This window comes from Paenarthrobacter sp. NPDC090517 (genome assembly GCF_044769165.1).
In the GTDB taxonomy this organism is placed as follows: Bacteria; Actinomycetota; Actinomycetes; order Actinomycetales; family Micrococcaceae; genus Arthrobacter.
This window is the reverse complement of the sequence record NZ_JBIVXN010000004.1, coordinates 342324-399455: the sequence shown is the minus strand read 5'-3', so window position 1 is coordinate 399455 and position 57132 is coordinate 342324. Positions and strand designations below refer to the sequence as shown.

Sequence of the window (57132 nt, the reverse complement as noted above, 5' to 3'; positions counted from 1 at the left end):
CGCTGGGCCTCTTCCTGCCGCGAGCCGAAGGAACCTGAGACCTGGATGGCGACCGAAGCTTCAGGGAGGTCAATGGAAAAGTTGGCCACCTTGGACACCACCAAGGTGTGGATCTCACCCTTGCGGAACGCGTCGAAGAGCTTCTGCCGTGCCTTGACGCTGGTTTCGCCCTTGATCAGGGGAGCGTCCAGCCGTTCGGCGATCTCATCGAGTTGGTCGATGTACTGGCCGATCACCAGCAACTGCTCGCCCTTGTGGACTGCCACCAGGTCTTCGACCAGTTTCGTCTTGGTCTCCGAGGTAGCGCAGAGCCGGTATTTATCAGCGTCGTCTGCCATGGCGTAGGCCACCCGTTCGTCGCGGGGGAGATCCACGCGGACTTCGACACAGTCGGCGGGCGCGATGTAACCCTGTGCCTCGATGTCCTTCCAGGGTGCGTCATAGCGCTTGGGACCGATGAGGCTGAACACCTCACCTTCCCGACCGTCTTCCCGAACCAACGTTGCCGTGAGGCCCAAGCGGCGCCGGGCCTGGAGGTCCGCGGTCATCCGGAAGATCGGGGCCGGGAGCAGGTGCACTTCGTCATAGATAATGAGGCCCCAGTCGTGCCCGTCAACGAGTTCCAAGTGCGGGTAAAGCCCACCGCGTTTTGTGGTGAGGACCTGATAGGTGGCGATGGTGACCGGCCGGACTTCCTTGACAGCACCGGAGTATTCGCCGATCTCGTCTTCGGTCAAGGACGTCCGCTTGAGCAGTTCATCCTTCCACTGCCGGGCAGAGACCGTGTTGGTGACCAGGATCAGCGTAGTGGTGGAGGACGTGGCCATCGCTGCCGCCCCCACCAGTGTTTTTCCTGCACCACAGGGAAGTACGACGACGCCGCTGCCGCCGGCCCAGAAGTTTTCCGTGGCCAGCTTTTGGTACGGGCGCAGCTGCCAGCCGCTCTCGTCCAGCATGATGAGGTGCGGTTGACCGTCTACATAGCCGGCAAGATCCTCTGCGGGCCAGCCCAATTTGAGGAGCAGCTGCTTCAACTGTCCACGCTGGGAGGAGTGCACCACCACGGTTTCGCCGTCGATCCGCGGTCCCAGCAGCGGAGCGATCTTCTTGGCACGGATGACTTCCTCCAACACAGGGTAATCATCCGTCCGCATTACCAGTCCGTGCTGTGCATCCTTTTCGAGCCGCAGCCGGCCATAGCGGGACATGGTCTCTTCGATATCGATCAGCAGTGCATGCGGCACGGGAAAGCGGGAGTACTTCAGCAGTGTATCCAGCACCTGCTCCGCATCCAGCCCTGCCGCCCGGGCGTTCCAGAGACCCAGCGGCGTCAGCCTGTAGCTGTGCATATGTTCGGGGGCGCGCTCCAACTCTGCGAAGGCGGCGATTGCGTGCCGGGCCTCCGTAGCCAGCTCGTGGTCGACCTCCAGCAGGATGGTCTTGTCACTTTGTACGATCAGCGGACCGTCGGTCACTGTTTCATCCTCACTGGGGTTGAATCCTCACTTGCGCAGCATCACGGCGCGGTTTTCATGAACGGCGCGGTTTTATGAACGGAGTTCCCGTGCGGGTTCCACATCGATGATCCGGTGGATGGACAACACCCGTTCGGTGTCTTTGGCGGGATCGAAAACCCTGACGCGCCCACCGGAGACGGATACAGGAACAACGGTTTCGGTGTTGGCATTCCCCAGGCTGTCCACCACGTTCATGGTGACAGCCTGTTTTAGCCGAATGGCGGTTTGGAGGGTCTCCAAGCCGAGTTGGGTAGAGGCCTCGCCCGTCACTTCAGGCGGGACCGCGCGGTGTTGGCGCAGGACCGAAAGCTGTGCTTCGACGTCGTCGTCCGGCGGTGCCGTCCGGGGCGCCGTATAAACCGGGCGGGCGCTGCCTGGCACTGCCGTGGTCCGTTTGAAACGCACGACGGCGGGTTCAGCCTCCTGCACGGCAGGCGAGAGGCCCAGCTCGCGCAGGACACGCGCCGTTTCGCGCGGACTGGCAGAGGAAGTAAGGACAGTGGGGGCGATGCGTACCAGGCTCAGGGCTGACGTCCGGGCCTCGCGGAGGAGATCTGTGATGGCTGTTTCGTCGTCGCTCTGGATGAAGCTGGCACTGGTGCCGACACGAAGGCGGCCGTGCCGGGAAGCCGTGTCCTGGACCAGGTATTCCAACGGCTGCGGTACGTCCGTGGCGGAATGCTCACGGAGGAACGCCAACAGCGATTCCGCATCCTGTCCGGCGTCGAGCGCCCTCCTGATGGTGGTGGCGGAGAATCGGTAGATCGACGCCGGGCCCTGGCCTTCGGCGTCGGCCATCAATAGGAGGGTTTCGCTGAGTTCCGGCGCAAGGTATCCGGGAGCTACAGCCGTGAGATCCGCTTGGAGGAGGATGTGGTTCACGGCAGCCGGCAAATGCTCGCCGAGGATGGTCATGGCCTTTTCGGGCTGGCCGTCAGCGATGGCCGAACCCAGCTGTGTCAACGCACCCGACCCCATTAGCCCCAAAAGCGTGGCTTCTTCCAAGATGCCGCGGACCAGTGAACTGAACCGGCGGGACATCCGTGGCTGCGCCCATTCGGCACGCTGCAGGACGGCTCGGGCATCCAGAACTGGTGCCTTTCCATCCGGCGCCGCGGCCTCCATGGTGAGCTCGTTCAGGATCTCCAGGACCCGGCGGCGTACCACCGGGGCGTCGGGCCGCTGTGCTTCCGCGGACAAGGCGTTGATGGTGGTTCCGGCCGAGCCTTGATGGGCTGACGACGATGACGGACCAGTGAGCGGCTGCCCCACCAGTGAAGGTGCCCGCTCACTGGCCAGCCAGGCGTTGACGAGCCACAGCCACTGTTCCTGCCGGGGCAGGTTGAGCCACTCAATCGACGGCGGCTGTATCCAGGTGGAGCTGTCCACGTCCAAGCGGAGCAGTCCAGCCATGGCGCACAGCTCCAAGAGGATGGCAGTCTCATGAACGCCCAAACGGATGGACTCCGCCAAACGCCTCAGTTCGCGCACACCCACACCACCGCTACGGAGGGTGGCCAGGGGTTGCTCCCTGACTGCGAACAGCAGCTCAGCAGTCAGCCGCAGGATTTCGGCAATGGCACCCATGGCCGCATTGCGTCGCAGGGCAGCGCTCGTATGGCCAAGCTCCGGAACTGGTGGGGCCAGCGTAAAGTCATCCACGATTGCACCACCACGCAAGGCAAGACCCACACTGTGGGGCAGCTCCACGTGGCCGGCGTCCAAGGGGACCAGCAAGCCCCGCGCCAACAGCCAATCAATAGGCCCGACGTCGTGGCTTTCGTGGGTGACTGACGCCCGGCGCTGTGCTTGGGGAACTGCGCCCATCGCCCAGCTGCCGAACTTGTCCAACAGGCCCACCGTCCGCTCCGGTGCCGTAGCCAGGATGGCACGCAGATTCTCAGGAGTAGATGTCCAGCGTTGCAATGCCAAGGCTGCGTCCATCGGAGTGCTGGCGGGGTGGATGCCCGCGCCGCTTTGATGCAGCTCGGCCACCAATTGCACTACCCGCTGGGCAAAGGCCGGTTGGAGCCGTACAAGTTCGGTGTAGCTGCGACCAAGGCCCGCCGGATAGATTCCGATGACGTCCTTGAGGCTGCCCACGGGAAGATAAAAGCGCTGACGGGACGACGTTGCCGGCGAGCCAGCGGGTGGGTCTGCCCTGTGTACCAGTGCCAATTCCTGCAATTTGGCGAGGATGGGGTCCAGCGCCGAAAGGGTGGAACCGGCAATGACCTTCTTCAGCCCGGCCGCGGAAATGCTGTGGCCGGTATCGGCATTGGTGCACAGGTGAAGTGTTTCCAATACCTGCATTTCAGGCTTGTTCAACCGCTCCAAAGCCCTCTGGACACTGACCCGGGCGCTAGCCCTGGCAGCCAAAGCCGGGAAGTCGGGAGCCATGGGGGAGATCAGGTCCGGTCGCGCGGCAAACAGGGCCCGCAGCGAATTGTCGCTGCGCGCTTCGAGTTCCTTGCTGAGCGCGCGTATAAGGGACATCAATCCAACGTTACCGCCCCCGGGCCCCTCGTGCCCGTCACTGGGGCCGGAGGTTACTGTCGGCGGCGCTGGCGAACGGAGTCAACAACCAGTACTACCGCGAGCATGAAGGCCACGGGCAGTCCGTAAAGGGCCGTCCAGGTCACCCAAACCGGCGGCACTCCGCCGTTGAACGCCACAGCCATGACCGTACCGACGGCAGCCAAAGAGATAACGGCGATGACGGCCGCTGTGATCATGATGGGGCGGCGGTAACCCGGGGAAGTCATGCCCACAACGCTAGCAGCAGCACGCCGGGATGATTCATTGCAGCCGCTCTTGTCCCGTTCGAGCACGGCGTGGTCGCGGCAAAGCGGGAATAGGGGGTCCGGCAGGATAACCTTGAAGGAACAGACCAACACGGACCGGGCTGTCACCCTCGATCCCGCAGATCCCTGTGGATGCGGTGATCGGCCCGACGTGTCTCCCAAAAGCAAGAACGAAGAAGGTTGATTACGTGCCTACCGGCAAGGTCAAGTGGTATGACAAGGAAAAAGGCTTCGGATTCCTCGCGGCTGAGGACGGCCAGGAAGTGTTCCTGCCCAAAACGTCCCTGCCCGCGGGCGTAACGGAGCTCAAGGCCGGAACCCGCGTGGAGTTCGGTGTGGCCGACGGCCGCCGCGGAGCACAGGCACTGGGACTGCGTGTCCTGGAGAAGACGCCATCCATTGCCAAAGCCAAGCGCATGAACGCCAGGGACCTCGCCCCCATGGTGCAGGACCTGGTCACCGTGCTGGACAACCTCTCCGGCTCCTTGTCTTCAGGCAAATATCCCGATGGCAACAAGGCCAAGGCCATCAGCATGGCACTGCGCAAGGTTGCCGACGAGCTGGAAGCCTAGGACCATGACATCGGAATCCGCACAGGACACCAAGGTCGGCCCCGACGCTGCCCAGGCTCCTGGAAACGGGGACGCCCCCGCGCGGAAGCCTGTCGCGGCCAAGCCCCGCGCCGGTCTGCCCGTGTGGCGCACCGGTAAGCCGGACGCGTTCCTGGCTGCCGCCGTCGATACTGCACGTGAGGCAGTTGAAGGCATAGCCAACCCGGGCGAGGTAGGGGCGCACCTTGGCGCCAAGTCAGAGGGCGACCGCGTGGTTACCCACCTGTTCGAGTCCGGGCTGGCCGGCTATGGCGGCTGGCAGTGGTATGCCGTGGTGACCCGTAACTCGCGCTCCAAGATCGTAACGGTGAGCGAGCTTGGTTTGCTGCCCTCCGAGGACTCCATCCTGGCTCCCGAATGGGTGCCGTGGGCCAAGCGCGTCCGGCCCGAGGATGAGACGCCGCTGGTGGAAGAGACCGTTGAGGACGTCACGGAAGAGTCCGTGCAGGCGGCCGAGGACGAGGCCACCGAACCGGCCGAAACTGAAACCGAGGACGACGACGACGAAACCGGGGCTGAATAGGAGTTGCGGAAACCCGGGGTGACCACAGTGAAGGCGGACGCTGATGTCCACCTTTAGGTCACTCGGAATCCTCAATTACCGGATCTGGTTCTTCGGTGCGCTGATTTCCAACATCGGTACGTGGATGCAGCGTACGGCGCAGGACTGGTTGGTCTTCGACCACCTGACAGCGCACGACGCCGGTGCCATGGGCATTACTTTGGCACTCCAACTCGGGCCCCAGCTCTTCCTTGCTCCCTGGGCGGGTTTACTGGCCGACCGATATAGCCGACGGAAACTGCTCCTCCTAACCCTGGTGGCCATGGCCCTCCTCAGCACGGGGTTGGGCGTGCTGGTGCTGCTGGGCATCGCCGAACTTTGGCATGTCTACCTCTTCGCCTTGCTCCTGGGAATCGTGACCGCCCTGGACGCTCCCGTCCGCCAAACCTTTGTCTCTGAACTGGTCACCGACGATTACCTTCCCAACGCGGTGGCCCTCAACAGCGCCTCATTCAATGTGGCGCGGATGATCGGACCCGCGGTCTCAGGCGTGCTGACCGTGGTGGTTGGCCCCGGCTGGGTGTTCCTCATCAACACCGTGTCATTCGTGGCAATGCTGTGGGCGCTCAAACTCATTCCCGCATCGTCTCTCCGCATTCAACCCAGGGCGGCCGCCGGTAAAGGGCGCATCCGGGAAGGATTGCGCTACGTCAAGAACAGGCCGGACATTCAGGTGGTTCTGGTGGCGATCTTTATCGTGGGCACTTTCGGACTCAACTTCCCCCTGTTCATCGCCGCGATGGTGGGGACCCAATTCGGCATGGACGCCGGGGCGTTCGGGGTGCTGAACTCGGTCATGGCCATCGGTTCGGTCACCGGTGCGCTGTTGGCTGCCCGACGCGGAAGGCCTCGTCTGAGGTTGATCTTCGGGGCCGCCGGGGGCTTCGGTCTTGCCAGCGCCTTGGCCGCACTGGCACCCAACGCTGTGCTCTTCGGGCTTGCCCTGGTTCCCTGCGGCTTGTTCGCACTGACCCTGATCACCAGCGCCAACGGCTACGTGCAATCCACCACCGAGGCTGTCATGCGAGGGCGGGTCATGTCCCTCTACATGGCCATTTTCATGGGCGGCACACCCATCGGCGCACCGTTGGTGGGGTGGGTGGCCAACGTCGGTGGCCCTCGATGGGCGGTCGGTGTCGCAGCAGTTGCGGGCGTCAGCACCGCCGTCGTGGGTTTGTTGTGGATCATCCGCGCGAAGCAGCTGCGGCTCCGCTTCGACCGTAGGGCCCGTGGGCTGAAGCATTTTCGGGTGGAGTCGCTGCTTTACCGTTCAGACAGGGACGACGACGACGGCGCAGGCCGGCAGGGCGGTTAACGCGCCTTAAACGGCGGCGGCGCCGTCCGGGAACTACCCGCACGACGCCGGCCAAGGCCTGGAGCTACTTCTTGAGCTCGCCCACGACGTAGTCGATGCTCGCGAGCAGTGCGGAAACGTCGTCCGGCTCAATGGCGACGAACGTGGCGATGCGCAGCTGGTTGCGGCCGAGCTTGCGGTACGGCTCGGTGTCCACAACACCGTTGGCGCGCAGGACCTTGGCAATGGCCGCGGCATCAATTGAGTCATCGAAGTCGATGGTGGCGATGACGTTGGAGCGGTCTTCGGCGTTGGCAACGAAGGGTGTTGCGTACTCCGAGGCCTCAGCCCATGAGTAGATGCGGTTGGCGGAGTCTGCCGTGCGCTTGCTGGCGAAGTCCAAGCCGCCGTTGCTGTTGAGCCACTGCACCTGGGCGTCCAGGGTTACCAAGGTGGACAGCGAAGGGGTGTTGTAGGTCTGGTTCAGCTTGGAGTTGTCGATGGCGGTCTGCAGATCCAGGAAGTCCGGGATCCAGCGGCCGCTCGCCTTGACCCGTGCCGCACGTTCCAGGGCGGCGGGGGAGAAGAGACCAAGCCAGAGGCCGCCGTCGGAGGCGAAGTTCTTTTGCGGGGCGAAGTAGTAGACATCCGACTCAGCCACGTCTACGTCCAGTCCGCCGGCCGCTGAGGTGGCATCCACCAAGACGAGTGAGCCTTCATCGGCACCTTGGACGCGCTTGACGGGAGCGGCCACACCGGTTGATGTCTCATTCTGGGGCCAAGCGTAGACGTCCACTCCGGCTTCGGCTGTTGCCACGGGGCGGGTGCCGGGTTCAGCCTTGATGATGGACGAAGCATCCAGGAACGGTGCCTTGTTGGTGGCGGCAGCGAACTTCGAACCGAACTCGCCGAACGAAAGGTGCTGGGCCTTCTTCTCAACCAGGCCAAACGCAGCCACGTCCCAGAACGCGGTAGAGCCGCCAACGCCCAGGACAACCTCATAGCCCTCAGGAGCGCGGAAGAACTGGCTGAGCCCATCGCGGACCGAACCCACGAGGTTCTTCACCGGAGCCTGGCGGTGGGAGGTTCCCAGGATGGTGGACGATGCTGCAGCCAACGCCTCAATCTGTTCCGGGCGAACCTTGGACGGTCCAGCGCCGAAGCGTCCGTCCTTGGGCAGCAGGTCGGCGGGAATGGTGATGCTGTTGTCGCTCACGAGGCGCTCCAATGGGTGTCGGCTAGAGATGGGAGGTGGCATGGGGCATCAACTGCCCCTTCGACACCCCAATTCTGCCTGACACGGCCCGGGCGCAGGAACCTGCAGCCGTCATAGTCCGCCACGTGGAATGCGGCGGGACCGAAAGCGACCGGAATTATCCAGAGTAATTCCAAATAAGCTAGGCTGGGGGTTGGCGTTCAGGGGGCGGCGGTGTGCACCGCTCGCCCCGGCAAGGGACGCGGTACGGTGGAGATTACGCAAGGAACTGCGTTCGAGGAGAGCTGAGCTGGATGACGGATCTGATCGATACCACTGAGATGTATCTTCGGACCATTTTGGAGCTTGAAGAAGAAAACATTGTGGCTCTCCGGGCCCGCATCGCCGAGCGCCTGCGCCACTCCGGACCGACTGTTTCCCAGACCATTGGACGCATGGAGCGCGATGGCCTGGTGATTGTGTCCAACGACCGCCACCTGGAACTGACGGAAGTGGGTCGCAAGCGCGCCACCGAGGTCATGCGCAAGCACCGCCTTGCGGAGCGCCTGCTGGCTGACGTGATCGGCCTGGACTGGGCGTACGTGCACGATGAAGCGTGTCGCTGGGAGCATGTCATGAGTGAGCGCGTGGAGCGTCGGCTCTACGAGCTACTGGAGCACCCCACGGAATCTCCCTATGGCAATCCCATTCCGGGTCTTGAAGCGCTTGGTGGCCTTGCCAGCCAGCCCTTCCCCCGGCTTGATGTCAACCTGCTGCAGGCCATGGACGGCTACGCTACCGATTCCCGCGTGGTGGTCAGCCGCCTGGCGGAGCCCATCCAGGTGGAGCCGGAGCTTCTTACCCAGTTGGACGAAGGCGGGATCCGTCCCGGAGCGAGCGTGTCCCTGGAACGCGTCGGCGAATACATCTCGGTCCGGGTCCCTGGTATTGAAGGCGCTTTGGAACTGCCTCCTGAAGTTGCCGCGCACGTCTTCGTCTCGCTCAGCTGACCGGGCGCTGGGTCAGTACAGTGTCAAACCTCACTTTTGGGCCTTCAGCGCGCGTGTGACCTGCGGTTTTTCGGAATTGATGATAAAGGGCTGCTGCGCTCAGCCCGTTCTTGTTGATAACGAATTTATTACCGAAGGCCTTAATCCCCTATAGTTATTTACTAGCGCTGATACCAAAGCGTTACCTGATCCGGAGCCGAGCTCTGCCAGCGGATCAGGTGTGTTATCCACCACTGGCAGAGGCGGGGGAACCACAAGCGGCTGTCTAAAGAAGCAGCCTTGGGGTGAAGTCCGCAGCAGAAGTGCCCACGTATGCAAGTCCCTCTTGGGATACCTGTGTGCCGTGAGCGCCTCGTGCGGACCGGGTCTTTGTACTCTCTGACCCGAATCCGACAGCTAACTTCGCAGGCTTTTGAGAGAGGAACAGAGTTTGACATCGCAGAACGTCAGGGGCCGCCGCCGCGCGTCCGGCCCCGCTGCTGAGCTGCGGCCAGCCACCGTCGTAACGGAGATCCGGCCTCGCGACACCGAGCGTCAGGTGCGCCGCCGTAAGAGCCCGTTGCGCCAGGTTGCCGACTTCGCCGCTGCCAGCGGCGTCGGGCAGAAGGCCGGTGTTGCGCTAGCCGCCACCGGACTTGCCCTGACTGTCGGCCTGCCTGCCACAAGTCCCGTCATGGCTACCTCGGAATCAGGCCAGACTGAGTCTGCCCTTGCCGTTGCCGCACCCGCGGGCAGCCAGCCCGAGGTTTCCGCTGCTGCATCAGCCAAGATCGACTTCAGCCGCGCAGCCGTCGCTACTGCTGCCGACCCGGACGGGAAGTTGAAGCAGTTGCTCAGCGCCCAATCGGCTGACAGCATCCAGCGGGCCTCATCCGTTGGCAGCATGGCAAGCCCCCTTGACACGCTCACCACGGCATCCCCCTTCGGCTACCGCATCAGCCCCCTCACGGGTGGCGCCGGTGATTTCCACCGTGGCCAGGACTTCGTTGCCCAGTGCGGTACGGCTGTTCATGCTGCAGCCACCGGTAAGGTCACCTTCGCCGGATGGCACGAGTATGGCGGAGGCAACCGCGTGGTCGTTGACCACGGTAACGGCCTCGAGACCACGTATAACCACCTGTCGTCCTTCACCGTCAAGGTGGGACAGACCGTTAACCGTGGCGACACCGTTGCACTCAGCGGCACCACGGGCGCTTCCACTGGCTGCCACCTCCACTTTGAGGTCCAGGTCAACGGTGAAGTCGTAGACCCCATGGGTTGGCTCTAAGCCATTTGATGGTTGCCTCTCGCATTCGAGAGTCACCCCGTGACCTGAATGTGACATTCGCGTTCAACTGTTGTAGCGTACAGAGCGCATCGGCTTTTTAGGGGGTCGATGCACTTGAGTGGATTGCCTAGCTCTGCCACCGCTCAAGGTCCGTTCGCATAAATCGTCTGGCAGGGGCGGGGGAACCACTTCCGGTCTTCGAAAGAAGGCCTTGGGGTTAAGTCGCAAAAGCTTCCTTGGAAGCAGCGCGGCCGGATGACTCCCATCCGAATCCGACAGCTCACCTCGCAGGCATTGGGAGAGGCTACCTACGTGTCATCACGCACTACCCCTGCGCGCCATCGCGCCCAAACGGTTCGCACGAATCCGTTGAATACGCTTTCCAAGGCTGTTTCATCCAACGCAGGAACTGTGGGTCGTCAGGCCGCCGTCCTGGCAGCAGCCTCAGGCCTCGTCCTCACCGTCGGCTTGCCGGCACAAGCCGCAGATACCGACGTTTCCAAGTCGGAGGCCTCCAGCACCCAACAACTGGCTGTTACCGCGGTTGTCACGGCAGAGCCAACAGCTACCGTTTCCTTCGAGAGCCCCACCGTGGCTACCAAGGAAGCTCCCAAGGCAGTCCAGCGCGCCGCGCGCGTTACCGAGCGTGCAGCGGCCAGCACTGAAGAAAAAGCTGAAGCGGTCACCGCGAAGTCATCCAAGGCCAAGGATTCGGCCTCAAGCGCAGCTGCGTCCGGTCTAGCCGCCATTGCCTACACCGGCATCGGCTCTCCCTACGTTTGGGGCGGCACCACACCGAACGGTTGGGATTGCTCCGGCTTCACCCAGTGGGTCTATGCACAGGCCGGCATCAGCATCCCCCGCGTCAACGCCTGGACGGCCATGACGCCCACCAGCGCTCCTGCTCCCGGCGACCTTGTCATGCAGAACGGCGGAGCCCACGTGGGCATCTACGTCGGCAACGGCATGATGATCAGCGCCTTGAATCCCGGCCAGGGAACGCTGCTGCACTCCGTAGCGTCCACCGGCACCTCATCGTTCTACACCCTCCGCTAGAAATTATCCGGTTCGGGGTCGGCCAGCATGCCCCCAACGTTGGCCAACCCATTACCCGCGTGCATCCCAACTGCACGCGGATACGAAAAGAGAAAATCATGACCAGTGCAAACAAGCTTGCACGGCACCGCGCTGAGGCCCCCAAGACCAGCTCGCTTGCCGTCATCGCGAAGGCCGTTAGCGACAACGCCGGTGGCGTTGGCCGCCAGGCAGCAGTTATTGCCGCTGCTTCAGGCCTGGTCCTGACCAGTGGAATCGCCGCCAACGCTGCCGACACCAACGTGGACCGCGAATCGACTTCCACGTCCACCCTCGACGTGCAGTCGGTAGTCCAGGCCACCATCGCCGCGGACTCCACGGTTGCCATTTCTTACGAGCGCCCTGTGGTCACCACGGTGGAAGCCCCGGCTCCCGTGGTCGTCGAGGAAGCCCCGGCCAAGGTTGAAGCCAAGGTCGAAACCAAAAAGGCAACCGCGGCTACCGCCAACGCAGCTCCGGCAGCCAATGCAACCGTTGCCGTCAGCAACGCGACCCCCGCCCCGGCGGCTCCCGCCGCAGCCAGCGGCCTCGGTGCCGCTATCGCTGCTGCAGCTTACGCCCAGCTCGGCGTGACGCAGGACTGCACCATGCTGGTGACCAACTCCCTGGCTGCCGTGGGTATCAACTTCCACGACTGGCCCGCTGGCTACCTCTCCCTGGGCCGCACCGTGAGTGCAGCTGAAGCCCAGCCTGGTGACCTCGCCTACTACGCCAACGGCGGTTTGGCCGGACAGGCCCACATTGCGGTATACGTCGGCAACGGCCAGGCAGTTCACGGTGGATGGAACGGATCCACCACGGCACTGTTCAGCGCCAACGTCGGTTCCGGCCCGGTCTTCATCCGCGTCAACGGCTGACCCACGTCGCAAACGAACTCCCCGCGGGCTTAGGCCAGCGGGGAGTTCTGCTTTAACGGTTGCCGGATCGACCCCTCCATGTAGGTGACGGCGGCACTCAACGGGCCCATCGTTTTACGTCGCACTCCCTTAACCACGCATGAACTCTTGCCGACACCGCACACGAAACGACAGAAAAATTCGTTGATACGGCATATAAGTGCTTACCCTTGTGTTGTCGATCCACAGCCCGTACATGCAGAGGGCAGCCGGCCCTCGTGCCCCTGACGGGTGCGGCCGTGAAGAGGTACGTGCATGCGCACACTCGTTCTGAATGCTGGATATGAACCGCTGGCGGTAATAACATTCCGCCGGGCGCTGGTCCTTGTGCTGACTGGGAAAGCTAGCGTGGTGGCCGAAGGCGACGAGCCTGTCGTCGGGCCACAGGAGATTCTCGGAAGACCTTCCGTGATCCTCCTCAACCGCTATATCCGTCCCCGGTACAACAGGATTACCGCCGTGAGTCGCCGCGGGGTACTTCGCCGCGACGGCCACCGCTGCGCCTACTGCGGGAAAACAGCCCACACCATAGACCACGTCCACCCCAAATCCAGGGGCGGCGCGGATTCCTGGGAAAACCTGGTTGCGGCGTGCTTGAAATGCAACAACGCCAAGAGCGACCACACGCTGGCAGAGATGGGTTGGAAACTGCGTTTCAAGCCCGGCGTGCCCCAGGGAACCATGTGGCAGATTAAGGAACTCGAGAAACCTGCGCCGGACTGGGACCCGTTCCTGTTGCCGGAATCCGCTGCCTGATCGATTTCTGCCGGACTCCAGCGTCCCGGGTAATCTGGGCGAATGGAGTTCAATGCCGTGATTCTGGCGGGTGGCCGGGCCACCCGCCTCGGTGGCGTGCCCAAGCCATCGCTGAAGTATGACGGCGACACTCTCCTTTCGCATGCCTTGCAGGCGGCCCAGGGTGCTTCGGCTGTGGTTGTGGTGGGACCGAACGCTCCGGACGAGCCGGCAAGCACGCAACTATCGGTCGGCGTTCTGCGGGCACGGGAAGAACCGGTGTTCGCCGGGCCCGCTGCGGCAATCGCGGCTGGACTGGCTGCCCTCAAGAAGAACAGTCCAAGCACCCCATGGACGCTGGTTCTGGCATGCGACATGCCGCACGCTTCCCGCGGTGTAGACCTTCTTTGGGCCGCACTCGCATCCAGCCCGAACATGGAAGGAGCCATGGCTGTCTCTCCCGATGGACGCAAGCAGCCACTCCTGGGCGCCTACAGTACAGCCGCGTTGGAAAGGGAAGTGGCCGTAGCTTCCGAGGGCCAGGGGTTAACGAACTCTTCAGTGTTCCGCCTGCTTGCTAGGCTGAACGTGCTGGACGTTGACGTCCCCGCGGGGTCCACGGATGACGTGGACACATGGGAGGACGCCGCGGCTTTGGGCATTAACTACAAGTTGGAGGCGGACGTGAAGAGCCAGGAAGAGACGCTCGAGGAATGGTGCCGCACACTGCTGCAGGCTTTCGAGCTTGAGGGCGTGGAAGTGGACGTCAACGAGGTACTCGCTGTCGCTGGGGTGGCAGCACATTCAGTGGTGCGCCCCGCCGCGCCCCTGACGACGTTCATTGCCGGATACGCGGCAGGCATGGCCCGCGGGATCGGTCAGGCCAGCGATGACGCGTCCATGAATGCTGCCCTGGAACTGGCCCGCAAAGTAGCCAAGGAGTACTCGGAGTCCGGGACTGACCCGGAATGACGGCGGCCCCTAACGAGGGCCATCACGCGGCACACACGTGGCAGGAAGCCCGGCAGCGCGCGTTCGATGGTGCCGCCCCCATCCCGCCGGGGCCCGTGCCACTCGGCTCCGCAATCGGCCGCACCTTGGCATCCGATGCCCTGGCTCTGCAGAACATGCCCCACTACGCTTCGTCGGCCATGGACGGCTGGGCTGTTAACGGCAGCGGCCCGTGGATACTGAGTGAGCCCGGGCAGCGGCTGGCACCGCACCAGGCGAGCCCCGTTGTCACTGGCGGCCTGATACCGCCCGGCGCCAAGGCTGTGCTGCGCAGCGAGAGTGGCGTTATCACCACGGACGACGACGGCCTGCCGGTTCTCGCGCTGGGCGGCACCGCCAAACCGGGTGAACCCCGCAACGGCCAACACATCCGCAAAGCTGCTGAAGAGGCAGCCGAGGGTGACGTCCTGTTGAAAGCCGGCACGGTATTGAATCCCGCGCATATCGCCTTGGCAGCACTGGCGGGTTTGGACCGCTTGGAAGTTCTTGGAAAACCGTTGGTCCGGTTCCTCCTGACGGGGTCGGAAGTCGTGACCCGGGGTGTTCCTTTGCCGGGGCAGGTCAGGGACACCTTCGGCCCGCAGCTGGGTGCCGTCGTCGAGCTTTTGGGCGGTATCGCCGGGGAGCAACTCAAGGTGGGCGACAGCTACGAGGAGTGGATTGCCGCACTTCGGGACACGGAGCCCTCACCAGATGAACTGACACCGGACGAACCGTACGTTGAAGCGGAAGCCCCTGCCGACGTCGTCATTACGACAGGCGGGACGGGACGCTCGGGAACGGACCACCTCCGCAAAGCCGTGGCTGAGCTGGGTGGCAGTTTGCTGATCGATGGCATCGCGATGCGTCCGGGTCATCCTGCCGTGTTGGCAGAGCTGCCCGATGGCCGTTTCGTGTTGGGACTGCCAGGGAATCCGCTCGCCGCGATGATGGCCTTGTTTACCGTGGGCGGACCCCTGCTGGCTGCTTTGGGCCACGGTCGCTTGGAAGAAGTGGGTGAGGTTCCCTGTGGTACTACTATCGACGCGGATCCCGGACGCACCCGCCTGATGCCGTTCAAGCTGGTGTACGGGTTGGCATCGCCTGCTCAACATGCAGGCCCGGGAATGATGCGTGGCTTGGCGGGCGCCGACGGGGTGCTGGTGGTGCCGCCCCACGGAGTCCAGTTGGGTGAGATGGTGCCTGCGTTCGCCTTGCCTTGGGGCAAACCGTTGCCCGTGCCGAAGGCTCCGGAAGACAAGCCCCGGAAAGCCGCGCCCCGGCAACAGAGAAAGGCTCCCTCGGGCCCGGTTGACTGGAGCGCGTTGGACGCCTGATGGACGCCTCGGGCGGCCCGGCCCTTGGTGACAAAGTGCAATGATGGACTCATGAACAGGCATGCTCCAGAACAGGACATCAACGAAGATGACCTGCAAATCCACCCGCCCAAACAAGCCGCGGCAGGCCTCAAAGCTGTCACGGTTGCCCTTGAACGGGGTTACGCCCAGGCCGGGGTGACCCGAACAGTCCGTTCAATGCTCAGGGTCAACCAGCATGATGGTTTTGACTGCCCGGGGTGTGCATGGCCGGAGTCGATCACCGGCAAGCGCAGCCCCGCAGAGTTTTGCGAGAATGGCGCCAAGGCCATCGCCGAGGAGAGCACCACCCGGACAGTCGGTGCCGAATTCTGGGCGAAGCATTCCCTTGCGGACCTCGAGGACAAGACGGAGTACTGGCTGGGAAGCCAGGGAAGACTTTCCGAGCCGGTGGTCATCAAACCGGGCGACACCCACTATTCGCCGATCAGTTGGACTGACGCCTTCGCTTTGATCGGCGAACACATCAACGCCACTACGCCTGACAAATGCGTGTTCTACACCTCCGGCCGGACGGCCAACGAGACCGCCTTCATGTACCAGTTGTTTGCGCGGAGCCTTGGCACCAACAACCTTCCCGACTGCTCCAACATGTGCCACGAGTCCTCCGGCAGCGCCCTCAACCCGACCATCGGAATCGGCAAAGGCACAGTCTCACTCGAGGACATCCATCATGCAGAGCTGGTCCTGGTTGTGGGCCAAAACCCCGGCACCAATCACCCCCGCATGCTCTCTGCCCTCCGTGACTGCAAGAACAACGGCGGAAAAATCATCGCCGTCAACCCGCTTCCCGAAGCGGGCCTCCTGAACTTCAAGGACCCACAGTCCCTCAACGGCGTTATCGGTGGCGGCACCACCATCGCTGATGAGTTCCTGCAGATCAAAGTGGGTGGCGACCTCGCGCTGTTCCAAGCCTTGGGGCACCTGCTCCTGGAGGAAGAAAAGCGCAACCCAGGGACCGTCGTCGACCATTCCTTTATTGGGAAGCAGACGGAAGGCTTCGAAGCCTATAAGGAAGCCCGTTCGGTGCTGGACTGGGACGAGACGGAGCGGGCAACAGGGCTGAGCCGGGAAGCGATCACCAAAGCAGCGGGGATGATGGCGGCGTCGAAGGCAACCATCATTTGCTGGGCGCTCGGATTGACCCAGCAACCGCACTCTGTTGATACGCTCCGCGAGATCATCAACCTCCTGCTGCTCCAGGGCAACTTCGGCAAGCGGGGAGCCGGCGCCTGTCCCGTCCGGGGCCACTCAAACGTGCAGGGCGACCGAACCATGGGCATCTGGGAGAAACCCAAGGAATCCTTCCTGGCCGCGTTGGACAAGGAGTTCGGCTTCCACATGCCACGGGATCACGGCTATGACTCAGTGGAAACCCAGCACGCCTTGGAAAAGGGCGAAGTGGATGTTTTCGTCTCCATGGGCGGAAATTTCGCAGCGGCGGGATCAGACACCGCAGCCTTGGAAGATGGCTTGAAGAAGGCGGGACTCACCGTCCACATCTCCACCAAGCCCAACCGGGCACACATCGTCCACGGCAAGACGTCCCTGATCCTGCCCACGCTGGGCCGGACGGACACTGATGACAAACACCCCAAAGGCAAGCAATTCCTCTCGGTGGAGGACTCCATGTCCGTCATCCACAAAACGCAGGGGCGGCTGGAGCCGGTTTCGGAACACCTGCTGAGCGAGCCGGTGATCGTGGCGCGAATGGCCCAAGCGACGCTGGGGGACAACCACAGCGTGGACTGGCGTGCAATGGCCGAGGACTATGACGTGATACGCGACCATATCTCCCGCGTCATTCCCGGTTTTGAGGATTTCAACGCCCGGGTCCGTACCAAGAACGGCTTCGTCCTCCCCAACCCTCCCCGGGATACCCGTACCTTCGCCACCGACATCGGCAAGGGACGTTTCTCCGTTCGGCCGCTTGAGTACCTGGAGGCGCCGGAGGGCCACCTGATCCTGCAGACTGTCCGCAGCCACGATCAATACAACACCACGTTCTACGGCCTGGATGATCGGTACCGCGGAGTCTCGGACGGCCGCCGGGTGATCCTGGTCCATCCTGGCGATTTGGAGGAACTCGGCTTCGAGGACCGCGACCTGGTGGATGTCATCTCCACCTTCGCGGGAACGGAACGGCGTGCCAACAAGTTCCGCCTCATCGGGTACCCCACGGCAAAAGGATGCGCCGCAGCGTACTTCCCGGAGGCCAACGCCTTGGTGCACCGGGAACTGGTGGCCCGGGAATCCAACACCCCCGGTTACAAAGCAATGACCGTGCGATTCGTAAAGCATGAGGAGAACGGGTCCTGATATGGGGCGAGTAACCCAGCGCCGCAAGGTGCACAAGTTTGTCCTGGATGGCTCACCGCAGGCCTTGGAGCATCCCATCCGTTTCAAGGAAGACGTCCTGGCTGTGGAAGAGCCTCTCGAGATCCGTTTGGGTGACATGTCTTTCTCCGTGACCATGCGGACCCCCGGAGACGACTTTGACCTGGTTGCGGGATTCCTGGTCTCGGAAGGGATCGTGTGGGAGCCGGGCCAGCTGGTCTCGGAGCGTTTCTGCGCTGGTGAGGACGAGAACGGGGTGCAGACCTTTAACGTAGTGGATGCACAGCTTCGTCCTGACGTTGAAAGACCCGACACCGGCCGAAACGTCTACACCTCCAGCTCGTGCGGAATCTGCGGCACGGACTCCATTGATGCCGTTCGCAAGTCCTCGCACCACAGCCCCAAGGAAGACCACGTCACTGTTCCGGTACGGGCGCTGGCCGCACTTCCGGACCGCCTCCGTGAGGCTCAGGCGGTCTTTGACAAGACCGGCGGCGTCCACGCTGCCGGCCTTTTCAGGATCAACGACGACGGCACCACGGAATTGCTCTGCCTCCGGGAGGACGTGGGCAGGCACAACGCCGTGGATAAAGTGGTGGGCTGGGCGTTGCGGGCTGGCATGTTGCCGCTCAAGGGGACCGTCCTTCAGGTCTCGGGTCGGGCTTCGTTTGAGCTCGTCCAGAAGGCTGCGATGGCGGGAATTCCGGTGTTGGCGGCAGTGAGCGCCCCCTCCAGCCTAGCGGCGGAACTGGCGGAGGAGACGGGGATTACACTGGCTGGGTTCAGTCGAGGGCACAGCCTAAATGTGTATGCCGGGCGTGACAGGATCATTGCAGAAACGGCGGTTTCGGACTCGCGATCAGTGGGGGATAGCCGGCAATCACTTGGTTATTGAACTGGAACAACGTAGATTTTATCCATCGATTGGAAGCGCGGCGACAAAGATTCGCCGCCCGCGCCCCGGCTTTTTTGGGTCGCGGTAAACGAGCCCTGTCACCCAGCGAACGCCCAAAGGGGAATTAATTGCACGACGACCGCCGGATCACTGAACAGCGTCTCGATCGATTTGTTCGGGAACGCATTCTTCCGGCCATTTATGGCAGGGCGATTCCGCTTCAGCTCAGCAGCTGGGACGCGCCGGGCGAGCCCGTGCCCGCAGCGGAAGCGCTACGCCAGGTCTTCACCCCGCAGGAGCCCGGCGCAGCGTGGGGCAAGGCCTGGAGCACCAAGTGGCTGCGCCTCCAAGGTGAGGTGCCGCAGGACTGGGGAATGACGGATTCCACCACTGTGGAGATCATCGTCGATCTTGGCTTCAACAGTGATGTCCCGGGGTTTCAGTGTGAAGGCACTGCATGGCGCTCTGATGGAAGCATCATCAAGGCGATTTCGCCCAGGAATTTCCACGTTCCGCTCAAGCTGCTGGGCGGAGGGCACTCCGTGGACTTCTATGTGGAGGCTGCCGCCAACCCGGATGTGGCGCAGGGATGGTCGTTTGCCCCCACCCCGCTGGGTGATAAGGCCACCTCCGGCGATGAACCCCGGTACCGCCTGGGCCGCATAGCAATCGCTGAACTGAACGAAACCGTGTGGGAACTCAACCAGGACATCTGGACCCTCAGCGGCCTGATGCACGAACTTCCCATGGACATGCCCCGGCGCCACGAGATCCTGCGCGCGCTCGAACGCATGCTGGACGTCATGGATCCGGACGACGTGGCCGGAACCGCTGCCGCAGGCCGTGCGGAGCTGGCGCAGGTCCTCAACCGTCCCGCCTACGCGTCCGCCCATGAACTCCTGGCTACCGGCCACGCACACATCGACTCCGCCTGGCTTTGGCCGGTTCGTGAAACCATCCGCAAATGCGCCCGCACGTTCTCCAACGTTGTGGCACTGATGGATGAAGACCCGGACTTCGTCTTCTCCTGTTCTTCGGCCCAGCAGATGGCGTGGATGAAGGAGTTCTTCCCTGAGCTCTTTATACGCATCAGGGAAAAAGTGAAGGCCGGCCAGTTCGTGCCGGTGGGCGGCATGTGGGTGGAATCGGACACCAATATGCCAGGCGGCGAGGCCATGGCCCGCCAGTTCGTGGAAGGCAAGAGTTTTTTCCTGAACGAGTTCGATATCGAGTGCCAGGAAGCCTGGCTGCCGGATTCATTTGGCTATTCCGGTGCCATCCCGCAGATCGTCAAGGAAGCCGGTTCGCGCTGGTTCCTCACCCAGAAGATTTCCTGGAACAAGGTCAACCGGATGCCACACCACACCTTTGCATGGGAGGGCATCGACGGCACCCGGCTGTTTACGCACTTCCCGCCCGTGGACACTTACAACGCTGAGCTGCACGGACGTGAACTGGCCCATGCGCAGCGCAATTACCGCGATCACGGCCGCGGGACCATGTCCCTGGTGCCGTTCGGCTATGGCGACGGCGGTGGCGGACCTACGCGCGAGATGGTTGCCGCTGCGCATCGTACTGCGGATTTGGAAGGATCCCCGAAGGTCCGTATGGGCACTGCCAAGGACTTCTTCACCAAGGCCGAGGCGGAGTACACCAACCTGCCCGTCTGGGTGGGTGAAATGTATCTGGAAATGCACCGTGGAACCTATACCAGCCAGGCCAAGACCAAGCGTGGCAACCGTCGGAGCGAACACCTCCTGCGTGAGGCGGAGCTCTGGTGTGCAACTGCAGCTGTTCGGCTCGGCTCGGCATATTCGTATCCCGCGGAGGAACTCAAGCGACTGTGGCGACTGGTCCTCCTCCAGCAGTTCCACGACATCCTTCCAGGCAGCTCCATTGCCTGGGTCCACCAGGACGCAGAGCGCAACTATGAGGCCATAGCCCGGGACCTCACGGGCATCATCAACCACGCCGCTCAGGCCTTGGTGGGCGAGGGCGATCAGGAGTTTCTCTTGAATGCCGCGCCGCATCAGCGCAAAGGGGTGCCTGCACTGGGTGCGGCCCAGGCCACGACGCCGGATGCCAGTGTTCAAGTGGACGAGCTGGAGGACGGCTACGTTTTGGACAACGGCATCATCCGCGCGCTCCTGAACCAGGACGGCCTGATTACCTCCTTGGTTGACCACGCCAGCGGCCGCGATGCCATCGCTCCAGGACAGGCCGGAAACCTGCTGGAGCTTTTCAGGGATACTCCAAATGAGTGGGATGCCTGGGACATCGAAGAGTTCTATCGCCGAAATGTCACACCGCTGACCCAAGCCGATGGCGTCGATGTTGAGCGTTCGCCGGCGGGCGTCGTCGTGGTGGTCAAACGTAAGGTGGGTGCCTCCACCATCACGCAACGCCTGACTCTCGACGCCGGTGCGGCGTCCCTGGGGATCGCCACCACGGTGGACTGGCAGGAACGCGAAAAGATGCTCAAGATCGCCTTCCCGCTGGACGTCAGGGCGGATCGTTCAGCGTCCGAGACACAGTTCGGCCACGTCTTCCGGCCGACGCACACCAACACATCCTGGGAAGCGGCCAAGTTCGAGATCTGCGCCCACCGATGGATCCACGTAGCGGAGCCCGGCTATGGCGTTGCAGTGAGCAATTCCTCCAGTTACGGGCACGATGTCACCCGGGCCGTCCGTGCCGATGGCGGGACCACGACGACGGTCCGCACTTCGCTGCTGCGCTCTGCCCGGTTCCCGGACCCGGAAGCTGACCGGGGTGAGCACACGCTTGAGGTATCCATCAGGCCTGGCGCCGCGATAGCCGACGCTGTGGAAGAGGGATACCGCACCAACCTGAAGCCGAGGTTCATCTCCGGTGGCCGGCCGGTGGAACCGCTGATTTCCGTGTCCAATCCGGCAATCGTGGTGGAAGCAGTAAAGCTGGCCGAAGACGGCTCTGGCGATGTCATTGTTCGGCTCTACGAATCGTTGGGGGAGCGCTCAACCGGCCTCCTAGCGGCCGGCTTTGAGTGCTCTGATGCAATGGCCACGGATCTGCTGGAGCGCCCGACGGAAGCCCCAGGCGTGGATGTGGTGGAGGGGCCTGCGGTTAAGCTGGTGCTCCGGCCTTTCCAGCTGGTAACGCTGCGGTTTGTTCGCTGAGGTTTGCCAGCGGGTCACTTTGCCCGCTGGGTTACTCCGCCAGTTCCGCGTCGATCGCATCCTTCAACACTTGAACTCGAAGGGGAATCACAGTGTCATGGTGTTTGATCTGGGCTGAGACGTTCTTTGTGAAGACATCCTCAACCAGGGTGGGCATGTCCTTCACGCCATTAAGGTAGCGCTTGGCGGCGAAGTCGAACTCTGACCTGTTGTTCTTTATCCGGGTGTTGAGGGCCTTGAGTTCGTCGGCAATCTTCAGGTATTCCGCGTCCGGGGCATTCCGCGCGGTGGCGTCATCAACCTTCTTGACGTACTCATCCTTGAGCCGAAGAAACTCGTTGTAGTTCTCCTCGGACTTTGCGGTTGTTTCTGCGTGAGATTCGAGCTGTGCAATCTCATTGTCCAAAGTGCGGGCAAACTCAATGTAGGAGATGTTCTTGGACTGCTTGAGTTGGTTGACGGCCTCCCGGCAAGGAACAGCTGCTTGTGTCAAGAGCGTTTGGCGCTCCCGGAGGTTGGCTGCTTTGGAGCCCACAAACAGTCCGCTGCACCCGGCATCTTCCCTGAACAGGCCTTCGAACCCGGGGTATGACTCCACGAGGCCCTCCATGGAGTCGAGGTAGGCCTGGTAGGAATCGACCAGCTGGGCTACAGCTACTCCGATCCCATCCGCTTCTTCACCGGCGCCGTAGCCCTTCTGCACATCGCTCAAGGCAGTCCGTGCGGAATTGACCGCTTGTTGGAACCCGTCCCGTTCTTTGACGGAGTTCTTCTCAGCTTCCTCACGTGAAGCGGGGACGTTGCGTGCCTTCTTGTACGCGGCCAAGTAGGCGTTGATCGCGGGCTGGATCTTGTCCCTTGCCTCAACGAGTGCCGTCAGGCGCTCATCTTTCAGGAGGGCCAGGCTTTCCCTGCGCTGCTGACTGGCAAGGTTGGTCAAGGCGATCACCACTACCGAGGCAACCACCGCCACCACAACAGCAATGGCAAGGGCAATCAGGACCGGACGGCGCTTACTGCGAACGGGCTCAATGGTCATCGCTATTTCCCCTCACCGGATGCTGCATCAAACTGTTCCAGGCTCTTCTTGAGAACGCCTTCGAATTCGGAGTTTGAGCTGTTGGCGCTTTCGATGATCTTTGAGTACTTGTCCTTGGTGGCAGTCTCATACGTTGTTTGCGCCTTGGCGAACGCATCATTGATATCCAACAGTGCAAGGCCGGCAAGGGTGCTCTTGCTGAGGCGCTCAAAGGTGTCCTTGCTGTCCAGCACTTCCTGTTGCTTGTCCCGCTGCCCGCGGATGACGGCCTCTACCTCCGTGAGCAGGGTGGTGGTCTCGGCGTCGGCACCGTCCTTGGCGGTGCCCAGGGCGGCCAGGCACTCATCGGCACTCTTGACGTAGTCCTGGGCGTAGGACTCACTTGCAACGTTCAGCGATGAATGCAAAGCCGCACAGGGCCCGCCCACAGAGCGGTAGATATTGCTTGTGTTGACCACCAGTTGATCGTTGTAGGCGATCACCGCATCGTACTGATCCTTGAAGCGGTTGAAGGATTCGGCAACTTCCTGATCCTGCAGTGCCGGCGACTCCGCCATCTGTTGCAGGCGGTCACGATTTGTCTGTGACTCACGCACGATGCGCTCACGGTCCTGGCTGAGGACTTTGTCCTCCTCCGCCTGTCCCGCTTTCTCGGAAATGGCGTTCGAGTATCGGCCCGAAAACTGTTGGACCAGCGGATCGTAGAGGTTCATCGAGTTGTCAACGATCAGGCGTTGCTTGTCCAAGCGGACAACGTCGGCACGGCCCGGTCCTGCCGGCCGGGAGAGGGCGAACCAAGTGCCAAGCCCTGCGGCCAGCAAGGCCACCACTACGGCAACCACAATGATTGCGGTCCGCCCGGAACCACCCCGGCCGGGTTCGCTGATTGTCTCTTCCACGTTCTTGTCCCCCATATTTGTGAACCACATCAGACGTCGTGCTGCAGCCTCTTTACGAACAGCTTGGTCCGTTCCTGGCGCGGTGCCCGCAATACCTCGGCTGCCGGCCCGCGTTCCACTACGACGCCGCCGTCCATGAAAATTACCTCGTCCGCCACATGCTGGGCAAAGGCGAGCTCATGGGTCACGATCACCATGGTCCAGCCCTCTTCGGCAAGTTCTTTGATGACGCCCAGGACGTCCCCCACAAGCTCGGGATCCAGTGCGGACGTGGGCTCGTCAAACAGCAGCAGTTGGGGCTTGAGTGCCAACGCCCGGACGATTCCCACTCGCTGCTGCTGTCCGCCTGAGAGTTCAAAAGGGTAGGCGTCGCGTTTGTCGGCAAGACCAACACGTTCCAGCAGGCGTTGGGCTTCGGCAATTGCCTCGGCGCGAGGCCGTTTTTGGACCTGGACGGGGCCTTCGATGATGTTCCTCAGCACGGTCATGTGAGGGAAAAGGTTGTAGTGCTGGAAGACCATTGCGCTGCGGTCCCGGAGCGCAGCCACTTCCTTCTTCCCTACTTTGGCGCCGAAGTCGATGGCGAGCTCAGCTGAGGAATCGCCGCTTCCAAAGGTAACCGTGCCGGCGTCGGGAATTTCCAAGCCGTTGAGTGAACGCAGGACCGTAGTCTTGCCGGAGCCTGAAGGCCCGATCAGGGCCACCACCTGCCCGCGCCGGATATCGATGTCGATGTCGCGCAGGACTACGTTGCTTCCGAAGGCTTTGGCAAGGCCCCGTGCCTTCAGGACAGACGTGACGCGCGGCTGCCGGGCGGGTTCGTTAGTGAGCGACATAGCGGTCCAATCTCTTTTCCACGGCGGATTGCGCGGTGGAAAGAACCAGGCAAATAACCCAGTAAACAAGGGCTGCCTGTAGGTAAAGGGCCATGAACTCCTGGCTGAACGCGGCGATCTGCTGTGCGTTGCGGAACAGTTCAGTAACCAGGATGAGCGAGGCGAGGGACGTGTCTTTCACCAGGGAAATGAAGGTGTTGGACAAAGGCGGAACGGACACCCGTGCTGCCTGCGGAAGGATGATGCGCACCAGGGCCTGCGGACGGGACATTCCGATGGTGTGTCCGGCTTCCCATTGGCCTTTCGGCACGGAGAGGATGGCAGCACGAATGATCTCGGCTGCGTACCCGCCCACATTCAGGGAGAAGGCGATGATGGCGCTCGGCCAGGGATCAAGCCGGATGCCAATGCTGGGCAGGCCGAAGAAGATGACGAAGAGCTGCACCAGCAGGGGAGTGCCGCGTATCACGGAGACGTAGAAGCGGCCGATCCCCGAGAGTAGCCGGTTTGGACTCAGGCGCATCAGGGCAACCACCAGTGCGAGCACCAGGCCGAAGGCGAAGGACGCGAGCGTCAGCGGAATGGTCCCCGTGACGGCGCCGGTGATGAGTGGACCGAAGGAACTCCAGATGAGGTCCCAGTTCATCTATTTGGTGACGTCCGCGCCGAAGTACTTCTCGGAAATCCTGGCCAAGGTGCCGTCGGCTTGGAGATCAGCCAAGGCCTTGTTCACTGCGGCCGTGAGTTCCGTAGACCCCTTGCGGAAGACCATGGCGCTCTCGGTCTTCTCCGGTGCTTCGGCGGCGACCTTCAGGCCGGAGTCGGGAGTGTTCTTGGCGTAGTCCAAGTACGTGAGTTTATCGTTCACCGTGGCGTCCACGCGTCCTTGTTGCACCAGCGTGGCCGACTGCGCCCAGCCCTCGACTGCCTGGACGTTGGCGCCGGCTTCAACGGCCATCTTGTAGAAGTTGCTGGTCAGCGACTGGGCGGTGGTTTTGCCCTTGAGGTCTGCGAAGCTGTTGATGCTGTTGTTGTCCGACTTGGTCACTACAACGCCGGTGGAGATGGTGTACGGAGTTGAGAACTCGTACTTGGCCTTGCGCTCGTCATTGATGGAGATTTGGTTGGCGATGGTATCGAATCGCTTGGATTCCAGCCCGGCAAAGATGCCGTCGAACTGCGTTTCCTGGAAGGTAGCCTTCACTCCAAGCTTCCCGGCGACGGCTTGGGCAATTTCGACGTCGAATCCGGTGAGGTCACCGGCTCCGTCAGCATGGAAGCTGAAGGGACGGTAGGTGCCTTCGGTGGCGATGACGAGTTCGCCCTTGGATTTCACGTCCGAAAGGGAAGTGTCCCCACCGGACTGGGTGGGTGCCGATCCTCCACCGCATGCAGAAAGCGCAAGGGCGGCCGAGGCCAACGTGGCTGCGAGGACAGAGCGGCGGGTGCGAAGGCTGTTCATGGAGCCATCTTAGCCACCGCGCGGGCCAGGCTTGGCGGGCGGCTTGCGAAAGGGCCGTTAAAAAGGCTGAGTGGGGGCGGTCCCCAACAGCCCGCCACCACTCATCCCCCCAATTGTGATCACGTGGGCGCCACATCCACCGGAAACCCGTTCTCTGATTCCGGTGTCAGGCTGCAAGCCGCGTTCACACATTCATGATTGTGCCACGATCTAATGGTTTTGTGAAAGTCCTACGTCAAGAGACGTTGCTTTCGCCGCGCAAAGGCCTTCGAAAACCAGATGCCAGCCAGCCCGATGGCCATGAAGATGGCCGCTGAGTAATTGATGAGCACCCGCAACCACGCTTCAGAGAACGGAATCAGAGGGAATAGTTGGGACAGCAGGAGAAGGCATAAACCCAGCAGCAGCAGCGCGGAAGCAATCCGCAGCAGGACAGGGGCCGTGCTCGTTACGGTCCGCCAAATGGCAGGGATCAGGCATGCGGCAACAAACCCAGGGTAAAAGCGGCCCATGAAGGCGTAAGCCTCCAAGGACGGCCCCCAGTGGAGCCCGCTCATGCCCGCCGAGGACCCTTGGGTGTCGGTGATGACGAAGAAATAGATGGTCAGGGCTCCCACAAGTGCTGCCGCGGCGATCCCAACGGGACCTCGGATGGCGCGCACGGCAGAGGCTGAGCCAAAAGCTGTGGCGATCTTGATCCCCATGAAAAAGAAGGTTCCGTATAGCAGGAAACGCAGGATCAGATTGGCGATGTTCATCCCGCCCAGCCACCCATCGATCACCAGATAGGGTGCTTCGATACTGATGAAGATGCTCAATGAGATCAGCGAAAAAATGTAGAAAACCTCACGGTTCTCCCCGCGCAAAGCGCTCGGAACCCGGGCGAGGGTAATAGCAAGGCAAACCGCCAGCGTGACCCAGGGCAGGACAGCCGTCATCCGAGGTTCTCCCAAATTCGTTCAGTTCGTTCGTGGTCTTGTTCCTGCCGGCGCAGTGTCTTGCCGAGCGCCAAAAGCCGCTCTCCGGCCAGTGTCACCAGCCGGCCCTGAGACAACTTGTCCAGCGCTTCCTGGCGGGCATTGGGTGGCCACCCGGCTTCGGCCTCTGTGATCAGTCCTCCTGCCACCAGTCCTCCCGCCGGCCCAACTCCGGCGGCGCGCGAGGTAGCGATGGCCAACTCCGGCGGTAGCCGATTGGCGGTCAAGTGGGCCGAGAAGTTCTGTGGCGCAATCCCGGTGGCTGCGCTGACCCGGTGCCGCAACTCGCCGTCGTCGATCGCGTCCACCCAGTTGCGCACTGAGGTGGGGTGCGGTGGTTCAGAAAGACGCGGAGCGGGGGCGGTGCCGGGCTCGCTGCGGTCCACCACTGCACGCAGCAGATCGATGGTAGCCACCTGGCTGACGAGTTCGCAGGGCGTTGGCGGGACGGGGTCGCCCCGAAGCTCGGCGTAAAGATCGAAAGTTGACAGGGCTTGCACAGGATTGATGTGGAAGCCGCGGCTGATGCTCACCAAAGTGGACTCGGCAACCTTGCCGCGAACCAGCTGCTGGGCCAGGGTTGTTCGCTTGATGCCGGCGATCCTGCAGACGTCAGCGGTGCTGGCATCGGGCGCAACGCCATGAAGCCAGCGCTGGAACGCCTTGGACGGTAAGGGCATGTGGGACTTTCCTGGACGGGCTGTGAGGGCAAGGCTGCGTAAGCCGTAAGTGGGAGTACGAAACGATTTTACGCCGAAGCCACATTGAATTATGCTTGTTGATTGAACCCGCTGGTCCGTACACCCCCCAAGTCCGGACCAGCGGGTTTTTCCATGCCCGCGGGAATCGCGGCCTGAATTTCTGCGTTCCCTTGCTGGAGGATAGACAATGACTGCAACTTTGGTGGCCAAGGATCTTGCCGGTGGTCATGGCCATCGCACACTTTTCTCGGACCTGTCCCTGACAGTCGCGCCGGGCGATGTTGTGGGGGTGGTGGGCGCGAACGGTGCCGGTAAGTCCACGTTGCTGCGCATCCTCGCCGGCGTGGACCAGCCCCAGGCGGGGAGCGTCAACCTGGCGCCTTCGGACGCCTTCGTGGGCTGGTTGCCGCAGGAACACGAGCGCACCGCTGAAGAAACAATCGCGGCCTATATTGCCCGACGCACTGGCTGCGCCCAAGCAACAAGCGAAATGGAATCCACCGCCGAAGCTCTCGGCTCGGGGGCTCCCGGAGCTGACGACGCCTACTCCTTGGCCTTTGACCGCTGGATGGCCTCCGGCGCCGCGGACCTGGAGGACCGGGTTCCCGGCGTCCTCGCCGACCTCGGCTTGGAGCTTGGCGCCGACGCCCTCATGACGGGCCTTTCCGGCGGTCAGGCTGCGCGCGTGGCTTTGGCTGCGTTGCTGCTCAGCCGCTTCGACGTGGTCCTCCTGGACGAACCCACCAACGACCTCGACCTTGACGGCCTTGCCCGGCTTGAGGCCTTCGTCCAAGGCCTTCGGGGCGGTGTGGTCCTGGTGTCGCACGACCGCGAATTCCTTGCCCGTTGTGTCACCACCGTGGTGGAACTGGACCTCGCCCAGAACTCCGTGGCCGTCTACGACGGTGGCTACGAAGCCTTCCTCGAAGAGCGTGCCGTAGCTAGACGCCACGCCCGGGAACGTTATGAAGATTTTGCCAACACCAAGGCCGATCTTGTCTCCCGTGCGCGCACCCAGCGTGAATGGAGCTCCCAAGGCGTCCGGAACGCCATGAAGAAAAACCCGGACAATGACAAGATCCGTCGGGCCGCGAGCAGCGAATCGTCCGAGAAACAGGCCCAAAAAGTCCGCCAGATGGAGTCCCGCATCGCAAGGCTCACCGAGGTGGAGGAACCGCGCAAGGAGTGGCAACTGCAGTTCAGCATCGGCCAAGCGCCCCGCTCAAGTGCCGTCGTAGCCACCCTGCGCAACGTCGTCGCCCGCCAAGGTGATTTCACGCTGGGTCCGGTGAACCTCCAGCTCAACGGCGGCGAGCGCATTGGCATCACCGGACCGAACGGCGCCGGGAAGTCGACGCTTTTGCGCCTGTTGTTGGGAACGCAGGAACCGGACGACGGCGAAGCCTCCATGGGGGCGTCTGTGGCCATTGGCGAAATTGACCAGGCGCGCGGACTGCTCGACGGCGGGCGGCAGCTTGGCGACGCTGTGGAAGCCGTGCTGGTGGACTGGAACAGTGCGGATGTGCGTACCCTCTTGGCAAAGTTCGGCCTCAAGGCGGATCACACCTCCCGGACAGTGGATTCGTTGTCCCCGGGGGAGCGGACCCGCGCTGCGCTGGCGTTGCTGCAGGCCCGCGGCGTGAACCTGCTGGTGCTGGACGAGCCCACTAACCACTTGGATCTTCCGGCCATTGAGCAGCTGGAGGAAGCGCTGGAAAGTTATGAAGGCGCACTCCTGCTCGTCACCCATGACCGAAGGCTGCTGGAGAACGTCAGGCTCGATTCGCGCTGGCATCTGGAAAACGGACAAGTGCAAGAGCTTCATCACACCCCAAGCCAGGAGAAGTAACCCATGAGCATGGACCGCGTGGCCTGGAGCTCGCTGTATAACATCACTACCGCCAAGAGCGGCTCGAAACCGTTCTCCAAGGAGACGCTGAAGCGGGTGATGGCTTTTGCCGCGCCTCATAAGGGCAAGCTCATTGCCTTTGTGATCGCCTCCATTGCGGGTGCTTTCCTGGCCGTCGCTACTCCGGTGTTGGCCGGTCAGGTGGTGGATGCCATCATCGCCAACGCCGGCGTGGGCACCGTGATTTGGTTGGCTGTCCTGATCGCCATCGTCGCCGTTGGCGAGGCGGGTGTGGGCTTGTTGACCCGCTGGTTGTCTTCCATCATTGGCGAGGGTGTCATTGTGGACCTCCGCACACGGGTTTTCGATCATGTGCAACGCATGCCCATCGCCTTTTTCACCCGAACTCGAACCGGTGCCCTGGTCAGTCGCCTGAACAACGATGTCATCGGGGCCCAGTCGGCCTTCGCCGGCACACTGTCCGGGGTGGTCAGCAACGTGGTGGCTTTGGCCCTGACTCTTGTGGTCATGCTCAACACCTCTTGGCTGGTGACCGTGCTGGCCATGGTGTTGCTGCCGATCTTCCTGATTCCGGCCCGGCGGATGGGCTCCAAACTGGCGGACCTTCGCCGCGAAGCTGCCGCGCACAACGCTGCCATGGGCACGCAGATGACGGAGAGGTTCTCCGCGCCGGGTGCCACGCTGGTGAAATTGTTCGGTCGCCCGGATGAGGAATCCCGTGAGTTCGCTGACCGTGCCGGCCGGGTCCGGGATATCGGGATCCGGACTGCCATGCTGCAGTTCACGTTTGTCACGGCCCTGACCTTGGTGTCGGCGTTGGCTTTGGCTTTGGTTTACGGACTGGGCGGTTGGTTGGCTATTGGAGGGCAGCTGGCACCCGGTGACGTGGTGGTTCTTGCCCTCCTCCTCACCCGGCTCTACGCCCCGCTGACGGCACTGTCCAATGCCCGGGTGGAAATCATGAGTGCTTTGGTTAGCTTTGAGCGGGTATTTGAAATTCTGGACCTGAAGCCGCTGATCACCGAGAAGCCGGATGCCGTGAGTGTTCCGACGGGCCCTGTGGCTGTGGAATTCGACGACGTCCGCTTCTCCTACCCTTCCGCCGAGAAGGTGTCACTGGCTTCCCTTGAGGACGTCGCCACCTTGGATACCCGTGGAGGTGAGGAAGTCCTGCATGGCCTCAGCTTCCGGGTGGAACCGGGGCAAACCGTTGCCCTGGTGGGTTCCTCCGGTGCCGGCAAGTCCACGGTGGCCCAGCTGCTCTCGCGTTTGTACGACGTCGACTCCGGCACAGTGCGCCTTGGCGGGCAAAAGCCCGGGACAGGCGTGGATGTTCGTGATCTCAGCTTCGATTCATTGCGGGACACTATGGGCATGGTGACCCAGGACGGCCATCTCTTCCACGAAACCATAGCGTCCAACCTGCGCCTCGCCCGGCCGGACGCTACGGAAGCTGACATGTGGGATGTGCTCCGGCGGGCACGACTGGAGCCTATGATCCGGTCCTTGCCCGATGGCCTGGAAACCGTGGTGGGGGAGCGCGGCTACCGGCTCTCCGGTGGTGAACGCCAACGGCTCACCATCGCGCGACTGCTCATCAAGCAGCCTCGGGTTGTGATCCTCGATGAAGCCACCGCGGCCTTGGACTCCACCAACGAAGCCGCCGTCCAGGCGGCCTTGGGCGAGGCGCTCGAGGGGCGCACCGCCGTCGTGATTGCCCACCGGCTGTCCACCATCCGTGCAGCCGATGCCATTTTGGTGGTTGAGGACGGCAGGATCGTGGAGCGTGGCACGCACACCGAGCTGCTGGCCGCGGATGGACGATACGCCGAGCTGTATCAAACCCAGTTTGCCGAAGCCACGGCGGTGGCCCAGGAAGCGGTCCCGGAGCTGTAACCCAAGTAAGGAGCTGTAACCCAAGTAAGTAGCAGTTCAGGCCGTTATGAGCGCTCAAAACGGCCTTATCTGCTACCTACTTGGGCGCGGTGAGCGCTGGAAGCACGTGGTCCGTGAGCAGTGGGGCCAAGTCCGTGGGAAGAGGCGCGTCAAGGTCCAGCCAGCGAATCTCGGCGATCTCCGCCGAGGGGTGCGCCTCCCACGTTCCGGGCGCAGTAAAAACGGTGGCTTCGATGTTCGTCGCTGCCTCGTTCGCCGCCACGGCCAGCCACACGCCGAGCGGCTCGAGGTGGGTCGGTGCCACGTCAATGCCGACTTCCTCCAGGAGCTCACGGGAAGCGGCCTCCGCCGCGGTTTCACCGGGTTCGGGTTTGCCGCCAGGGTGCATGAACTTGTCAGTGCCACGCTTGCGGACAGTCAGGAGTTGGCCGTGGTGGTTGTAGACGCAGACGGCGCTCACGATGATCAGGTCCGTGCCGGTTCCATTCATGGTTGCCTCCCGGCGTCGATTCGGACCAAGTGCGATTCAAGCAGCAGATTCTTGGCGGGCCCACGGACATCCCAGATGAAGTTGAACGAGTCCGGACCCTCCCACGTGTACCTGACGCGGTAGTCGTCGGGGTCGCACCAGTGCTTGTCCTGGTTGCCCTGTTCGGCGAAGCTCATCACATGGAAGGGCCTGCCGTCAGGGAAAAATACGTCCATCGACTCCGGCCCGGAACCCGGTTTCAGGAGGTACTCGCGGAATGCCGGACCCGAATGGGTAGGCCAGTGCATGGTTCCGTCTTCGCGGTAGTCCAGGCCGCCGTCGGGGTTCCGGGTATAGCGCACGACGCCGGTAAAGGTTCCGTTGGTGCCGGACGTCCGGTCCAGGAGGGTGCGCTCCACAGTCCAGCTGCCGGCCAAGTAGGCCTGCAATTCCTGGGTGGGCTGCTGGTGGTTCAAGTGCCCTCGATTGGAATCGAACCAACGACACCGGCTTTAGGAGAGCCGTGCTCTATCCACTGAGCTACGAGGGCCTGTATGTCCATGGCTCTTAATCCCACTGCTGGAGCTCGAGGGCCCGGACACGACTACAAGCATACAAGCTGCCGGGGCGCTGCCCGAACACCGCTAGGCTTGCGTTCATGAAAGGGCACGCGACTGCACCGGCGCCAGCTGGATCGTTCCTTCCGGATACCCGTGGCATCAGGGCGAACATCGGAGGGTGGGCGCAGCTGAGCGTGGTTCAATACTTCGTAGCAGAGGCCGCAGTGATCGAGGCCTGGGCAGGTCCCGAGCCCTATAGCAGGGCCACCGGATTCATCAGTGACCTCGGAGCAATCTCCTGCGGGATCTACGAGGACAGGGCCGTCTGCTCGCCTTTGCACTGGCTGATGAATGCCTCGTTCGTGGTTCAAGGCCTGGCACTGGTCCTCGGTGCGCTGTTCCTGACGGCAGGGTTGCTTAGTGTGGCCGCGCGGCCCGGGGTAACGGCGCGACGATTTCGAGCCGTAGCAGGAGATTCCCCCCAAACCCGTGTCTTGACCGTTCCTTGGATATTGGCTGTTGCCATCCGGATCCTTACCGGTGTTGCCGGAGTAGGAACGGTAATAGTGGGCCTGGTTCCCGAAGACGTGGGCTCCCCTTGGCACTTTGCGGGTGCACTGATGTTCTTCATCGCTGGAGGGTTTGCCCTCCTGCTCCTGGGAATCCTGTGGTGGCAGCAGACGCCGGTGAGCTGGTTCCTGGCCGCGTGCGGACTCGTCTGCATCGGGGCACTCATCATTGGCGCCATCACCGGGATGGAGGTGCCCCAACCGGGTTTGCTGGAGCGGTTCATGGGCTACCCGGTGACCATCGGCCTGGCAGCGGCCGGCTTGGTGATTGCCCAGCGTGTCCACACGGAACGGAAAGTGCTCAGGGCCCGCTGAGGAAGTATTCGCGGAAGCTGTTGAGGGATGAACCGCCCGAGTAGCCCAGATCTCCCGCACTGGCGGACACGGCATCGTCCGGTGAGAAGATACCGATCCCGAACGAACCTGACTGAAGCTCTTCAGTTTCTTCGAGCATGGGCGGAAGCGCGTTCCCGAGCACGTCAGCCAGGACGTCCGCGTCGTGGCTGCTTCCGACCAACTTGACGGTGATGAAATTTCCGGACGTGTTCATGTTGACGTTGAGCTTGGCGGACTCAACTCCGGGTACCGACAATGCGGCTGCCTCGAGGTCCTTGCCCAGGCGTTCCGCCTTGGAAGGGCCTCCGAGCCCGCAGGCTGAGGCGCTCAAGATGAGCAGGCCCAAAGTCAAAGCTGAAACGGCTGGTTTGAAAAATCCTCGGAAGCTCACTGCTTGGGGCTCTTCCTGCCAAGGAACACTGCCAGCACGCCGCACAGGAGACTGATCAGGAACAGCACCCACGACGCGATGGTGACAGCTGAGGCCAACGCCACCGAACCGGCGTCGGGCGTTTCCGCGGCCAGCACGGAATCGATGGCGACATTGGACCACAGGTGGGCAACGGCGAACAGCAGGGGAGCGGCCCACAAGGCCCAACGCCACGATTTTTGCGCCACGTTAGTGCCGATCAGCAAGAGCCAACTGAAGCCGAAGATCAGCGGAAACAGCGTGCCGGCAGTTTTGTGGACGTAATTGAGCTGGCCGCGCGCCGAATCATCCATGGCTTCCCGAAGCTGGACGATGTAATCCTGCGAGAAGCCGCCAATCAGCGAATCCGGCATCGCCAGGCCGCCGGAGAGTTGCGTCATCTGGTTCAAGGTGAGCAGGTGCAGGTACCAGAACAGGAACAGGCTGGCCACAACGCCCGCGATCACAATGAGTTTGGAGTTGCTCTGCGCCTTTTGAGGAGTGCGCTGCGTGGTGGTGTTGATCACGGGAGGCAGCGAGTGATCGGGAACCACTGCCTTTGCTCCGTGCTTCTTGACGCGCTGGGCTGGTGTCTTGGCCATGTCATCCATTATTCCGCCACATAAGCTGGACGCATGACCACCGGCAGGCACACAGCAACCGAACTTGATCCTTCACTCGATGACTACCAACTGGCCAGTGCCCTGGTCCGCGAGGCAGGCCAGTTGGCGCTGCTCATGCGGATGGGTGGACTGCAGGGCGAACGCAAGACGTCAGTGTCCGACGTCGTCACCGCAGCCGATCACGCAGCCGAGGCTTACGTCCTGGAACAGTTGCGGCGCTGCCGCCCGGAAGACGGCATCCTCGGCGAAGAAGGTGCCTCCGTTGCGGGGACGAGCGGCCGGACCTGGGTGATCGACCCCGTTGACGGCACGTACAACTTCCTGCACGGGTCCACGTACTGGTGCTCGGCCATCGCCCTCAAACGCGACGATTCTGACCACGGCGGCAACCCGGTTGCCGATCCGGACGTGTTGCTCGGGGCCATCTACCAGCCCGAACTGGATAAGCTCTGGCTGGGAGGCGAAGAACGCACGGCCACCTTGAACGGCGAGGCGATCACCGGTTCGGGTGACCTCCCCGTGGGCCAAATTTCCGCGGCGACGTACATCCACCCCACCTGGCTCGCCGACCCCCGGGCCGCCATGCCCTGGCACGCGGCCGCAGTCTGCGCGGCGTCCCTGCGCATGTTCGGTTCAGGCTCCTGCGACCTCGGCCGGGTGGCTGACGGGGAGCTCGGCAGCTGGTTCCAGCACAGCTGCCCCGAGTGGGACTGGCTCCCCGGGAAGGCGATCGTCCGCGCTGCCGGCGGGGACACCGCCGTCGTGCAGGTCAATGGGTTGAATTGGTTCGTGGCGGGAGGCCCGACGGCGGTTCGCGAGTTGAGCGCTGCCCTCACCTCTGTTCCCCAATTTGCCTAGTATCCGCTGCTGCTGACCCCGGCGCCTTATAGTGTCAGGGGCACCGCCTAGACTGGTAGGCACCATGGATATGTTGTTTGACCCCTACGCAGACGGACCCTTCAAAGCTGGCACCAAAGCCGCAGTCAAGGCTGCCCCGGAGCTTTCCCATTCCGGCGGAGGTGCCTCCGGGCCGCGCCTCCAGGAGGGACCCGGCGGGTCGGAAAATGATCCCCAAGCGCCCGTCCCAGGGGGATGGGGCAACCAGGGCGCCCACGGGTTGCCGACCGCTGAGGCACTTCTCCAGGGACTGAATCCGCAGCAGGAAGAGGCCGTGAAGCACGCCGGAAGCCCCCTGCTGATCGTTGCGGGGGCAGGCTCGGGCAAGACCCGTGTACTGAGTAACCGGATCGCCTACCTCATTGCCACCAAGCGGGCGCATCACGGCGAAATCCTGGCCATCACCTTCACCAACAAGGCGGCGGCTGAAATGCGGGAACGCATCGAAGCCTTGGTCGGCGCCCGGGCGAAGGGCATGTGGATCTCCACGTTCCACTCGTCCTGCGTGCGCATCCTGCGCCGGGAAGCTGCCAACGTTGGGCTGAATTCGAACTTCTCCATCTATGACTCCGCTGATTCGCTGCGGTTGATTACACTCGTGGCAAAGAACCTGGACCTGGATCCCAAGAAGTTCGCACCCAAAGCCATCCAGCACAAGATTTCGGCGCTCAAGAACGAGCTCATTGATGCCGACTCCTACGTTTCTTCGGCAAACCACAACGACCCCTTCGAACAGGCTGTGGCCGAGGTGTTCAAGGGCTACACGCAGCGTCTCCGGCAAGCCAATGCGATGGACTTCGATGACCTCATCGCCGAAACCGTGTACATGTTCCGGGCCTTCCCGGCGCTCGCGGAATCCTACCGGCGCCGCTTCCGCCACGTGTTGGTGGACGAGTACCAGGACACCAACCACGCGCAGTACGCACTGGTAAGGGAAATCGTGGGCCTGGGAACGGACACGGACGTGGCCCCCAGCGAACTGACTGTCGTGGGCGATTCCGATCAGTCCATTTACGCTTTCCGCGGCGCGGACATCCGCAACATTGTGGAGTTTGAGCACGACTATCCCAACGCCCGCACCATCAAACTGGAGCAGAACTACCGCTCCACGCAGAACATCCTCAGCGCTGCCAACTCGGTCATCTCCCGCAATCCCAACCGCCAGGAAAAGCGTTTGTGGACCGCGGAAGGCGACGGCGAGAAAATCATTGGCTACGTGGGTGAGAACGAACACGACGAAGCCCAGTTCATTGCCAAGGAAATCGACCGGCTGCAGGATGAAGAAGGCTTGCGTCCGGGCGACGTCGCCATCTTCTACCGCACCAATGCACAGTCGCGTTCCATTGAAGACGTTCTGGTCCGGGTGGGACTGCCGTACAAGGTTGTTGGCGGAACGCGCTTCTACGAGCGCAAGGAAATCAAGGATGCCCTGGCCTACCTTCGCGTCCTGGTGAACCCGGACGACGACGTCAACCTTCGCAGGGTACTGAACGAACCCAAACGCGGGATCGGTGACCGTGCTGAGGGCGCCGTGGCTGCCTTGGCCGAACGGGAACGCACATCGTTCATGGCCGCTGCGCGCCGTGCTGACCAAGCGCCCGGCATGGCCACACGCTCCGTCAATGCCGTCCTGGGCTTCGTTAAACTGCTGGATGACCTTGCCGAGGTGGCCTCCGGCTCTGGTGCTGCCGCTGCGTTGGAAGCCGTCCTCGAACAGACCGGCTACCTGGCGGGGCTGCGCGCCAGCAACGATCCCCAAGACGAATCCCGGGTGGAGAACCTCGCCGAACTGGTGGCCGTGGTCCGGGAATACGAGCGCGACAATCCGGACGGGTCGCTCGGCGAATTCCTTGAGCAGGTCTCACTGGTGGCCGATGCCGACCAGATCCCGGATGCTCCGGGTGCGGACATCGATGCCGCCGTCGCAGAGGCCAAGCGAATGGGCGTTGTCACGCTCATGACGCTGCACACAGCCAAGGGCCTGGAGTTCCCGGTAGTGTTCCTCACCGGCATGGAGCACGGCATCTTCCCTCACCAACGCTCCGCCACGGATCCCAAGGAACTCGCGGAAGAACGGCGCCTGGCCTATGTGGGCCTCACCAGGGCGCGCAAACGTCTCTACGTCACTCGCTCGGAGGTCCGCAGCATGTGGGGCCAGAGCCAGTACAACCCCGCCAGCCAGTTCCTGGAAGAGATCCCTTCCGAGCTGGTGGAGTGGAAGCGCGAAGGAATGAGCCGTCAAGCCGCAGGTGGCTGGGGGAGCGCCCCCATCGGGTCCAACCGCTATGGTGGTTCGTTCTGGGGTGCGGGCACGTCCCGCGGTGCTGCCGCAAGCCCAACCGCAGGGTTCGACGCCGACGTCCCCGCCGCCGTCGTACGGAACAGGGTCCAGCCGCAAAAGGAAGTCATTTCCGTGGTGGTGGGGGACAAAGTCAACCACACCAGCTTCGGCAACGGCGTGGTGATGGGCATCGAAGGCGCGGGGGACAAGACGGTTGCGAAGGTGAAGTTCGACGTCGGCGAGAAGCGGCTGCTGTTGCGGTACGCGCCACTGACCAAGCTCGATGCATGAAACGGCACGGCATAATGAGGGGCATGCGACGGACTGTTTGGGGGATCCTGGCCGCCTTGATCATGGTGCTGGCCACCGGATGTTCCTTCGCCACCGAAGATCCCGACTATGTGCCACCGGCTCCTTTGCCGCCGCTGGAGCAACTCCAACAGGTTCCTGTCACTGAGCAGACCACCTTGTCCGCGGGCGAGGACGTCACAGCGTTCATCACTGCTGACAGGAACATCGTGTGTGCCCTGACATCTTCCCGGGGCGGGCACCTCAACCTGCCATATGAGGCCAACTCCTACTCTGACGCGGCCAACAACAAGTTCGCTGTAGTTCCTGTGGCGCATTGCGAGCTGGCCAGGTATGCCAAACCGGACCTGGATGACATTGCGGAGGACTGCGCGGGAACAGGCCTTGGCTACCTCGGCGGGACAGCGCTGCTGACTCCTGAGAGGGCGGTCTACGGCTCATGTCGTTCCGGCGTAACACAAATGGAGTCGGAGTTCGGGCCAAAGGGCACGGGTGGAGGCCCCATCTCCAAACTCCGGGAGCTTCCGGACGGGCAGAACATCGAGCGCAACGGTCTCCGGTGTTCGGCCTATAACGGCGGCGTTGCCTGCGGAAACGTCTCAGGTGGCGTGGCATTCTTCGTGAACCGCGAGGGGTACCAGTTGATTTCCGACGGCGGCAAAACGGTCCGCGGGAACCTGAAAGAAGCGCCCTGAACCGCCTCTGAACGCCCTCCGACAGCCCAAAAACCGCGTCATTATGCGGTTTTTCTACATCCGATAGAAGTGTAAGGTTACTCACTTAACAGGTAGTGTGTAGCTGGCGGGACTCCTCAAAGGGCTAAAGTTCCGAGAGGACCTTACGCAATGTGACCGGCTTCAATCCCGGTTGTTACCGCGTACTTTCCGCAGCTGGCTATCGCGGTCATCGCGGTTCCCGGCTGAACAGAAAACTACTTCGACGTAGAAGGACACTAAACCGTGGACCTGTTTGAATATCAGGCGCGCGATATGTTCGAGGCGCACGGTGTACCCGTGCTCGCCGGCATCGTGGCGCACACTCCTGAAGAAGCGAAGGCAGCTGCCGAGAAGATCGGCGGCGTAACTGTCGTAAAGGCACAGGTTAAGGTTGGTGGCCGCGGCAAGGCTGGCGGCGTCAAGGTTGCCAAGACCGCCGAAGAGGCACTTGAGCACTCCACCAACATCCTGGGCATGGACATCAAGGGCCACACCGTCAACAAGGTGATGATCGCCCAGGGTGCTGACATCGCCGAGGAATTCTACTTCTCGGTCCTCCTGGACCGCGCCAACCGCAACTACCTGGCCATGTGCTCGGTGGAAGGCGGCATGGAAATCGAGCAGCTTGCAGTCGAGCGTCCCGAGGCCCTGGCCAAGATCGCCATCGACCCCGCTGTGGGCATCGACCAGGCCAAGGCTGACGAGATCGTTGCAGCTGCAGGTTTCGCGGAGGAACTGCGCGGCAAGGTAGCCGACGTCATTCTGAAGCTCTGGGATGTTTTCAAGAAGGAAGACGCAACCCTGGTTGAGGTCAACCCGTTGGTCCGTACCGGCGCAGGCGAGATCGTTGCCCTCGATGGCAAGGTCTCCCTGGACGAGAACGCTGACTTCCGCCACGTGCACCACGCACACCTGGAAGACAAGGACGCAGCTGACCCGCTCGAGGCCAAGGCCAAGGCGCAGGACCTCAACTACGTCAAGCTGGACGGCGAAGTAGGCATCATCGGCAACGGCGCCGGTCTTGTGATGTCCACCCTCGACGTCGTTGCTTACGCCGGCGAGAACCACGGCAACGTCAAGCCCGCCAACTTCCTGGACATCGGCGGTGGAGCATCCGCTGAGGTCATGGCCAACGGCCTGGACGTTATCCTTGGCGACTCCCAGGTCAAGAGCGTGTTCGTGAATGTCTTCGGTGGCATCACTGCTTGTGACGCCGTTGCCAAGGGCATCGTGGGTGCACTGGCTGAGCTCGGTTCGTCCGCGAACAAGCCGCTGGTAGTTCGCCTCGACGGCAACAACGTTGAGGAAGGCCGCCGCATCCTGACCGAGGCCAACCACCCGCTGGTTACCCTGGCCGCCACCATGGACGAGGGCGCCGACAAGGCCGCCGAGCTCGCCAACGCAGCTAAGTAAAGGGACGCGACAATGTCTATCTACCTTAACAAGGACTCCAAGGTCATCGTTCAGGGCATCACCGGCGGCGAGGGCACCAAGCACACCGCCCTGATGCTCAAGGCCGGCACCAACATTGTTGGTGGCGTCAACGCCCGCAAGGCCGGCACTACGGTCCTGCACGGCGAAAAGGAAATCAACGTCTTCGGCACCGTCAAGGAAGCCATCGCTGAAACCGGCGCAGACGTCTCCATCGTCTTCGTTCCCCCGGCATTCACCAAGGATGCCGTGGTTGAAGCAATCGAGGCCGGCATCGGCCTGGTCGTTGTGATCACCGAAGGCGTGCCGGTTCAGGACTCCGCCGAATTCTGGGCACTTGCCCAGTCCAAGGTGGACGCTGAAGGCAACCAGGTCACCCGCATCATCGGACCGAACTGCCCCGGCATCATCACCCCTGGCGAAGCCCTGGTTGGCATCACCCCGGCGAACATCACGGGCAAGGGCCCCATCGGCCTCGTGTCCAAGTCCGGTACCTTGACCTACCAGATGATGTACGAACTCCGCGACCTCGGTTTCTCCACCGCGATCGGTATCGGTGGCGACCCCGTCATCGGCACCACGCACATCGACGCCCTGGCAGCTTTCGAAGCTGACCCGGAAACCAAGGCAATCGTCATGATCGGTGAGATCGGTGGCGACGCTGAAGAGCGCGCAGCCGACTTCATCAAGGCCAACGTCACCAAGCCGGTTGTTGGCTACGTTGCCGGCTTTACCGCTCCCGAGGGTAAGACCATGGGTCACGCTGGCGCCATCGTGTCCGGTTCCGCCGGTACGGCCCAGGCCAAGAAGGAAGCTCTCGAAGCCGCTGGTGTAAAGGTCGGCAAGACGCCGTCCGAGACCGCCAAGCTGCTGCGCGAAGTTTACGCAACGCTCTAGCCTCTACAGCTGACTTACGACGACGGCCCGTCACCTTCCCCACGGAAGGTGACGGGCCGTCGTCGTTCTCTAAGTTAGCTGACGCGGGCCGAAGAGTCTGGGGGAAAACTCCGACCCGCGCCAGGTCCATAGGGCTGGCTAGGAGATGATCTTCATGGCCTGCCAGCCGGTGCCAAGGCTGATGGGCGGCACGGTGCTGAAAGCTCCACTGCCTGTGCCGGGATAGAGCCACAGGGTGTCTGCGATGCGGCCTACGACGTCGTTGCTGCCATCGCCGTTGAGGTCCCGCGGCCCGGCCATCGATGTTCGGTTGTCCCAACCCGTGGAGATTTGCTTCCACTGGAGCCATCCGCGGGTTCCGTTTCCGGGGTACAGCCAGAGGGCGCCTGTGTCCGAGCGTCGCGCCAGCACATCTCCCTTACCATCTCCATTAAAGTCCCCCGTGCTGAAGATTGCATTCATAACATTCCAGCCGGTTCCAATAGTGACCGGTGTCCGCTGACCACCGGTGCCGTTGCCTTCGTAGAGCCGCAACTCTCCTGAACTGAGCCGGCCTATGAAGTCCGGAATACCGTCGCCGCTGAAGTCTCCGGGGGAGAACAGTTGGCTCATGGTGCTCCAGCCCGTACTGACCTGTACCCGTGCTCCGAAGCTGCCTGCACCGTTACCTGGGTAGAACCACAGGACGTCACCGGCGCGGGCAAGCAAATCAGGTTTGCCATCCCTGTTGAAGTCACCGGGGGTGATGGTGTCAGTCACCGTGGACCAGGCAGGTGCTGGCAGGGCGACTTGCCGGGGCAAAAGGCCGCCTGCGCCGTCCCCTGGGTAGAGGTACAAATTGCCGGAGGTGTCGGAGGCGAGGACATCGGCTTTGCCGTCACCGTTGTAATCATGGGCCGACGGCGGTCCGGCTGCGGGTACGGTGTAGGTCTGGGTGCCTGCGGCCGAGGTGTTGCCGGCCGTGTCCACCCCGATGTACTTGAGGACAAGGTTGGAACTCCCCATGACAATCGGAGCCGAATACTTGATATTCGTGGCTGATTCCGTTGCCGTGGGCGTGCTGCCATCGGTGGTGTAGTAGATGGCGGCTCCGGGTTCATTCGCCGACAAGGTGATGGTGGCCCCATTGGCCAACGCGCGGCTGGTGGGGTTGGCTGTGACCACGGGAGCTGTGGTGTCCGGCGGAACCGTGTAGGTCTGGGTGACCACCGCGGAGACATTCCCCGCAGGATCCGTGGCAAAGTACTTCAGCGTCATTGGAGCCGTGCCGGAGAACACTATCGGTGTGGAGTACACCTGTCCGGTTGCCAACGGGTCGGTACCGTCGGTGGTGTATTTGATCACCGAGTTTGCCTCATTGACCGTGAGGGTGATGGTGGTGCCGGGAGCGTAGGCCCCGCCCGCCGGGTTCGCCGTTACCACCGGTTTAGTCACATCCGGGCCGGTGGAGTATGTCTGGGTGACCACGGAGGAGGGATTGTTCGCGGAGTCCACCGCGAAGTACTTCAGGGTCAGCGGGCCGTTCACAGTGATGGGGGTGGCGTATTTGCTGCTGGCCACTGTGGGCGTAGACCCGTCCACTGTGTAGTAGATGATAGCTGGCTCATTGACGGTCAGGGTGACCTTTTGCCCGATGTCGTAGGTGCCGCCAGCCGGTGTTGCTGTCACCACGGGAGCAATGACGTCAGCGGTAATGTGAGCCTCGAACTCCGCCAGGCCAACGTTGGTGGTGGAACCGCTGACGGAGCTGATGTTGAAGCGCACTGAACTGACGGTCCTGGCAGGAAAATTCACTGTCAGTCCTGACCCGTTGTTCGGGAGGGCGGAAACCGGGACTGTGCTGCCGTCCGAGAAGGTGAGATTGCCGCCGGTTACGTGGTCACTTGGTAGTGGACGGTCAAAAAGCGTCACGGCGTTGATGGTCCGCGCGGGGGTGAAATTGTACTGGATCCAGCTGCCTCCCCTGCCGCCATTGGTGACCCACTCCCGGTTGGCATCCATGGGGGTTCCCCAGGCATATCCGTCCCTCGCTTTCTCCGGACTTTGTCCCGAGGCCCTCTGGGAGGATGCTGAGACGGTGGTTCCTGCCGATTTCGCCGCATTGCCGGTCCACTCGATGGCGGTGATGTACTGCCGTTTTAGCCAGTCGCTGTAGGGCACGTCCGGGCAGATGTTCCCGCACAGGAACTCATCGAATTCGGCAAAGTGCCTGAAGGTGTTGACCTTGCTGGTGAGTTCGGCGCCGGTGACGTTTTGTGCGTACTCGTCGATGACATAGGCGTCGTAGGCGGAGGAGGTATGCGGTCCGGTGTAGGCGCGAGTGGCCAACTGGCCGAACTTTGCCGCAGCCCAGTGGTCGCTGTGGTCATAGGGAGTGGTGAAATTGCCTGTCCAGTCCTGGGTGCGGAACGTGGTCGGTTTGTAGTTGGCCACCAGCCGGTTCAACACGGTCTGCAGCAGCGATTTTGAGTAGGTGGCCGATCCGTCCACAGGTCGAATTGAAGAAATGCGTCCGTCCCACAACTTCAGGATGCTCTGGCCATTGAAACGGCTGCTGCCATTGCCGTTGGGGAAGCCGTCCGGAAGCCTCAGGAAAACCACCGAGATATTCGGCGCGGCGTTGAGCGTGTACACGGTTACTGGACGCTCAGGAACGCCGGCGTCCGACGCCGTCCATGCGTTGGCGACCCCCGCCATCAAGGCGTAGCTTGACCGGATTCCGTCCTCGAGGCCGGCCCAATATGATTGGCCCTCACCGGCGTCGCCCGCTGTGAGGTAAATCGTCTGGACGCAACGCTTTGCTTGGACATCCCGCATGAAATCCGGGCTGATGAAGATCAGGTCATCGTCCGTATGGGCCACGATCTGCTGGGCACCACCCGTCCCGGGACAAGGAGGTACGGCTGCCGCGGCGGGCTTGGCAAAACTGAAGACAAATGAAGAAAGGGCAACAGAAATGCCCAGCATGAATCCAAGGATTCGCCGGACGAATGAACGGGTGCTGATGAATGGTAAGCGGGGATGACGACGAGCGTATTTTGGACGGTCCACAACCATGCTCCTTGAGCAGATGTTGGGCCCCCCAGCCGGCAAACTTACGACGCCCCCAGGACGTCATTTCGAATGGAGTTATTCACTGCCCCGGTTATCGGTGGTGCGAAAGCGATGCAGTGAGCGCTACTGTACTCCCGCAGATGGGCCATGGGTAGGGTTGCGGCAAACATCCACAAAATTCCTAAAGGGCATTAACCGCTCAGCATCGGGCAGCTGGGAGGCCTCCGGATGCCATTGGACCGAAACGACCCACCGCGAAGGATCTTCCAAGGCTTCCACGGTTCCATCGTCCGCCACGGCAGTGATCTGCAGGCCTTCGCCTACCCGGGACACGGCCTGGTGGTGTCCGGAGGCGATCTTGATGGTACTTCCATCAGGAGATCCATATAGCCTCGCAGCCTTGGACCCGGCCGTCAGCACCACATCATGCCAGGCCCATTCGCTGGCCTCAGGATGGTGCGGATCCAAGCCGTTGTGGTTGACCGCCGACGGCGCCATGTCCTGGATCAGTGTTCCGCCGTAGAGGACGTTCAGCAGTTGGTGTCCCCGGCAAATGCCTAACAGCGGCAGCCCGGCGTCGATGGTTGCCCGTGCAACATCCATGTCCAAGTGGTCCTGCTCAGGGTTCACATCGTAAAGCGACCCGTCAGGATCCTGCCCGTAGAGGCGTGGGCTGATGTCGCCGCCTCCCGGCAGCAAGACGCCGTCGAGCGTTTGCATCTCGGTGGCCAGCCGCCCGGCGCTGTCAGCGGAAACAGGAGTCAACAGCACCGGAACTGCGCCTGCCTCGCGCAGCAGGTCCACGATGTACGTAAAAAGCTCGTTGGCTTCATCCACGCGGGCGTCGGGGGTGTCCGAGCTACTGAGACGGACCGGAACGCCGATGCGTGGACGAACAACTCTTGAACTCTTCATGCTTCATGATGCACCGGACTGCTGCCTCACACCCAAACACCCGGCCGTGGAGTCCGGCGGACCATTACGCTGAAACCATGAATCGCTCCGGAGCCTTGAACCCGAGTCCGCGAACGCTCGATGTCGAAAGCGTTGGCCACTTCCACCAACTGGTAAGCGCCGGGGCCGGGACCATGAACGGCTGGCACGCGCAGTCTTTGGACCTTCGGGGCCATTCAAAGGACCTCAAGGCGCTGGATCCCCAAGGCGCGATTTTCCTGGGGTGCACCTTCGACGACGGTGTGGAAGAAAGCCTCCGCAGGCGGGGTGCCCTCATCTTCCCCCAGCTGCACAACGTGCCCTTCAACCCGTACCGAAGCAGCGTTTACACGGCCAGTGAACTTTACGAGGACATCGCCTCCACGGAGTACGAATCCACCCTCGATGCCCGCGTCTACCAGTGGAGCATCCTGCCCGGGCAGAGGGGCAGCCTGGACGCCACCCTCGCCGCAGCCCTGCACGACCACGCAATCGGCGACGCCTTGGACGAACTGCTGGACCAGGGTGTGCTGTCCGGGACCAAGCTGGTGGGCGTCATGGGCGGACACGCCGCGCAGCGGGGAACCAAAGCATTTGCCGACGCCGCTCAGTTGGGACGGCTCCTGGCCCAAGCGGGCTTTACGGTAGCCACAGGCGGGGGCCCCGGCGCCATGGAAGCCGCCAACCTCGGCGCCTACTTGAGCGGACTGCCCGACGCCGACTCCACCGACGCGCTTGGGGCGCTCGCCGCTGTGCCGGGGTTCAGGCCCTCCGTGACGGCTTGGGCACGGCAAGCAGCCGCCGTCGTCGAACGTTATCCCGCCGGCACCCCGACGCTCGGTATTCCAACATGGTTCTACGGACATGAGCCGCCAAATCTGTTCGCCACCCACATCGCCAAATACTTCGCCAACGCTGTCCGCGAAGCCATCCTGCTGGAGCTGTGCAACGGTGGGATCGTGTTCCTCCCGGGCGCCGCAGGGACAGTGCAGGAAATTTTCCAGGACGCGTGCGAGAACTACTACGGAGCCCCCGAAACCATCACGCCCATGGTGCTGGTGGGCCGCGAACACTGGGAACGAACCTTTCCCGCATGGCCCATGTTGCGGAGCCTCGCGGCCGGAAAGCCCATGGAGGACAGGATCTTTCTGGTGGATACGGTGGAGGACGCGCTCGCAGTGGTTGCCGGGTAGGCCCTCAGAAGTCCTTACTGCAGGGGCCCGTACCCAGCTGGGCCAACCCCGTCCGATCGCCAGCAGCGTAGCCGCGTACCCAGGAAGCCTGGTCGAACATCAGCTGCCGGGGATCATCCACGTGGTCCAAGCCGAGGAGGTGTCCCAGCTCATGCATGATGACTGCTACGCCGATCTCTTCTCCGCTGGGAGCGTCCACGATATCGGCGAATTGTGGAGCATCCAAGGACACCGTGCCTGTCACATAGGCCTTGTAGCCGTTACTGAGGCCAATGGAGGAGCTCCCGCCAAGGCCCACGGTCTGCCCGCTCAAGCGTGGCACCTGCTCCGGCGTGCTCCACGCAATAAGGACAGGAGCCCAGCGGTCTCCGTACCTTTGGGGCTGGTACCCGGACCTGTTGGGGGAAGGAATTTCGGAACTGGGGCCGTCGTAGATGAACTTCAATCCTGTGGCTTCGCCGGCCTGCCTCACGGCTTCTTCCACCAGCGGCTGCCAGGACGCCGGTGCGAGGTCCGAGTTGATCACATAGTGGATGGGCCGGCACGGCGAATAGGCCAGCGGAGTTCCGTCTTCCTTGATGGCGAGGAACTTGTACGAGGAACTGGTGCGGTTCAGTGGTGCCGGCGTTCCGAGCGGGGCATCGGCTTCCTCAAGTCCCGGAACCGGCTCCTGGCGTTGGCCAAACGGTACCAGCCCGGGTCGGGGCGCCTGGCTCTGCGTGGCGGACGATCCGTAGAGGAGCTGGTGGAGTTCGCCGCTGAAATAGGCTCCCGCGCACACCAGGCCGAGCACGCTGAACAGGAACAGGATGGCCGCGATGCTGCTGTGCTTAATCGGCGGCCTGACCGGTGGAGGATCCGGCGGGCGGGGGGTATACGGAAGGTAACTTGGACGAGGGGGATCGGGGTCCGGCCAGTTGGGCGACCCGTAAGGTTCCATGGAACCCCCTGACGTGGCGGCTGCGACGGAAAGTGGGGCGCCGCCGTCGGCCGTATTCGACAGCATAAGTCCCACTTCACCGGGAGTCCATGCCGGGAATGCTTGAGGCGCGAAGGAGTTAGATGTCCTTGCGGCAGGGTGCCGAGGCGAGTAGGTGAAGGCCATTCAGGTCACCCGCGGCGAGTCCGTCGGGGGCCCCGATTTCCGGGTACATGAGTTGGATCGGGTCATCCACGTGGTCCAGGCCCATCACGTGGCCCAGCTCGTGTTGCATGACCGCCAGGACGTAGTCAGCCCCGCCGGGACTCGCGAGCAGTTCCGTTACCTGTGGGGTGTCCAGCTCCAAGCTCCCGGTGATGTAACTTTTGGGTCCGTTGTTGAGGGAGTACATGGTGCTGCCTCCTGTGCCGATGACGTTGTCTGCCAGCGCAGGTGCTTCCACTGGTGTGGTCCAGGAAATCAGCAGGGGAGCCCACCGGTCGCCGTACTTGGACGGCTGGTAGGGCTCACGCCGGTCTACCGGCAACTCGTCCGTGGTGCCGTCGTCGATGAACTGGATGCCGGACGCCGCGGAAATATTTGCCAAGGCAGCGGTCAGCAGTGCTTCGGAACCAATGGGAGCGGACGCATCGTTGACAACGTAGTGGAGCGGACGGCAAGGCGAGTAACCTACCGGGGTGCCGTCGTCGTTAGTGGCCAGGAACTTGTACGAATCGTTGGTGGTGCCGGGCGCTGAAGGCGAGGCCAGCGGGGCATCCGCCTCCTCAAGTCCGGGCGGCGGTGCGTCGAGGGGGCGCGCTGGTTCTGCTCCACCCGGTTGGTCCTGAGTGGTTCCCGGCACGCTCACGCCCGGGAAAAGCGCGGTGATGCGAGGGTCGCCCTGCAAAAATCCACTGACCAGAACGGCAACAACGGCGGCAATGACAGCCATAAGGATGCCGCGGAGAACACGCAAGGCTGTTCCAGTGCGTCGATGCTTTGGCACGCGCATTGCTTCCCGCTCCGGGTCCACGGTTCTCCATTCCTGATGCCCTGGTCACGCGGGGCAGCGCGGAGGACGAACCAACATTACGGTCTCGGGACCGAGCCGTCCAAACTTAGACGATTGCTGCCCCGAACGCCAAGCCCAGCCCGTACGTGGCCGCCGCCGCTCCCAGCCCGATGGCAAGCTGCCGCAGCCCGCGGCTCAGGGGAGAGGTTCCGGACAGCAAGCCGACGACGGCGCCGGTGGCCAAGAGCGCGATGCCCACCAGAACGCCGGCCACCAGCAAGGCTGCGATGCCGGTCATGCCGAAAATGAAGGGGAGGATGGGCACAATGGCGCCCGAAGCGAAGAAGCAGAAGCTGGACATCGCTGCGCCCCACGCTGAACCTACGGATTCGTGATCGTCAGTGGGTGGCTTCTCCGGCTGCAAGGAAAGGCTGGGATCGCAGTCGCAGCTGAACAATCCCATGCGCTCGGCAGCGCGGTGCTCCGCAGCTTCACGCGTCATGCCACGGGCCAAGTACACCAGGACCAGCTCGTTGTGTTCGATGTCCAAGGACGGCGCCGCCGTCAGCGTGGCCTGCGTAGGCAATGTGGCGTTAAGGAGTTCCCGCTGGGAGCGGACCGAGACGTATTCGCCCGCACCCATGGACAGTGCCCCGGCAAGGAGGCCGGCTACGCCACTCATGAGCACCACGGGGCTGGGCACTCCGGTTGCGGCCATGCCCATGACCAGGGAAAGGTTGCTGACCAGGCCATCGTTGGCGCCGAAAACGGCGGCGCGGAAGGTTCCGGAGAGCCTGTTGCGTCCACGCGTGGCCAGGCCCCGGACTACTTCTTCGTGGATTTGTTCATCGGCCACCATGGCCGGCGTCGCCGCAGGTTCGGTACCGTACGGGGAACGGCCTTCGGCGCGCTGTGCCAAGGCGAGGACAAATACTGACCCGAAGTTACGGGCAAGAAAGCCCAGGAACTGGCTGCGGGTGGAAGCTGCCTTGGGCATTCCGGCGTGCTCGCCCAGGAGCTTGAGCCAATGTGCCTCGTGCCTGCCTTCGGCTTCGGCAAGGGCGAGCAGGATTTGGCGTTCTTCGCCGTCGCGCCTCTGCGCCAGTTCGCGGTAGACAGCGGCCTCGGCACGCTCGTCGGCCAGGTACTGGCGCCACCGACGGATGTCTGCATGCGAGGGCGTCGGGGCGTGCGTCCCGGCGTTTTCGGCGGCTGCTGATTCGGGGGTGGGGTCCGGAGCGGAGCTCGACGAACTATGGGATTCCTGGTGCATCTGCACTTTGTCTCCTGTGCTGGGTGGGGTAGTTGCGGCCCCATTGCACGCCCCACACTACCGCTTATCCGCGCGGTTTTTTGGCTGGTATTCCTTAACTGGAATGTTCGGTGCACCGTAATTTCCTTGACCCTCGCTTGTGCCAGTGCTCAGATGGAAGGACAGGGGTGGGGCCCTCCCGCCACTGGATTCCTGCATTCGGGTCAACGGGCCGAACGGTCCGCGAGAACCGGCCCACGAGACGGAGGTTGCACCATGAACACCACCGAATCACACGCCAACTACCCGGAACGGACAACCATTGAGTCCGACCCGGCCTACGACTACGCCGAAGACCAGGAAGTGGACGAGCCCTGGGTGGAGGAGGTCGACGCACCCGAGGACGACGAACGGGTTGTCCCCATTGACGAAACCGAAGAGTTCCGCGAGGAAGACGAGGAAATCTAAGCCTGGTCCTCGGTCCCTAGTGTGAAGTGATGTTGAACGCCCGCCCGTTTCCCGACGGCGGCAACAGTCACCGTTAGGATCTTGGACGACTCACACCAGCGCGTCGGCCGGACGGCTTGGGCTAACGCCTGCGCGATGAGTTCCGGTTGTTGATGTCCGAACCGCTCTGTTCCAGCTTTGGCGGTGATGGTCACCGTGCCCAGGAAGAGGTCGACGGCGGGAATCACCGCCACTGTTTGTGTGGCGGTTGTGGCGAGGGTGCGCGCTGACGTTGTGTTTACCTGAGTGGTATCGCCTTGGTACGGCAAGGGACTGCTCCTTGGGGGAGTGCTCTTGCCCGCTCGGTTGTCTCTGGTCCGGGACGGGCCGCTTCCTCATCCGAACCACCCGTGAACATGGGGTTGGTGTGTGGCCAGTCGGAGCTTGGCACCACATCTCTTGAAGCTGGGACCACCCTATCTCATTGCTGTCTATGCCCCCGTTGTGAGGTTTGGATCGTTGTGGGGCCTGGTGTGCACCCTTTGGGGTGGGTTTGGCGTGTAGAGCGGGCCTTCCAACGGGTGGGTTGTGTTGTGGGGCCTGGTGTGCACCCTTTGGGGTGGGTTTGGCGTGTAGAGCGGGCCTTCCAACGCATGCTCCCCGGGCATAACGCAACGGCAGCGCCGCCCCGAAAAGGGGAGGCGCCGCCGTCGAACTTTGCTTGTTTCCAGAACTGTGCTTAGTTCTTAGTGCCGCTCTGGGAAGCAGGGGTGGTGAGCTCTTCCTCGGCCACGCGGGTGCCTGCGACACGGTCCGTCCAAGCTTTCATGACTGCAGGATCCGTGGGCTTGCTGGCAAGGGAGACCACAAGATACACCAAAGCAGAGGCAATCAAACCGAAGTAGATGGGCTCGTTGGCGTAGATGCCATCGAGGGGCACTTCGGCGTTGATCTCAAGGATGATCATGGTTCCGAGGGTTACCACTGAGCCGGCCGCCATGGACCATGCTGCCGCGATGCCTGTTCCGCGCTTCCACACCAAGCCGCCGATGATGGCCACGAGCAGGCCGCCAACCAGGATGTCGTAGGCAATGGTCAGCGCGGCCACCACGTCCTTGGTGGAGATGGCGATGATGATTGCAACGATCCCCAATCCGAGGACCCAGTAACGGTTGGCCTTGACGTCGTGCTCAGGGTTGTCGGAGTCGGAGGTGTCTACCTTCTTGCCGAACCAGCTGGCAACGAAAGGCATTACGTCTGCGCGGGCAACGGTTGCTGCAGCAATCAGTGCGCCTGACGCCGTGGACATCATGGCGGCCACAGCTGCAGCGAGCACCAGACCGCCGATTCCGATGGGCAGAAGCCGGGTAGCGACCTCTGCGTAGACGTCGTCCTTGGCTGCGATTTCGACGCCGGAGAGGGCAACGCTGGCAGCCATGCCGATCAAGGCACCTGCGAAGCCGTAAAGAATGCAGTAGACGCCGGCGGTGGCGCCGCCCCAGCGGGCAACTGTGGGGGTCTTGGCGGTGAACACGCGCTGCCAAATGTCCTGGCCGATGAGGAGGCCAAGGGTGTAAACGACGAAGTAGGTAATGATCGTCTGGAGGCCGATGCCACCGATGTCGAAGAAGCTCTCATCGACGCGGGCTCGGATGCCGTCGAGGCCACCTGCAGCGTTCAAGGCGAAGGGGAGCATGAGGAAGAAGATTCCCACGGTCTTGATGACGAACTGGACCTGGTCGGCCAACGTGATGGACCACATGCCGCCGATGGTGGAGTAGACCAGCACGATAGCGCCGCCGATGGCGATGGCGAGCCAACGCTCCCAGCCGAAGAGGACCACGAAGATGGTGGCGTAGGCGCCGGTGGATGTGGCGCACAGCATCAGTGTGTAAGCCAGCATGACGATGCCCGAGGTCTGGGTTGCCGTGCTGCCGTAGCGGAGGGTCAGCATCTGGGAAACCGTGTAGATCTTGAGCTTCTGGATGGTTCCGGCGAAGAGCAGGCTGAGCAGCAGCACGCCTGAACCAATGGCCACAACCAGCCACATACCGGAGATGCCGAACTTGTAGCCGAGGCCGACGCCGCCCACGGTGGATGCGCCACCGAGGACCACTGCGGCCATGGTGCCGGTGTAAAGGAAAGGTCCCAGGCGGCGGCCGGCCACCAGAAAGTCGCTGTTGTTCTTGGTGCGGGACTTGCCCCACCAGCCGAATGCCAGCATGGCGAGCAGGTACACCACAACGATTGCGATGTTTATAGCCGAAGATTCCATGAACGGTCCTTGGAGCTGATGCACGGAGGTTGGGGTTTTCGACGATACTCCTGCGAAGCGTCGAAGTCTCTGTGCTGACGATTGGAGATTGGGGATGTGTTGTGTGCCTCACAGACAACACTTGTTGCCTATGAGGATATGTTGTGATGGGAGTAACAGTCAAGATCCTTTGGTCATGCTTCCGCGTATTCTGGCGCTCATGGCCTGTCACCCGGCTACTATTGCTCCAATGACAGGGCCACATGACAGGCCTGAAAGGTTCGTGAATGAAGGCTCTACCCGTTGAACCGAGCAATGTTCCCGTTGCCATCGGTTCCAGAATCCGCGCAGCCCGGCAAGCGCAGCGCCTCACCATTGAGCAAGTGGCGGATGCTACCGGGCTGACCAAAGGCTTCCTCAGCCGCGTGGAGCGCGACCTGACATCGCCGTCGGTCGCCTCGCTGGTCACGCTCTGCCAAGTGCTGTCCGTTTCCGTCGGCGACTTGTTCGCAGCTCCGGAAACCCACTTGACCAAGCGCGACGACGGCCCCCGCATCTCATTGGGCGGCCAAGGAATAGTGGAGCGCTTGTTGACGGCCCGTTCGGAGCGGCGGCTTCAAATCCTGCAGGCAACCATCGAGCCGCGCGGCCGCGGTGAAAACGAGCTCTATGCCGTGGACTGCGACGTCGACGTCCTGCATGTGGTCAAGGGCCGGATCAAGCTCATCCTGACCAATGAGGAGTACGACCTCGAAGAGGGGGACACGCTCTCCTTCCCGGGCCGCGAACCCCACACTTGGATCAACCCCACGGACGAGACTGTCGAGGTGTTGTGGGTGCTGGTTCCGGCGGCGAGCCGTTAGCCCTTCGCTACTCCGCGAGGTGACAGATAATGCCCATGTTTGCAGCAAACATGGGCATTATCTGTAGTCCCGGCGGCGGGGTGTGGGCGCGTTAGCCCACGTGGACCCACGGCCTGCGGGTGATGTCCGGCTCGGCTTCCCGCAACACTTCGCGGGTTACCGGAGCGATCTCTCCTTCACCAAAGAACAGGAACTTGCTGAGGTTGGAAATCGGGTTGCCCTCGGTCCAGCGGAAGTAGATGTGCGGCATGAATCCGGTGACGTCCCGGATGTGGAGGAGTACTGCGGCCACGGTGTTGGGCACGTTGTTGCTGTGCACTTCCAGGATTTTGAACCCGTGCCGGAGCTTGCCCACCACCTGAAGTTCCTGCTCAAAGTCCGAGCTGTCGTCCACAATGACCTCGATGAAGACGGCGTCACAGTCAACGGGCAGGTGGCTGGCCTGCTGGGCATGCTGGAGCTTCTCCCTGTATCGGCTTGCACTGAGGTGCTTGGGCTCGTGGGCGATGATGCGGACGGGCCCGTCGGAAGCGTTTGCCGTGAATTCGAGTGCTTTCTCATCCATCTTGATGTGGGTTGCCCGGAGCTCGAAAGCGCGTCGCATGCGGGAGATAAAACTGACAACCATGATGCCCAGGATGAAGAGTGCTGCAATCTTCAGGCCGTCGGGACGTTCGATCGAGTTGACCACGGTGGTGTAGACGAAAACGAGCGAGATCAGTCCGAATCCAATGACCTGTGCCCGCTGCTTCTTTCGCCGCGCGGACAGCGTTACGGCTATAGAGGCCGACGTAATCAGGACCAGCACGCCGGTGGCATAGGCGCCACCCTGGGCGTTAACGTCCGCCTTGAAGATGATGGTGACGAAGAAGGCGATGACTGTGAAGACCAGGACGAGTGGACGGAGAGCCCGGGCCCAGGCCGGTGCCATGCCGTAGCGGGGCAAATAGCGGGGAACGAGGTTCAAGAGCCCGGCCATGGCTGATGCGCCTGCGAACCAGAGGATGGCGATGGTGCTGACGTCGTAGACGGTTCCAAAGCCGTCGCCCAGGAATTTATGGGCCAGGTAGGCGAGTGCGCGGCCCTCGGCCTTGCCGCCGTCCTGGAATTCTGCTGCGGGGATCAGCATGACGGTGGTGAAGCTGGACGTGATGAGGAACGAGCTCATGATGATGGCGGCGGTGGTGAGGAGCTTGTGGGCGCCCTTGATGCGGCCTGCAGGGTTGGCTTCGGTGTCTGTGGTGTGGCCCTTGATCTGGGGCATGACGGCGACGCCGGTCTCGAATCCGGAGAGTCCCAGTGCGAGGCGCGGGAACACCAGCAGCGCCAGGGCGATCATCATGATGGGGTCGCCGTGGGAAGTGGTGAGTGCGGTCCACCAGTCGGTGATGACGCGTGATTCCGTGAAGAGGTGGGTCATGGAGACGGCGATCACCACAAGGTTGAGCGCTAAGAACGCCGCCACCAGCACTACTGCCACGTTGATGGCTTCCTTGAATCCGCGCAGGAAGACGACGCCCAGGCCGGCGATCAAAGCCAGGGTGATGACCACTTGCTGGCCTTCGAGGAAGTGCGGTGCGAAGGGGTTCTCGATGAGGTGGGCTGTGGCGTCGGCGGCGGAGAGCGTGATGGTGATCATGAAGTCGGTTGCGGCGAACCCCAGGAGGGCAAGGACGAAGAGCTTGCCTCCCCATCGTGGAAGCAGGCGTTCAAGCATGGCAATGGACCCTTCGCCGCGCGGGCTTTCCTTGGCCACGCGCCGGTACACAGGGAGCGCACCGGCCAGGGTTGCCAGGACCAGAAGCAGCGTGGCCAGCGGGGATAGCAAGCCGGCTGCAAGAGCGGCGATGGCCGGCTGGTAGCCGAGGGTGGAGAAGTAGTCGAGTCCGGTGAGGCACATGACCTTCCACCAGGCTTGTGGCTTATGCGAGTCCGCGGGCCGGCCGTGAGGTCCCTGCCGCTTCCCTGAGGTGTCCGGCATTCCTTCCAGCAACCATGATTTGAGCTTGAAGGAATTTTTGGGCTTATCGGCCGGGTCGGCCGGGGGCCTCGTAAGGGTGGTCACGGTGTCCTTTCGTGCAGCCGGATGCTGCTTCCGCTAGGAGCGTATGGCCGTATTCGACGCCGGGACCCCGCTTTTTATGGAATCTTAACGCCCGCTGTGACCGGCATCTCATACCGCACGCACCCAAATCTAATTTGTAAACAGGTGATGCATATAAGGCAACTTCGAGTGTATGATGGGAGTCACAGCCACTGACCCAACTCGAAGGAGAGGCATATTTTGGAAGAGCTTCGCATTACGGCCAACGGGAACCTCGGACCCATCGATTCATCCCGCATTCCGCGTTACGCCGGTGCCGCCACCTATGCCCGCCTGCCCCGACTGGACCAGGTCTCCAAAGCTGACGTCACAGTAGTCGGCGTTCCCTTCGACTCCGGTGTCTCCTACCGCCCCGGCGCCCGCTTCGGTGCCAACCACGTGCGTGAAGCCAGCCGGCTCCTGCGCCCGTACAACCCTGCCTGGGACGTCAGTCCCTTCGAGAACATCCAGGTTGCCGACGCCGGCGACATGGCCGTGAACCCGTTCAACATCAACGAGGCAATTGAGACTGTCCAGCAGAACGCCTTGGACCTCACGGCCAACGGCAGCAAGCTGGTAACCCTCGGTGGCGACCACACCATCGCGCTCCCGCTCTTGAGGGCAGCAGCGGAGCGGGCAGGCGAGCCCATTGCGATGCTCCACTTCGACGCCCACCTGGACACTTGGGACACGTACTTCGGCGCCGAGTACACGCACGGCACCCCGTTCCGCCGCGCGGTGGAAGAGGGCATCCTGGACACCGAAGCCATCAGCCACGTCGGTACCCGCGGTCCGCTGTACGGCAAGAAGGACCTCGACGACGACCACCGCTTCGGCTTCGGAATCGTCACCTCCGCTGACGTCTACTACCAAGGCGTCCTGGAAACCGTAGCCAAGATCCGTGACCGCATCGGCAACCGCCCGCTGTACATCTCGGTGGACATCGACGTTTTGGACCCGGCGCACGCACCCGGCACCGGCACCCCCGAGGCCGGCGGCATCACCAGCCGCGAACTCCTCGAAATCATCCGTGGCTTCCGCGGCATGAACCTCGTGGGAGCGGACATTGTTGAAGTTGCTCCTGCCTACGACCACGCAGAGATCACCGGTGTTGCAGGCAGCCATGTAGCGTACGAGCTCGTGACCCTCATGGCGGACAACGCGGTGGAGGGCGACCGCCAAGGTGCCCCGAACGGTTACGCGCAGCAGGCCCTCGGCGCTCGCATGGCTGAACTCGCGCAGGCAACCGGAACAGCCGGGGACCAGCGATGATTGATTTCGATCCGGGCACGGCAGCTCCTACTAAGGGAACCAACCAGCGCAACGGCGGGGACCTCGTCGTCGAGACCCTGGAAGCGTTGGGTGCGAAGACCGTTTTCGGTATCCCGGGCCAGCACGCTCTCGGGCTGTTCGACGCCATGGGCCGCGGCAATCTGCACTTCGTCTCCTCCCGTGTGGAGAACAACTCGGCTTTCGCGGCCGACGGTTACTCCCGCGCCACCGGCGAGGTCGGTGTGCTGTTCCTGTCTACAGGTCCGGGCGCATTGACGTCCCTTGCGGGTTTGCAGGAGGCTTACGCCACGGGTGTTCCCATGGTGGTTGTGGCCAGTCAGATCCCGCTCGACGGTCTCGGCGCTCGCCGTAAGGGCATGCTGCACCAGCTCGATGACCAAAAGGCCTCGGCCGCGAACGTCACCAAAAGTCAGCGCCTGATCCAGCACGCCTCGGGCATCCCGTCGGCCATCCAGGACGCCTGGACCGAAGCGATCTCCTCGCCCCAGGGGCCGGTCTGGATCGAAATCCCGCAGAACGTCCTGCTGGATCCGATCATGGTGCCCCCGGTGGAGGACGCCCTCGCCGAGGCATTCGATAACCCGCCACGCGTCGAGTTGATCCGCGAGGCCGTGAAGTGGCTCTCGACGGCGGAACGTCCGGCGATCATCGCAGGCGGCGGTACCCGCCGTGGCCGGGCCGAGAAGTCGCTGCTCTCGATTGCCGAGCAGCTGCGCGCGCCGGTCATTTGTACTCCCGGCGGCAATGGTGCGTTCCCGTGGACCCACGAGCTGTCCTTGCAGTCGTGGATCGAGGACCGGTACATGACCGACGTCCTGGAGGACGCGGACGTCTTGATCGTCATCGGCTCATCCTTGGGCGAAGTGACCTCCAACTACTTCACGTTCGAACCCCGTGGCCGCATCATCCA

General features: G+C 62.5%; 49 protein-coding genes, 1 tRNA gene and 3 riboswitches (2 of these 53 running past the window's edge). Of the genes, 26 read left to right on the top strand and 24 right to left on the bottom strand.

Going from position 1 to position 57132, the window contains the following annotated elements; translation table 11 throughout:
* From ACIQTW_RS15385 to ACIQTW_RS15375, 3 genes are all read right to left on the bottom strand, one after another.
* On the bottom strand, positions 1-1475 hold the 5' portion of the coding sequence (locus ACIQTW_RS15385) for a DNA repair helicase XPB (RefSeq protein ID WP_017197630.1). It extends 184 nt beyond the left edge of the window; 1475 of the gene's 1659 nt are visible here — the first part of the coding sequence; it begins with the start codon at positions 1473-1475; its stop codon lies off the left edge, out of view.
* A 72-nt stretch (positions 1476-1547) separates the two neighbouring features.
* The gene (locus ACIQTW_RS15380) at positions 1548-4013 is read right to left on the bottom strand and encodes a helicase-associated domain-containing protein (RefSeq protein ID WP_402938405.1); all 2466 of its coding nucleotides are present in this window, start codon (positions 4011-4013) and stop codon (positions 1548-1550) included.
* 53 nt (positions 4014-4066) lie between these two features.
* Positions 4067-4282: a hypothetical protein gene (locus ACIQTW_RS15375; RefSeq protein ID WP_402938402.1), complete on the bottom strand. Its 216-nt coding sequence runs from the start codon at positions 4280-4282 to the stop codon at positions 4067-4069.
* Positions 4283-4509: 227 nt separating this feature from the next.
* Between ACIQTW_RS15375 and ACIQTW_RS15370 the strand changes: the two genes are divergently transcribed.
* The 3 genes from ACIQTW_RS15370 to ACIQTW_RS15360 are packed head-to-tail and all read left to right on the top strand — an operon-like array spanning position 4510 to position 6809.
* Positions 4510-4893, top strand: coding sequence for a cold-shock protein (locus ACIQTW_RS15370; protein ID WP_011773749.1), 384 nt, complete (start codon positions 4510-4512; stop codon positions 4891-4893).
* Between the two features lie 4 nt (positions 4894-4897).
* Positions 4898-5455 (top strand): DUF3027 domain-containing protein, encoded by a 558-nt coding sequence (locus tag ACIQTW_RS15365; protein ID WP_402938398.1) that lies wholly within the window; start codon positions 4898-4900, stop codon positions 5453-5455.
* A 43-nt stretch (positions 5456-5498) separates the two neighbouring features.
* Positions 5499-6809 carry an MFS transporter gene (locus tag ACIQTW_RS15360; protein ID WP_402938395.1) on the top strand — a complete coding sequence of 437 codons (1311 nt, stop codon included), beginning with the start codon at positions 5499-5501 and terminating at the stop codon, positions 6807-6809.
* A 64-nt stretch (positions 6810-6873) separates the two neighbouring features.
* On the opposite strand, the gene serC is transcribed toward ACIQTW_RS15360, so the two are convergent.
* Positions 6874-8004: a phosphoserine transaminase gene (gene serC / locus ACIQTW_RS15355; protein ID WP_402938392.1), complete on the bottom strand. Its 1131-nt coding sequence runs from the start codon at positions 8002-8004 to the stop codon at positions 6874-6876.
* Between the two features lie 293 nt (positions 8005-8297).
* Here serC and ACIQTW_RS15350 point away from each other — a divergent pair, with 293 nt between their 5' ends.
* The 10 genes from ACIQTW_RS15350 to ACIQTW_RS15305 all read left to right on the top strand — a co-directional run bounded on the left by ACIQTW_RS15350 (position 8298) and on the right by ACIQTW_RS15305 (position 21742).
* A complete protein-coding gene (locus ACIQTW_RS15350; RefSeq protein ID WP_017197636.1) occupies positions 8298-8993 on the top strand; it encodes a metal-dependent transcriptional regulator in 696 nt (231 codons plus the stop codon).
* Positions 8994-9177: 184 nt separating this feature from the next.
* Positions 9178-9419, top strand: a riboswitch (cyclic di-AMP (ydaO/yuaA leader).
* A 4-nt stretch (positions 9420-9423) separates the two neighbouring features.
* Entirely contained in the window at positions 9424-10260 is an 837-nt protein-coding gene (locus tag ACIQTW_RS15345) for a M23 family metallopeptidase (RefSeq protein ID WP_402938389.1), read from the top strand.
* A 138-nt stretch (positions 10261-10398) separates the two neighbouring features.
* Positions 10399-10568, top strand: a riboswitch (cyclic di-AMP (ydaO/yuaA leader).
* Positions 10569-10572: 4 nt separating this feature from the next.
* A complete protein-coding gene (locus tag ACIQTW_RS15340) occupies positions 10573-11316 on the top strand; it encodes a C40 family peptidase (protein WP_402938386.1) in 744 nt (247 codons plus the stop codon).
* A gap of 98 nt (positions 11317-11414) precedes the next feature.
* On the top strand, positions 11415-12212 hold the full coding sequence (locus ACIQTW_RS15335; RefSeq protein ID WP_402938383.1) for an NlpC/P60 family protein: 798 nt from the start codon (positions 11415-11417) through the stop codon (positions 12210-12212).
* 294 nt (positions 12213-12506) lie between these two features.
* Entirely contained in the window at positions 12507-13007 is a 501-nt protein-coding gene (locus tag ACIQTW_RS15330; protein WP_014920921.1) for an HNH endonuclease, read from the top strand.
* A gap of 42 nt (positions 13008-13049) precedes the next feature.
* Complete coding sequence (locus tag ACIQTW_RS15325; RefSeq protein WP_402938380.1) at positions 13050-13958, top strand: NTP transferase domain-containing protein; 909 nt, start codon at positions 13050-13052, stop codon at positions 13956-13958.
* Entirely contained in the window at positions 13955-15313 is a 1359-nt protein-coding gene (locus ACIQTW_RS15320; RefSeq protein WP_402938378.1) for a molybdopterin molybdotransferase MoeA, read from the top strand. The genes ACIQTW_RS15325 and ACIQTW_RS15320 overlap by 4 nt, the downstream gene beginning before the upstream one ends.
* 51 nt (positions 15314-15364) lie before the next feature.
* Positions 15365-17671, top strand: a complete 2307-nt coding sequence (locus tag ACIQTW_RS15315) for an FdhF/YdeP family oxidoreductase (protein ID WP_402938375.1) — start codon at positions 15365-15367, stop codon at positions 17669-17671.
* 1 nt (position 17672) lies between these two features.
* Positions 17673-18584 carry a formate dehydrogenase accessory sulfurtransferase FdhD gene (gene fdhD, locus ACIQTW_RS15310; RefSeq protein ID WP_402938372.1) on the top strand — a complete coding sequence of 304 codons (912 nt, stop codon included), beginning with the start codon at positions 17673-17675 and terminating at the stop codon, positions 18582-18584.
* A 128-nt stretch (positions 18585-18712) separates the two neighbouring features.
* Positions 18713-21742, top strand: coding sequence for an alpha-mannosidase (locus tag ACIQTW_RS15305; protein ID WP_402938369.1), 3030 nt, complete (start codon positions 18713-18715; stop codon positions 21740-21742).
* A gap of 31 nt (positions 21743-21773) precedes the next feature.
* Here the strand turns inward: ACIQTW_RS15305 and ACIQTW_RS15300 are convergent, their stop codons facing one another.
* From ACIQTW_RS15300 to ACIQTW_RS15270, 7 genes are all read right to left on the bottom strand, one after another.
* Positions 21774-22781 (bottom strand): hypothetical protein, encoded by a 1008-nt coding sequence (locus ACIQTW_RS15300; RefSeq protein WP_402938367.1) that lies wholly within the window; start codon positions 22779-22781, stop codon positions 21774-21776.
* Between the two features lie 2 nt (positions 22782-22783).
* Complete coding sequence (locus ACIQTW_RS15295) at positions 22784-23680, bottom strand: hypothetical protein (protein WP_402938364.1); 897 nt, start codon at positions 23678-23680, stop codon at positions 22784-22786.
* 29 nt (positions 23681-23709) lie between these two features.
* The gene (locus ACIQTW_RS15290; protein WP_402938361.1) at positions 23710-24516 is read right to left on the bottom strand and encodes an amino acid ABC transporter ATP-binding protein; all 807 of its coding nucleotides are present in this window, start codon (positions 24514-24516) and stop codon (positions 23710-23712) included.
* Complete coding sequence (locus ACIQTW_RS15285) at positions 24503-25162, bottom strand: amino acid ABC transporter permease (protein ID WP_402938358.1); 660 nt, start codon at positions 25160-25162, stop codon at positions 24503-24505. Before ACIQTW_RS15285 ends, ACIQTW_RS15290 begins: the two co-directional genes overlap by 14 nt.
* Positions 25163-25978, bottom strand: a complete 816-nt coding sequence (locus ACIQTW_RS15280; RefSeq protein WP_402938355.1) for an amino acid ABC transporter substrate-binding protein — start codon at positions 25976-25978, stop codon at positions 25163-25165.
* Positions 25979-26208: 230 nt separating this feature from the next.
* Entirely contained in the window at positions 26209-26916 is a 708-nt protein-coding gene (locus tag ACIQTW_RS15275; RefSeq protein ID WP_402938353.1) for a hypothetical protein, read from the bottom strand.
* On the bottom strand, positions 26913-27635 hold the full coding sequence (locus ACIQTW_RS15270; protein ID WP_402938351.1) for a hypothetical protein: 723 nt from the start codon (positions 27633-27635) through the stop codon (positions 26913-26915). The genes ACIQTW_RS15275 and ACIQTW_RS15270 overlap by 4 nt, the downstream gene beginning before the upstream one ends.
* Before the next feature lie 208 nt (positions 27636-27843).
* Here ACIQTW_RS15270 and ACIQTW_RS15265 point away from each other — a divergent pair, with 208 nt between their 5' ends.
* Together ACIQTW_RS15265 and ACIQTW_RS15260 are read left to right on the top strand one after the other, a co-directional pair.
* Positions 27844-29505, top strand: a complete 1662-nt coding sequence (locus ACIQTW_RS15265; protein WP_402938348.1) for an ABC-F family ATP-binding cassette domain-containing protein — start codon at positions 27844-27846, stop codon at positions 29503-29505.
* Between the two features lie 3 nt (positions 29506-29508).
* On the top strand, positions 29509-31422 hold the full coding sequence (locus tag ACIQTW_RS15260) for an ABC transporter ATP-binding protein (protein ID WP_402938345.1): 1914 nt from the start codon (positions 29509-29511) through the stop codon (positions 31420-31422).
* A 76-nt stretch (positions 31423-31498) separates the two neighbouring features.
* Here ACIQTW_RS15260 and ACIQTW_RS15255 read toward each other — a convergent pair whose 3' ends face one another.
* The 3 genes from ACIQTW_RS15255 to ACIQTW_RS15245 all read right to left on the bottom strand — a co-directional run bounded on the left by ACIQTW_RS15255 (position 31499) and on the right by ACIQTW_RS15245 (position 32441).
* Positions 31499-31912 carry an NUDIX domain-containing protein gene (locus ACIQTW_RS15255; protein WP_402938342.1) on the bottom strand — a complete coding sequence of 138 codons (414 nt, stop codon included), beginning with the start codon at positions 31910-31912 and terminating at the stop codon, positions 31499-31501.
* Positions 31909-32367 carry a DUF6314 family protein gene (locus ACIQTW_RS15250; protein ID WP_402938339.1) on the bottom strand — a complete coding sequence of 153 codons (459 nt, stop codon included), beginning with the start codon at positions 32365-32367 and terminating at the stop codon, positions 31909-31911. The genes ACIQTW_RS15255 and ACIQTW_RS15250 overlap by 4 nt, the downstream gene beginning before the upstream one ends.
* A gap of 1 nt (position 32368) precedes the next feature.
* A tRNA-Arg gene (locus ACIQTW_RS15245) sits at positions 32369-32441 on the bottom strand.
* 108 nt (positions 32442-32549) lie between these two features.
* On the opposite strand from ACIQTW_RS15245, the gene ACIQTW_RS15240 reads away from it, so the two are divergent.
* Complete coding sequence (locus ACIQTW_RS15240; protein ID WP_402938337.1) at positions 32550-33335, top strand: DUF998 domain-containing protein; 786 nt, start codon at positions 32550-32552, stop codon at positions 33333-33335.
* Here ACIQTW_RS15240 and ACIQTW_RS15235 read toward each other — a convergent pair.
* Together ACIQTW_RS15235 and ACIQTW_RS15230 are read right to left on the bottom strand one after the other, a co-directional pair.
* Entirely contained in the window at positions 33322-33702 is a 381-nt protein-coding gene (locus ACIQTW_RS15235) for a hypothetical protein (protein ID WP_402938335.1), read from the bottom strand. The two genes, ACIQTW_RS15240 and ACIQTW_RS15235, sit on opposite strands and share 14 nt — an antisense overlap.
* A gap of 41 nt (positions 33703-33743) precedes the next feature.
* Positions 33744-34367 (bottom strand): hypothetical protein, encoded by a 624-nt coding sequence (locus ACIQTW_RS15230; RefSeq protein ID WP_402938333.1) that lies wholly within the window; start codon positions 34365-34367, stop codon positions 33744-33746.
* Positions 34368-34400: 33 nt separating this feature from the next.
* Between ACIQTW_RS15230 and ACIQTW_RS15225 the strand changes: the two genes are divergently transcribed.
* The 5 genes from ACIQTW_RS15225 (at position 34401) to sucD (ending at position 40919) form a co-directional block, all read left to right on the top strand.
* Entirely contained in the window at positions 34401-35246 is an 846-nt protein-coding gene (locus ACIQTW_RS15225; RefSeq protein WP_402938330.1) for an inositol monophosphatase family protein, read from the top strand.
* A 64-nt stretch (positions 35247-35310) separates the two neighbouring features.
* On the top strand, positions 35311-37857 hold the full coding sequence (pcrA, locus tag ACIQTW_RS15220) for a DNA helicase PcrA (protein ID WP_402938327.1): 2547 nt from the start codon (positions 35311-35313) through the stop codon (positions 37855-37857).
* Positions 37858-37871: 14 nt separating this feature from the next.
* Entirely contained in the window at positions 37872-38570 is a 699-nt protein-coding gene (locus ACIQTW_RS15215; RefSeq protein WP_402938481.1) for a hypothetical protein, read from the top strand.
* Positions 38571-38834: 264 nt separating this feature from the next.
* Complete coding sequence (gene sucC / locus ACIQTW_RS15210; protein WP_011773779.1) at positions 38835-40004, top strand: ADP-forming succinate--CoA ligase subunit beta; 1170 nt, start codon at positions 38835-38837, stop codon at positions 40002-40004.
* A 12-nt stretch (positions 40005-40016) separates the two neighbouring features.
* A complete protein-coding gene (gene sucD / locus ACIQTW_RS15205) occupies positions 40017-40919 on the top strand; it encodes a succinate--CoA ligase subunit alpha (RefSeq protein ID WP_402938323.1) in 903 nt (300 codons plus the stop codon).
* Positions 40920-41057: 138 nt separating this feature from the next.
* On the opposite strand, the gene ACIQTW_RS15200 is transcribed toward sucD, so the two are convergent.
* Positions 41058-43886, bottom strand: coding sequence for a chitobiase/beta-hexosaminidase C-terminal domain-containing protein (locus ACIQTW_RS15200; RefSeq protein WP_402938320.1), 2829 nt, complete (start codon positions 43884-43886; stop codon positions 41058-41060).
* A 210-nt stretch (positions 43887-44096) separates the two neighbouring features.
* Complete coding sequence (locus ACIQTW_RS15195; protein ID WP_402938318.1) at positions 44097-44888, bottom strand: gamma-glutamyl-gamma-aminobutyrate hydrolase family protein; 792 nt, start codon at positions 44886-44888, stop codon at positions 44097-44099.
* A 77-nt stretch (positions 44889-44965) separates the two neighbouring features.
* Between ACIQTW_RS15195 and ACIQTW_RS15190 the strand changes: the two genes are divergently transcribed.
* Positions 44966-46099, top strand: a complete 1134-nt coding sequence (locus ACIQTW_RS15190; protein WP_402938315.1) for an LOG family protein — start codon at positions 44966-44968, stop codon at positions 46097-46099.
* A gap of 4 nt (positions 46100-46103) precedes the next feature.
* On the opposite strand, the gene ACIQTW_RS15185 is transcribed toward ACIQTW_RS15190, so the two are convergent.
* The 3 genes from ACIQTW_RS15185 to ACIQTW_RS15175 form a co-directional block, all read right to left on the bottom strand.
* The gene (locus tag ACIQTW_RS15185; RefSeq protein WP_402938313.1) at positions 46104-47105 is read right to left on the bottom strand and encodes a matrixin family metalloprotease; all 1002 of its coding nucleotides are present in this window, start codon (positions 47103-47105) and stop codon (positions 46104-46106) included.
* 52 nt (positions 47106-47157) lie between these two features.
* The gene (locus tag ACIQTW_RS15180) at positions 47158-48030 is read right to left on the bottom strand and encodes a matrixin family metalloprotease (RefSeq protein ID WP_402938478.1); all 873 of its coding nucleotides are present in this window, start codon (positions 48028-48030) and stop codon (positions 47158-47160) included.
* A 106-nt stretch (positions 48031-48136) separates the two neighbouring features.
* Positions 48137-49303 (bottom strand): VIT1/CCC1 transporter family protein, encoded by a 1167-nt coding sequence (locus tag ACIQTW_RS15175; protein ID WP_402938475.1) that lies wholly within the window; start codon positions 49301-49303, stop codon positions 48137-48139.
* 255 nt (positions 49304-49558) lie between these two features.
* On the opposite strand from ACIQTW_RS15175, the gene ACIQTW_RS15170 reads away from it, so the two are divergent.
* Positions 49559-49750 carry a hypothetical protein gene (locus ACIQTW_RS15170; protein ID WP_017197666.1) on the top strand — a complete coding sequence of 64 codons (192 nt, stop codon included), beginning with the start codon at positions 49559-49561 and terminating at the stop codon, positions 49748-49750.
* Here ACIQTW_RS15170 and ACIQTW_RS15165 read toward each other — a convergent pair.
* Both ACIQTW_RS15165 and ACIQTW_RS15160 read right to left on the bottom strand, forming a co-directional pair.
* Complete coding sequence (locus ACIQTW_RS15165) at positions 49747-50058, bottom strand: hypothetical protein (RefSeq protein WP_402938310.1); 312 nt, start codon at positions 50056-50058, stop codon at positions 49747-49749. The two genes, ACIQTW_RS15170 and ACIQTW_RS15165, sit on opposite strands and share 4 nt — an antisense overlap.
* Positions 50059-50074: 16 nt before the next feature.
* A riboswitch (SAM riboswitch) is annotated at positions 50075-50194 on the bottom strand.
* A gap of 274 nt (positions 50195-50468) precedes the next feature.
* Positions 50469-52004, bottom strand: a complete 1536-nt coding sequence (locus tag ACIQTW_RS15160; protein ID WP_402938308.1) for a sodium:solute symporter — start codon at positions 52002-52004, stop codon at positions 50469-50471.
* 266 nt (positions 52005-52270) lie between these two features.
* Here ACIQTW_RS15160 and ACIQTW_RS15155 point away from each other — a divergent pair, with 266 nt between their 5' ends.
* Positions 52271-52846: a helix-turn-helix domain-containing protein gene (locus tag ACIQTW_RS15155; RefSeq protein ID WP_024819844.1), complete on the top strand. Its 576-nt coding sequence runs from the start codon at positions 52271-52273 to the stop codon at positions 52844-52846.
* Positions 52847-52937: 91 nt separating this feature from the next.
* Here the strand turns inward: ACIQTW_RS15155 and ACIQTW_RS15150 are convergent, their stop codons facing one another.
* Positions 52938-54911 carry an APC family permease gene (locus tag ACIQTW_RS15150; protein WP_402938305.1) on the bottom strand — a complete coding sequence of 658 codons (1974 nt, stop codon included), beginning with the start codon at positions 54909-54911 and terminating at the stop codon, positions 52938-52940.
* Between the two features lie 219 nt (positions 54912-55130).
* Here ACIQTW_RS15150 and speB point away from each other — a divergent pair, with 219 nt between their 5' ends.
* Positions 55131-56201 carry an agmatinase gene (gene speB, locus ACIQTW_RS15145; RefSeq protein WP_402938302.1) on the top strand — a complete coding sequence of 357 codons (1071 nt, stop codon included), beginning with the start codon at positions 55131-55133 and terminating at the stop codon, positions 56199-56201.
* Positions 56198-57132, top strand: the 5' portion of a protein-coding gene (locus ACIQTW_RS15140) for a thiamine pyrophosphate-binding protein (protein ID WP_402938300.1). It continues 769 nt past the right edge of the window; the window shows 935 of its 1704 coding nt (coding positions 1-935); its start codon is at positions 56198-56200; its stop codon lies beyond the right edge, outside the window. The genes speB and ACIQTW_RS15140 overlap by 4 nt, the downstream gene beginning before the upstream one ends.

Bases quoted from the DNA above. Each gene is read 5' to 3' on its own strand.
- ACIQTW_RS15375 (WP_402938402.1), bottom strand. From the start codon at position 4,282: ATGACTTCCCCGGGTTACCGCCGCCCCATCATGATCACAGCGGCCGTC.
- fdhD (WP_402938372.1), top strand. From the start codon at position 17,673: ATGGGGCGAGTAACCCAGCGCCGCAAGGTGCACAAGTTTGTCCTGGAT.
- ACIQTW_RS15200 (WP_402938320.1), bottom strand. From the start codon at position 43,886: ATGCTGGGCATTTCTGTTGCCCTTTCTTCATTTGTCTTCAGTTTTGCC.
- ACIQTW_RS15195 (WP_402938318.1), bottom strand. From the start codon at position 44,888: ATGAAGAGTTCAAGAGTTGTTCGTCCACGCATCGGCGTTCCGGTCCGT.
- ACIQTW_RS15230 (WP_402938333.1), bottom strand. From the start codon at position 34,367: ATGGCCAAGACACCAGCCCAGCGCGTCAAGAAGCACGGAGCAAAGGCA.
- ACIQTW_RS15255 (WP_402938342.1), bottom strand. From the start codon at position 31,912: ATGAATGGAACCGGCACGGACCTGATCATCGTGAGCGCCGTCTGCGTC.
- ACIQTW_RS15225 (WP_402938330.1), top strand. From the start codon at position 34,401: ATGACCACCGGCAGGCACACAGCAACCGAACTTGATCCTTCACTCGAT.
- ACIQTW_RS15170 (WP_017197666.1), top strand. From the start codon at position 49,559: ATGAACACCACCGAATCACACGCCAACTACCCGGAACGGACAACCATT.
- ACIQTW_RS15180 (WP_402938478.1), bottom strand. From the start codon at position 48,030: ATGCGCGTGCCAAAGCATCGACGCACTGGAACAGCCTTGCGTGTTCTC.
- ACIQTW_RS15280 (WP_402938355.1), bottom strand. From the start codon at position 25,978: ATGAACAGCCTTCGCACCCGCCGCTCTGTCCTCGCAGCCACGTTGGCC.
- ACIQTW_RS15265 (WP_402938348.1), top strand. From the start codon at position 27,844: ATGACTGCAACTTTGGTGGCCAAGGATCTTGCCGGTGGTCATGGCCAT.
- ACIQTW_RS15270 (WP_402938351.1), bottom strand. From the start codon at position 27,635: ATGCCCTTACCGTCCAAGGCGTTCCAGCGCTGGCTTCATGGCGTTGCG.
- ACIQTW_RS15175 (WP_402938475.1), bottom strand. From the start codon at position 49,303: ATGCACCAGGAATCCCATAGTTCGTCGAGCTCCGCTCCGGACCCCACC.
- ACIQTW_RS15160 (WP_402938308.1), bottom strand. From the start codon at position 52,004: ATGGAATCTTCGGCTATAAACATCGCAATCGTTGTGGTGTACCTGCTC.
- ACIQTW_RS15315 (WP_402938375.1), top strand. From the start codon at position 15,365: ATGAACAGGCATGCTCCAGAACAGGACATCAACGAAGATGACCTGCAA.
- ACIQTW_RS15215 (WP_402938481.1), top strand. From the start codon at position 37,872: ATGAGGGGCATGCGACGGACTGTTTGGGGGATCCTGGCCGCCTTGATC.
- ACIQTW_RS15190 (WP_402938315.1), top strand. From the start codon at position 44,966: ATGAATCGCTCCGGAGCCTTGAACCCGAGTCCGCGAACGCTCGATGTC.
- ACIQTW_RS15360 (WP_402938395.1), top strand. From the start codon at position 5,499: ATGTCCACCTTTAGGTCACTCGGAATCCTCAATTACCGGATCTGGTTC.
- ACIQTW_RS15325 (WP_402938380.1), top strand. From the start codon at position 13,050: ATGGAGTTCAATGCCGTGATTCTGGCGGGTGGCCGGGCCACCCGCCTC.
- ACIQTW_RS15260 (WP_402938345.1), top strand. From the start codon at position 29,509: ATGAGCATGGACCGCGTGGCCTGGAGCTCGCTGTATAACATCACTACC.
- ACIQTW_RS15285 (WP_402938358.1), bottom strand. From the start codon at position 25,162: ATGAACTGGGACCTCATCTGGAGTTCCTTCGGTCCACTCATCACCGGC.
- ACIQTW_RS15365 (WP_402938398.1), top strand. From the start codon at position 4,898: ATGACATCGGAATCCGCACAGGACACCAAGGTCGGCCCCGACGCTGCC.
- ACIQTW_RS15380 (WP_402938405.1), bottom strand. From the start codon at position 4,013: ATGTCCCTTATACGCGCGCTCAGCAAGGAACTCGAAGCGCGCAGCGAC.
- ACIQTW_RS15155 (WP_024819844.1), top strand. From the start codon at position 52,271: ATGAAGGCTCTACCCGTTGAACCGAGCAATGTTCCCGTTGCCATCGGT.
- ACIQTW_RS15275 (WP_402938353.1), bottom strand. From the start codon at position 26,916: ATGACGGCTGTCCTGCCCTGGGTCACGCTGGCGGTTTGCCTTGCTATT.
- ACIQTW_RS15330 (WP_014920921.1), top strand. From the start codon at position 12,507: ATGCGCACACTCGTTCTGAATGCTGGATATGAACCGCTGGCGGTAATA.
- ACIQTW_RS15290 (WP_402938361.1), bottom strand. From the start codon at position 24,516: ATGTCGCTCACTAACGAACCCGCCCGGCAGCCGCGCGTCACGTCTGTC.
- ACIQTW_RS15320 (WP_402938378.1), top strand. From the start codon at position 13,955: ATGACGGCGGCCCCTAACGAGGGCCATCACGCGGCACACACGTGGCAG.
- sucD (WP_402938323.1), top strand. From the start codon at position 40,017: ATGTCTATCTACCTTAACAAGGACTCCAAGGTCATCGTTCAGGGCATC.
- ACIQTW_RS15240 (WP_402938337.1), top strand. From the start codon at position 32,550: ATGAAAGGGCACGCGACTGCACCGGCGCCAGCTGGATCGTTCCTTCCG.
- ACIQTW_RS15300 (WP_402938367.1), bottom strand. From the start codon at position 22,781: ATGACCATTGAGCCCGTTCGCAGTAAGCGCCGTCCGGTCCTGATTGCC.
- ACIQTW_RS15335 (WP_402938383.1), top strand. From the start codon at position 11,415: ATGACCAGTGCAAACAAGCTTGCACGGCACCGCGCTGAGGCCCCCAAG.
- pcrA (WP_402938327.1), top strand. From the start codon at position 35,311: ATGGATATGTTGTTTGACCCCTACGCAGACGGACCCTTCAAAGCTGGC.
- ACIQTW_RS15350 (WP_017197636.1), top strand. From the start codon at position 8,298: ATGACGGATCTGATCGATACCACTGAGATGTATCTTCGGACCATTTTG.
- ACIQTW_RS15185 (WP_402938313.1), bottom strand. From the start codon at position 47,105: ATGCTGTCGAATACGGCCGACGGCGGCGCCCCACTTTCCGTCGCAGCC.